The sequence below is a fragment of the Vibrio furnissii CIP 102972 genome, assembly GCF_000176175.1.
GTDB lineage: Bacteria > Pseudomonadota > Gammaproteobacteria > Enterobacterales > Vibrionaceae > Vibrio > Vibrio furnissii.
In genome coordinates this window covers 115,344-173,014 of record NZ_ACZP01000018.1, presented here as the reverse complement: position 1 = coordinate 173,014, position 57,671 = coordinate 115,344, and the positions used below count along the sequence as shown (strand labels likewise).

The 57,671-nt window shown below is 52.4% G+C and carries 54 protein-coding genes (2 of these 54 cut by a window edge); 20 read left to right on the top strand and 34 right to left on the bottom strand.

Features of this window, described 5'->3' with window-relative positions; genetic code table 11:
* Positions 1 to 41: the 5' end (the start) of a glutathione-regulated potassium-efflux system ancillary protein KefG gene (gene kefG, locus VFA_RS19550; protein ID WP_004728588.1), read on the bottom strand. 529 nt of this gene lie to the left of the window's left edge; 41 of the gene's 570 nt are visible here — the first part of the coding sequence; it begins with the start codon at positions 39 to 41; the stop codon falls past the left edge of the window.
* A gap of 136 nt (positions 42 to 177) precedes the next feature.
* On the opposite strand from kefG, the gene VFA_RS19545 reads away from it, so the two are divergent.
* The 6 genes from VFA_RS19545 (at position 178) to crp (ending at position 5,812) form a co-directional block, all read left to right on the top strand.
* Positions 178 to 2,100: an ABC transporter ATP-binding protein gene (locus VFA_RS19545; protein ID WP_004728587.1), complete on the top strand. Its 1,923-nt coding sequence runs from the start codon at positions 178 to 180 to the stop codon at positions 2,098 to 2,100.
* Positions 2,097 to 2,570 carry a TIGR02444 family protein gene (locus VFA_RS19540; RefSeq protein WP_004728586.1) on the top strand — a complete coding sequence of 158 codons (474 nt, stop codon included), beginning with the start codon at positions 2,097 to 2,099 and terminating at the stop codon, positions 2,568 to 2,570. Before VFA_RS19545 ends, VFA_RS19540 begins: the two co-directional genes overlap by 4 nt.
* 127 nt (positions 2,571 to 2,697) lie before the next feature.
* Positions 2,698 to 3,675: a hydrolase gene (locus VFA_RS19535; RefSeq protein ID WP_004728585.1), complete on the top strand. Its 978-nt coding sequence runs from the start codon at positions 2,698 to 2,700 to the stop codon at positions 3,673 to 3,675.
* An 88-nt stretch (positions 3,676 to 3,763) separates the two neighbouring features.
* Positions 3,764 to 3,973, top strand: a complete 210-nt coding sequence (locus VFA_RS19530) for a YheU family protein (protein ID WP_004728584.1) — start codon at positions 3,764 to 3,766, stop codon at positions 3,971 to 3,973.
* 94 nt (positions 3,974 to 4,067) lie between these two features.
* Positions 4,068 to 4,937 (top strand): phosphoribulokinase, encoded by an 870-nt coding sequence (locus tag VFA_RS19525; RefSeq protein WP_004728583.1) that lies wholly within the window; start codon positions 4,068 to 4,070, stop codon positions 4,935 to 4,937.
* A gap of 242 nt (positions 4,938 to 5,179) precedes the next feature.
* Positions 5,180 to 5,812 (top strand): cAMP-activated global transcriptional regulator CRP, encoded by a 633-nt coding sequence (crp, locus tag VFA_RS19520; protein ID WP_004728582.1) that lies wholly within the window; start codon positions 5,180 to 5,182, stop codon positions 5,810 to 5,812.
* Between the two features lie 82 nt (positions 5,813 to 5,894).
* Here the strand turns inward: crp and VFA_RS19515 are convergent, their stop codons facing one another.
* The 18 genes from VFA_RS19515 to pilM all read right to left on the bottom strand — a co-directional run bounded on the left by VFA_RS19515 (position 5,895) and on the right by pilM (position 26,355).
* The gene (locus VFA_RS19515) at positions 5,895 to 6,689 is read right to left on the bottom strand and encodes a DUF1338 domain-containing protein (protein WP_004728581.1); all 795 of its coding nucleotides are present in this window, start codon (positions 6,687 to 6,689) and stop codon (positions 5,895 to 5,897) included.
* A gap of 185 nt (positions 6,690 to 6,874) precedes the next feature.
* Positions 6,875 to 8,332, bottom strand: a complete 1,458-nt coding sequence (gene astD, locus VFA_RS19510; RefSeq protein ID WP_004728580.1) for a succinylglutamate-semialdehyde dehydrogenase — start codon at positions 8,330 to 8,332, stop codon at positions 6,875 to 6,877.
* A 33-nt stretch (positions 8,333 to 8,365) separates the two neighbouring features.
* Entirely contained in the window at positions 8,366 to 9,385 is a 1,020-nt protein-coding gene (gene astA / locus VFA_RS19505) for an arginine N-succinyltransferase (RefSeq protein WP_004728579.1), read from the bottom strand.
* A gap of 99 nt (positions 9,386 to 9,484) precedes the next feature.
* Positions 9,485 to 10,696, bottom strand: coding sequence for an aspartate aminotransferase family protein (locus VFA_RS19500; RefSeq protein ID WP_004728578.1), 1,212 nt, complete (start codon positions 10,694 to 10,696; stop codon positions 9,485 to 9,487).
* Between the two features lie 432 nt (positions 10,697 to 11,128).
* Positions 11,129 to 11,707, bottom strand: coding sequence for an aminodeoxychorismate/anthranilate synthase component II (locus VFA_RS19495; RefSeq protein WP_004728577.1), 579 nt, complete (start codon positions 11,705 to 11,707; stop codon positions 11,129 to 11,131).
* Positions 11,708 to 11,999: 292 nt separating this feature from the next.
* Positions 12,000 to 14,633, bottom strand: a complete 2,634-nt coding sequence (locus VFA_RS19490) for an ExeM/NucH family extracellular endonuclease (protein WP_004728576.1) — start codon at positions 14,631 to 14,633, stop codon at positions 12,000 to 12,002.
* Between the two features lie 307 nt (positions 14,634 to 14,940).
* Positions 14,941 to 15,957, bottom strand: a complete 1,017-nt coding sequence (trpS, locus tag VFA_RS19485) for a tryptophan--tRNA ligase (RefSeq protein ID WP_004728575.1) — start codon at positions 15,955 to 15,957, stop codon at positions 14,941 to 14,943.
* A 154-nt stretch (positions 15,958 to 16,111) separates the two neighbouring features.
* Positions 16,112 to 16,792: a phosphoglycolate phosphatase gene (locus tag VFA_RS19480; protein ID WP_004728574.1), complete on the bottom strand. Its 681-nt coding sequence runs from the start codon at positions 16,790 to 16,792 to the stop codon at positions 16,112 to 16,114.
* 37 nt (positions 16,793 to 16,829) lie between these two features.
* A complete protein-coding gene (rpe, locus tag VFA_RS19475) occupies positions 16,830 to 17,501 on the bottom strand; it encodes a ribulose-phosphate 3-epimerase (protein ID WP_004728573.1) in 672 nt (223 codons plus the stop codon).
* A gap of 125 nt (positions 17,502 to 17,626) precedes the next feature.
* The gene (locus tag VFA_RS19470) at positions 17,627 to 18,457 is read right to left on the bottom strand and encodes a Dam family site-specific DNA-(adenine-N6)-methyltransferase (RefSeq protein ID WP_004728572.1); all 831 of its coding nucleotides are present in this window, start codon (positions 18,455 to 18,457) and stop codon (positions 17,627 to 17,629) included.
* Between the two features lie 94 nt (positions 18,458 to 18,551).
* Positions 18,552 to 20,072, bottom strand: coding sequence for an SPOR domain-containing protein (locus VFA_RS19465; protein WP_004728571.1), 1,521 nt, complete (start codon positions 20,070 to 20,072; stop codon positions 18,552 to 18,554).
* Positions 20,073 to 20,117: 45 nt separating this feature from the next.
* Positions 20,118 to 21,203, bottom strand: coding sequence for a 3-dehydroquinate synthase (gene aroB, locus VFA_RS19460; protein WP_004728570.1), 1,086 nt, complete (start codon positions 21,201 to 21,203; stop codon positions 20,118 to 20,120).
* A gap of 27 nt (positions 21,204 to 21,230) precedes the next feature.
* Positions 21,231 to 21,749, bottom strand: coding sequence for a shikimate kinase AroK (gene aroK, locus VFA_RS19455; protein ID WP_004728569.1), 519 nt, complete (start codon positions 21,747 to 21,749; stop codon positions 21,231 to 21,233).
* 187 nt (positions 21,750 to 21,936) lie between these two features.
* Positions 21,937 to 23,661: a type IV pilus secretin PilQ gene (locus VFA_RS19450; protein ID WP_004728568.1), complete on the bottom strand. Its 1,725-nt coding sequence runs from the start codon at positions 23,659 to 23,661 to the stop codon at positions 21,937 to 21,939.
* 24 nt (positions 23,662 to 23,685) lie between these two features.
* Positions 23,686 to 24,198, bottom strand: coding sequence for a pilus assembly protein PilP (locus VFA_RS19445; protein WP_004728567.1), 513 nt, complete (start codon positions 24,196 to 24,198; stop codon positions 23,686 to 23,688).
* The gene (locus tag VFA_RS19440; RefSeq protein ID WP_004728566.1) at positions 24,188 to 24,778 is read right to left on the bottom strand and encodes a type IV pilus inner membrane component PilO; all 591 of its coding nucleotides are present in this window, start codon (positions 24,776 to 24,778) and stop codon (positions 24,188 to 24,190) included. The genes VFA_RS19445 and VFA_RS19440 overlap by 11 nt, the downstream gene beginning before the upstream one ends.
* Positions 24,771 to 25,361: a PilN domain-containing protein gene (locus tag VFA_RS19435; protein ID WP_004728565.1), complete on the bottom strand. Its 591-nt coding sequence runs from the start codon at positions 25,359 to 25,361 to the stop codon at positions 24,771 to 24,773. The genes VFA_RS19440 and VFA_RS19435 overlap by 8 nt, the downstream gene beginning before the upstream one ends.
* Positions 25,351 to 26,355, bottom strand: coding sequence for a type IV pilus assembly protein PilM (gene pilM, locus VFA_RS19430; RefSeq protein ID WP_004728564.1), 1,005 nt, complete (start codon positions 26,353 to 26,355; stop codon positions 25,351 to 25,353). The genes VFA_RS19435 and pilM overlap by 11 nt, the downstream gene beginning before the upstream one ends.
* 144 nt (positions 26,356 to 26,499) lie before the next feature.
* On the opposite strand from pilM, the gene VFA_RS19425 reads away from it, so the two are divergent.
* Complete coding sequence (locus VFA_RS19425) at positions 26,500 to 28,980, top strand: penicillin-binding protein 1A (RefSeq protein ID WP_038152617.1); 2,481 nt, start codon at positions 26,500 to 26,502, stop codon at positions 28,978 to 28,980.
* Positions 28,981 to 29,065: 85 nt separating this feature from the next.
* Here the strand turns inward: VFA_RS19425 and oxyR are convergent, their stop codons facing one another.
* Entirely contained in the window at positions 29,066 to 29,962 is an 897-nt protein-coding gene (oxyR, locus tag VFA_RS19420; RefSeq protein WP_004728562.1) for a DNA-binding transcriptional regulator OxyR, read from the bottom strand.
* Between the two features lie 143 nt (positions 29,963 to 30,105).
* Here oxyR and VFA_RS19415 point away from each other — a divergent pair, with 143 nt between their 5' ends.
* Both VFA_RS19415 and VFA_RS19410 read left to right on the top strand, forming a co-directional pair.
* The gene (locus VFA_RS19415) at positions 30,106 to 30,840 is read left to right on the top strand and encodes a glutathione peroxidase (RefSeq protein ID WP_004728561.1); all 735 of its coding nucleotides are present in this window, start codon (positions 30,106 to 30,108) and stop codon (positions 30,838 to 30,840) included.
* A 123-nt stretch (positions 30,841 to 30,963) separates the two neighbouring features.
* Complete coding sequence (locus VFA_RS19410) at positions 30,964 to 31,227, top strand: DUF3624 domain-containing protein (protein ID WP_004728560.1); 264 nt, start codon at positions 30,964 to 30,966, stop codon at positions 31,225 to 31,227.
* A 199-nt stretch (positions 31,228 to 31,426) separates the two neighbouring features.
* Here VFA_RS19410 and argH read toward each other — a convergent pair whose 3' ends face one another.
* From argH to argC, 4 genes are all read right to left on the bottom strand, one after another.
* Complete coding sequence (gene argH / locus VFA_RS19405) at positions 31,427 to 33,301, bottom strand: argininosuccinate lyase (protein ID WP_004728559.1); 1,875 nt, start codon at positions 33,299 to 33,301, stop codon at positions 31,427 to 31,429.
* 251 nt (positions 33,302 to 33,552) lie between these two features.
* A complete protein-coding gene (locus tag VFA_RS19400; RefSeq protein ID WP_004728558.1) occupies positions 33,553 to 34,770 on the bottom strand; it encodes an argininosuccinate synthase in 1,218 nt (405 codons plus the stop codon).
* A gap of 86 nt (positions 34,771 to 34,856) precedes the next feature.
* Complete coding sequence (gene argB / locus VFA_RS19395) at positions 34,857 to 35,648, bottom strand: acetylglutamate kinase (RefSeq protein ID WP_004728557.1); 792 nt, start codon at positions 35,646 to 35,648, stop codon at positions 34,857 to 34,859.
* 9 nt (positions 35,649 to 35,657) lie between these two features.
* Positions 35,658 to 36,662: an N-acetyl-gamma-glutamyl-phosphate reductase gene (gene argC, locus VFA_RS19390; RefSeq protein WP_004728556.1), complete on the bottom strand. Its 1,005-nt coding sequence runs from the start codon at positions 36,660 to 36,662 to the stop codon at positions 35,658 to 35,660.
* Positions 36,663 to 36,818: 156 nt separating this feature from the next.
* Here argC and argE point away from each other — a divergent pair, with 156 nt between their 5' ends.
* From argE to VFA_RS19375, 3 genes are all read left to right on the top strand, one after another.
* Positions 36,819 to 37,955, top strand: a complete 1,137-nt coding sequence (gene argE, locus VFA_RS19385; RefSeq protein WP_004728555.1) for an acetylornithine deacetylase — start codon at positions 36,819 to 36,821, stop codon at positions 37,953 to 37,955.
* A gap of 229 nt (positions 37,956 to 38,184) precedes the next feature.
* Complete coding sequence (gene ppc, locus VFA_RS19380) at positions 38,185 to 40,818, top strand: phosphoenolpyruvate carboxylase (RefSeq protein WP_004728554.1); 2,634 nt, start codon at positions 38,185 to 38,187, stop codon at positions 40,816 to 40,818.
* Positions 40,819 to 41,175: 357 nt separating this feature from the next.
* Entirely contained in the window at positions 41,176 to 41,715 is a 540-nt protein-coding gene (locus tag VFA_RS19375) for a PadR family transcriptional regulator (protein WP_004728553.1), read from the top strand.
* Positions 41,716 to 41,775: 60 nt separating this feature from the next.
* Here VFA_RS19375 and cysE read toward each other — a convergent pair whose 3' ends face one another.
* The 5 genes from cysE to epmA all read right to left on the bottom strand — a co-directional run bounded on the left by cysE (position 41,776) and on the right by epmA (position 46,116).
* Positions 41,776 to 42,597 (bottom strand): serine O-acetyltransferase, encoded by an 822-nt coding sequence (gene cysE, locus VFA_RS19370; RefSeq protein ID WP_004728552.1) that lies wholly within the window; start codon positions 42,595 to 42,597, stop codon positions 41,776 to 41,778.
* A gap of 93 nt (positions 42,598 to 42,690) precedes the next feature.
* On the bottom strand, positions 42,691 to 43,725 hold the full coding sequence (gene gpsA / locus VFA_RS19365; protein WP_004728551.1) for an NAD(P)H-dependent glycerol-3-phosphate dehydrogenase: 1,035 nt from the start codon (positions 43,723 to 43,725) through the stop codon (positions 42,691 to 42,693).
* Positions 43,726 to 43,913: 188 nt separating this feature from the next.
* Positions 43,914 to 44,381, bottom strand: coding sequence for a protein-export chaperone SecB (secB, locus tag VFA_RS19360; protein WP_004728550.1), 468 nt, complete (start codon positions 44,379 to 44,381; stop codon positions 43,914 to 43,916).
* A 162-nt stretch (positions 44,382 to 44,543) separates the two neighbouring features.
* Positions 44,544 to 44,978, bottom strand: coding sequence for a rhodanese-like domain-containing protein (locus VFA_RS19355; RefSeq protein WP_038152614.1), 435 nt, complete (start codon positions 44,976 to 44,978; stop codon positions 44,544 to 44,546).
* Positions 44,979 to 45,141: 163 nt separating this feature from the next.
* Complete coding sequence (gene epmA / locus VFA_RS19350; RefSeq protein WP_038152612.1) at positions 45,142 to 46,116, bottom strand: elongation factor P--(R)-beta-lysine ligase; 975 nt, start codon at positions 46,114 to 46,116, stop codon at positions 45,142 to 45,144.
* A 305-nt stretch (positions 46,117 to 46,421) separates the two neighbouring features.
* On the opposite strand from epmA, the gene frdA reads away from it, so the two are divergent.
* The 4 genes from frdA to frdD are packed head-to-tail and all read left to right on the top strand — an operon-like array spanning position 46,422 to position 49,726.
* On the top strand, positions 46,422 to 48,227 hold the full coding sequence (frdA, locus tag VFA_RS19345) for a fumarate reductase (quinol) flavoprotein subunit (protein ID WP_004728547.1): 1,806 nt from the start codon (positions 46,422 to 46,424) through the stop codon (positions 48,225 to 48,227).
* Complete coding sequence (locus VFA_RS19340; protein WP_004728546.1) at positions 48,227 to 48,967, top strand: succinate dehydrogenase/fumarate reductase iron-sulfur subunit; 741 nt, start codon at positions 48,227 to 48,229, stop codon at positions 48,965 to 48,967. The genes frdA and VFA_RS19340 overlap by 1 nt, the downstream gene beginning before the upstream one ends.
* A gap of 2 nt (positions 48,968 to 48,969) precedes the next feature.
* Positions 48,970 to 49,353, top strand: coding sequence for a fumarate reductase subunit FrdC (gene frdC, locus VFA_RS19335; protein ID WP_004728545.1), 384 nt, complete (start codon positions 48,970 to 48,972; stop codon positions 49,351 to 49,353).
* A 10-nt stretch (positions 49,354 to 49,363) separates the two neighbouring features.
* Entirely contained in the window at positions 49,364 to 49,726 is a 363-nt protein-coding gene (gene frdD, locus VFA_RS19330; RefSeq protein WP_004728544.1) for a fumarate reductase subunit FrdD, read from the top strand.
* A gap of 119 nt (positions 49,727 to 49,845) precedes the next feature.
* Here the strand turns inward: frdD and efp are convergent, their stop codons facing one another.
* A complete protein-coding gene (gene efp / locus VFA_RS19325) occupies positions 49,846 to 50,412 on the bottom strand; it encodes an elongation factor P (protein WP_038152610.1) in 567 nt (188 codons plus the stop codon).
* A 32-nt stretch (positions 50,413 to 50,444) separates the two neighbouring features.
* On the opposite strand from efp, the gene epmB reads away from it, so the two are divergent.
* Positions 50,445 to 51,467 carry an EF-P beta-lysylation protein EpmB gene (gene epmB, locus VFA_RS19320; RefSeq protein ID WP_004728542.1) on the top strand — a complete coding sequence of 341 codons (1,023 nt, stop codon included), beginning with the start codon at positions 50,445 to 50,447 and terminating at the stop codon, positions 51,465 to 51,467.
* A gap of 125 nt (positions 51,468 to 51,592) precedes the next feature.
* Entirely contained in the window at positions 51,593 to 52,066 is a 474-nt protein-coding gene (locus VFA_RS19315) for an MgtC/SapB family protein (RefSeq protein ID WP_004728541.1), read from the top strand.
* Between the two features lie 79 nt (positions 52,067 to 52,145).
* On the opposite strand, the gene VFA_RS19310 is transcribed toward VFA_RS19315, so the two are convergent.
* From VFA_RS19310 to VFA_RS19295, 4 genes are all read right to left on the bottom strand, one after another.
* Positions 52,146 to 52,703 (bottom strand): VC2662 family protein, encoded by a 558-nt coding sequence (locus tag VFA_RS19310; RefSeq protein WP_004728540.1) that lies wholly within the window; start codon positions 52,701 to 52,703, stop codon positions 52,146 to 52,148.
* 108 nt (positions 52,704 to 52,811) lie between these two features.
* Positions 52,812 to 54,260 (bottom strand): molybdate ABC transporter ATP-binding protein ModF, encoded by a 1,449-nt coding sequence (modF, locus tag VFA_RS19305; RefSeq protein ID WP_004728539.1) that lies wholly within the window; start codon positions 54,258 to 54,260, stop codon positions 52,812 to 52,814.
* A 126-nt stretch (positions 54,261 to 54,386) separates the two neighbouring features.
* The gene (gene groL / locus VFA_RS19300) at positions 54,387 to 56,024 is read right to left on the bottom strand and encodes a chaperonin GroEL (protein WP_004728538.1); all 1,638 of its coding nucleotides are present in this window, start codon (positions 56,022 to 56,024) and stop codon (positions 54,387 to 54,389) included.
* A 48-nt stretch (positions 56,025 to 56,072) separates the two neighbouring features.
* Positions 56,073 to 56,363, bottom strand: coding sequence for a co-chaperone GroES (locus VFA_RS19295; RefSeq protein WP_004728537.1), 291 nt, complete (start codon positions 56,361 to 56,363; stop codon positions 56,073 to 56,075).
* Between the two features lie 251 nt (positions 56,364 to 56,614).
* Here VFA_RS19295 and VFA_RS19290 point away from each other — a divergent pair, with 251 nt between their 5' ends.
* Entirely contained in the window at positions 56,615 to 57,232 is a 618-nt protein-coding gene (locus VFA_RS19290; RefSeq protein ID WP_038152609.1) for a helix-turn-helix transcriptional regulator, read from the top strand.
* A 113-nt stretch (positions 57,233 to 57,345) separates the two neighbouring features.
* Positions 57,346 to 57,671, top strand: partial view of a DUF3135 domain-containing protein gene (locus VFA_RS19285; RefSeq protein ID WP_004728535.1) — the 5' portion only. It continues 25 nt past the right edge of the window; the window shows 326 of its 351 coding nt (coding positions 1-326); its start codon is at positions 57,346 to 57,348; its stop codon lies off the right edge, out of view.

The window sequence follows — 57,671 nt, the reverse complement described above, 5'->3', positions numbered from 1 at the left end:
ACGCTGGGCTTATTGGATGGGCACGTTTCAGCGTTTGTCATTCCTTGACGACACTCCGTTTTGTTAACAATACGTGACTTCTCATCATAACCCAATTTGCATAATGATCGACATTTATCCTTATTCCCCCTACTATTCCGAGCGAAAAAATTAAAGGCCAAAACAGACGATATTTTTATGATTACCTTCTCTGACATTCAGTTACTGCGCGGTGGCAAACCACTGCTCGATCAGGCTTCGGCAACCATTCAACCCGGCGACAAAGTCGGCTTGGTGGGGAAAAACGGCTGCGGTAAATCCACCCTGTTCGCCTTGCTGAAAGACGAACTGAGCATTGATGCCGGCTCGTTCAGCAAACCGGCGCAGTGGGAGCTGGCTTGGGTGGCGCAAGAAACGCCAGCTTTGGAGCGCAGCGCACTGGAATACGTCATTGACGGCGATCGTGAATACCGCGACTTGGAACGCCAACTGGCAGACGCGGAGCGCGCAGACAACGGCAACAAAGTGGCCGAACTGCACGGCCACATCGACACCATTGGCGGCTACAGCATTCGCGCGCGCGCTGCTGAGCTGCTCGATGGTCTGGGCTTTTCTCAAGAGCAGATGAGCTGGAGCCTGACTCAGTTCTCCGGTGGGTGGCGAATGCGCCTCAACCTCGCACAAGCGCTGATCTGTCGCTCCGATTTACTGCTGCTGGATGAACCGACCAACCACTTGGATTTGGACGCAGTGATGTGGCTTGAACGCTGGCTGCAGAGCTATCCGGGCACGCTGATCCTCATCTCGCACGACCGCGACTTCCTCGATCCGATCGTCGGTCGCATCATTCACATCGAGAACGAAAAACTCAACGAATACACCGGCAACTACTCATCGTTTGAAACCCAACGCGCGCAGAAGATGCTGCAACAGCAAGCCATGTTCCAGAAGCAACAAAAGCAGATGTCGCACATGCAAAGCTACATCGACCGCTTCCGCTACAAAGCGTCCAAAGCCCGTCAAGCGCAGAGCCGCATCAAAGCCCTGGAACGCATGGAGAAAGTGCTGCCAGCGCAGTTTGATAACCCCTTCAGCTTTGAGTTTCGTGAGCCATCGGCACTGCCGAACCCCATTTTGATGATGGATGATGTCAGCGCAGGCTACGGCGAGCGCCTGATCCTAGAAAAAATTCGCCTCAACCTGGTACCGGGCAGCCGCATCGGTTTGCTGGGACGAAACGGCGCGGGTAAATCCACGCTGATCAAACTGCTGTCCGGTGAACTGAAACAGCAAGGCGGCGACTTCACCTATTCGCAAGGCGTAAAAATTGGTTACTTTGCCCAGCATCAGTTGGAAACGCTGCATCCGGAAGAGACGCCGCTGCAACACATGATGCAGATTGCGCCTGACAAAAACGAACTCGAACTGCGTAACTATCTGGGCAGTTTTGGCTTCCACGGCGACAAAGCGCTGGATAAAGTCGGCCCGTTTTCCGGCGGCGAAAAAGCGCGTTTGGTGCTGGCGCTGCTGGTGTGGCAAAAGCCGAACCTGCTCTTGCTCGACGAACCGACCAACCACTTGGATCTCGACATGCGTCAAGCACTCACGCTTGCGCTGCAAAGCTATGAAGGCGCCATGGTGATCGTCAGTCACGACCGCTATCTGCTGCGCGCGACCACCGATGATCTTTACCTCGTGCACGATCACCAAGTGGCACCATTTGATGGTGACCTAACTGATTACTACAAGTGGCTGACCGATCAGCAAAAAGCGCAGCGCAAAGAGACGCAAGCGCAAGCCCCGGCCAAAGACAACACCAACAGCGCTGCGGCGAAGAAAGAGCAAAAACGCCGTGAAGCCGATTTTCGTAAGCAGACTGCGCCAATTCGCAAAAAGCTGACACAGTTGGAAACGAAAATGGATAAGTTGAACGCCATGATCGCTGAAGCAGAGGAACAATTGTCCGATGCCTCACTGTATGACGCAGAAAATAAAGCTAAACTTACACAAGTACTCGCCACGCAGGCCAACGCCAAGTCCGAACTCGAAACCATTGAAATGGACTGGATGGCAGAGCAGGAAGTCTTGGAAGAGATGGAACAGGAGTTCAACAGTCAATGAGCCACGAGCACGTCAGAATCCCCCTCACGTTGGAACGACTATGGCAATTCAGTTTGCAGTATTACAGCGTGCGCGAGGTGAAAGAGGCGTGCTTAAGCTTGCAAAACAACTTCAACGGCAACGTCAACTTGCTGCTCCTGCTCAAATACCTCGACGAGCAGCAAGTCACGCCGATCGAAAATGAATGGCAGCAGGTGATCGACTGCCTTAGTCGCTCAGAAACCCTGCTGCACAGTTACCGCGAGATGCGCCGTAAGATGAAAACCCATCTGCCCGATACGCTCTACCGCGAAGCGCTGCAATTTGAACTGCAACTCGAAAAGCAGCAGCAAGCAGATTTGGTCGACTGCATCAACCACCTCACCTTAGAAAATAGCCACGGCGAAGCGCTCACACTACGCTACTGCCGCCAACTGGGCGCAGAACATCTGGCGGCCGTGTTTATGAAGCCCGTGCCACCCAGCTATTAATCTCATCATCGGCTATCCCTCTCATTTGGGGCAGCGCTTCACAAAATGTCACCACCACTCGCCGAATCGACTCATCTGAGGTAACTTGGGTATATACTCATTCAATCATTCGGTATTGGTTTGAATTATGACCCAGTTTGTGGCCGCAACCGGCTTGAAAAACCCGCATTTGCAAACGCTGTTTCCGCGTTTCATTCGAAAAAAAGCGCTGTTTGAACCGGTGTGGCAAACCCTCGATACGCCGGACGGCGACTTTCTCGATCTCGCTTGGAGTGAAGACCCGCACCATGCCGATGCGCAAAATAAGCCGCTATTTGTGCTATTTCACGGCTTGGAAGGCTGTTTCTACAGCCCGTATGCCAATGGCTTGATGCACGCGTTTGCTCGCGACGGCTGGCTGTCGGTGATGATGCATTTTCGCGGTTGCAGCGGCAAACCCAACCATTTGGCGCGCGCGTACCATTCCGGTGAAGTGCAAGATGCGCGCTTTGTCTTGGAAACCTTGCGCGAGCAATTTCCCTCGCAACCCATGATTGCGGTCGGCATTTCGCTCGGCGGCAATATGCTGGTCAACTATCTGGCCGAGTTCAACCACGATCCCATCGTTAGTGCCGCAACCGTGGTCTCTGCGCCGCTGGATCTCGCCGCCTGTTCGGAGCGTATCGAACACGGATTTTCCAAACTCTATCGCACCTATTTGCTCTCGTCGCTCAAACAAAATGCGCTGCGCAAACATCAGTTGCTGAAAGGTGAATTGGGGCTGTCGTATCACAACATCAAACGCGTCACGCGCTTGCAAGAGTTTGATGATTTGATCACCGCGCCCCTGCACGGATTCAAAGACGCGCAGGATTACTATCAGCGCTGCTCAGGCATCCACAAACTCAAAGACATTCGCGTGCCGACTCAGATCATCCACGCCAAAGACGATCCGTTCATGACCGATGCCGTGATCCCCAAATTTGTCCTGCCGGAAAACATCGATTATCGCTTGTTTGATCAAGGCGGCCATGTGGGCTTCCTTAGTGGCTCGCTACTCAAACCGACCTTCTGGCTCGAACAATCCCTGCCCGCTTACTACGCGAGCCTGCGCGACAGCATCTAATCTGCACTGACTCGCTTGGCACTGACGCCTTCCCTCGAAGGCGTTATACTTGGGCATTCAACCACGAACATAAAAGCAAGAGGTATTTATGATCGTTCCGTGGCAGCAAATCGCGCCGGATACACTCGACAGTCTGATTCGTGAATTCGTGTTACGCGAAGGCACCGATTACGGCGAAGTCGAGATTTCGCTGCAAGAAAAAGTCGATCAAGTGAAGGCGCAATTGCAGTCTGGCGAGGCCGTGATCGTCTATTCAGAATTACATGAAACCGTTGATATCAAAGTCAATCAACGCTAACGGATGACGACAGTCATCTTTTCCGTGCTATAGTGATTCGACTTGGGCTGTGTTGAAACAGCCCGATTTTATGGACTCAGAGACAAGGTTTGTCATGTCAGCGAAACACCCTATTATCGCCGTCACCGGTTCGTCGGGCGCCGGCACAACCACGACCTCAGAAGCATTTCGCAAGATGTTCAATATGATGGACATCAAACCCGCGTGGGTGGAAGGCGATAGCTTTCACCGCTTTACTCGCCCAGAGATGGACGTCGAGATTCGCAAAGCGCGCGAGCAAGGTCGCCACATCAGCTATTTTGGGCCGCAAGCCAACGACTTTACCGCGCTGGAAGACTTCTTCCGTCAGTTTGGAAAATCAGGCACCGGTCAGGTCAGACGCTATCTTCACTCCTTTGACGAGGCCGTGCCGTACAATCAGATGCCGGGCACCTTTACGCCTTGGCAGCAGTTGCCAGAAAACTCCGATGTGCTGTTTTACGAAGGGCTGCACGGCGGGGTGGTCGATGGCGAAGTCAACGTCGCACAACACGTCGATTTTCTGATTGGCATGGTGCCGATTGTGAACTTGGAATGGATTCAAAAATACGTGCGTGACACGCGCGATCGCGGCCATTCTCGGGAAGCGGTGATGGATTCGATCGTGCGCTCGATGGACGATTACCTCAATTACATCACGCCGCAATTTTCTCGCACCCACATCAACTTTCAGCGCGTCCCCACCGTCGATACTTCCAACCCGCTCAATGCGAAAGGCATTCCCAGTTTGGATGAAAGCTTTGTCGTCATTCGCCTGCGCGGCATTAAAAACGTCGACTACCCCTACTTGCTGGCGATGATTGATGGCTCGTTCATGTCGCGCCACAACACCATTGTGGTACCGGGGGGGAAAATGGGCTTTGCCATGGAGCTGATCGTCAGACCTCTCCTGCAACAGCTGATAGAGTCAGGGAAAATTGGCTAATCATACCGTCACTGTGTCGATTACTTTTCATACCGTGATCATGTGCACAATTTTGCGTAGTTTATCCGTCCCCCGACACGATTAAAATCAAGAAATCGTTTGGGAAAAAGGATACTATTCCATACCGAAACACAAGATAACTTGCAGCAACAAGAAAGTCCTCTTATTCTAGAGAATCCAAAATAAGGCTTCGCTAAAATATGGATAGCAGCAAGCGTACCCTGCAGAGGAAGTGAGATATTATGGTTCTAGGTAAACCTCAAACCGACCCAACACTAGAGTGGTTTCTTTCACATTGTCACATTCATAAGTACCCTTCAAAAAGCACGCTGATTCACGCGGGCGAGAAAGCAGAAACGTTGTACTACATCGTCAAAGGTTCTGTTGCGGTACTGATCAAAGATGAAGAAGGTAAGGAGATGATTCTGTCTTACCTCAACCAAGGTGACTTCATCGGTGAGCTTGGCTTGTTTGAAGAAGGTCAGGAGCGTACTGCCTGGGTTCGTGCAAAATCTCCTTGTGAAGTAGCGGAAATTTCATTTAAGAAATTCCGTCAGCTGATTCAGGTTAACCCGGACATCCTGATGCGCCTGTCTGGTCAGATGGCTCGCCGTCTGCAAGTGACCAGCCAAAAAGTGGGTGACTTGGCGTTCTTAGACGTAACCGGTCGTATTGCACAGACCCTACTGAACTTGGCGAAACAACCCGACGCGATGACTCACCCAGACGGCATGCAGATTAAGATCACTCGTCAAGAGATTGGTCAAATCGTTGGCTGTTCACGTGAAACCGTGGGCCGCATCCTGAAGATGCTGGAAGAGCAGAACCTGATTTCTGCACACGGTAAAACCATCGTGGTGTACGGCACTCGTTAATCGACGTCGCAACAGCATTGCACAGAAAAGCCACCTTCGCGGTGGCTTTTTATTTGTGTCGATTGCGGTCAACGTGCCGTGGTTATTTGCTGTCGGTACTTTCAAAAATCTTATCGGCTGATGCCGCGACAAACCCGGTGTAGAGTTCACCATTGGCCATGGGGTAACGCTTGGCAAACTCATAAAAGCCCCCCGGAATGATCTCGCTGCCTTCAAGGAAACTCACTGGCACTTTATCTGCCATGGTCGATGACTGCTCGAGCAACACGTCGGGTGAACCCTTCACTTCACCGCCAGATTCATTGATAGTAAAGCCTGCGCTGCGTAGGTGATCGTTCACCTGTTTCACTTCATCCAGCGCCTTCAATTGATTCACGCTCACGGTAAAGTGGTTAGCGCCGTAACCATGTGCAGCCAACCAAGCCGCGTATTCGCTCTCTTTCGCCAGTTGCAGATAATCCGCGTAACTCAGATCCCACAAGCGGCCACCGTAGAGGAATGCCGGGTGCTGAAGTTGCGTCACATCCACTTGCGCCGCCAACTTCGCCACAATCGATTGCAGCTCAAGCGAGCACGCTTCCACTTTCAGTTCACTGATGAAAACTTTCGGTTGCAGCGGGTCTGGATGCTCAAAATGTTTTGCCACCAGCTTTTTGCTCTCAAACACGTAATCACCGCACGGCGTGTAGCCCAATGCCAGAAACGGTTTAGCCAGTGTTTCCAGCCCCAACGGCGCGATATTAAAGGTGCGCAGGGCGATGTGGTCGTTGATCAACACTTCGTCTTCCTGAAGCAGTTGATGCACCTTGTCGGCCGACGGACAAAGGCGTCGAATGTAGTCATTCCATAGGGATTCAAAAAGAACTGCTGGCGTCATAACGCCTCCTTGTCTGCGCTGCTCTGCAAGCAACCTGGGTGATTAAATTCTGTTGCCCAAGTGACCACTCACGACTTGGGGCGACGATACCGATTTATTGTTGTTCTGGTAAAAAGTGGCTACCCGATCCGAAGCCCGAGAAGGACCGGGTAGCCTTCAGCCTGTGACGTAAGCTAAATCATCAATTACAGTTCGATACCCGGACTCAACGTGGCTGGCAATTCAGTGGCCGAACCTTCCATCGACGCCATCGGATACGCGCAGTAGTCCGCGGCGTAGAACGCGCTTGGACGTAGGTTGCCCGACGCGCCCGGGCCACCAAATGGCGCATCGCCACTTGCGCCCGTCAGCTGACGGTTGCGGTTCACAATGCCAGCGCGAATGTGGTCCACAAAGTATTCCCACTCGCGGTCATCAGTGGTGACCAGACCCGCCGACAAACCAAACTGGGTGTCATTAGCCAGTTCAACCGCCTCGGCTAGCGTTTCGTAACGCACCACTTGTAGTAGCGGGCCAAAGTATTCGTCATCTGGTAGCTCGGCAATCGGCGTGACATCGATGATGCCCGGCGTGACAAACGCCGCTTGCAGACCGCGCGCTTCCAACAAAATTTCACCGCCCAGCGACTGTAAGTTTGCCTGCGCATTGAGAATCACGTCCGCGGCCGCTTTGGAAATTTGTGGCCCCATAAACGGTGCAGGCTCTGCAAAAGGTTGGTCGATGCGCAGTTTCTGAGTCGCTTCCACCAGACGCGTGATCAGCGCATCGCCCTTATCGCCGTGTGGTACGTACAAGCGGCGTGCACAGGTGCAACGCTGACCGGCACTGATGAAGGCCGATTGAATGATGGTATACACGGTGGCATCCAAATCACCATATTGATCGGAGATCACCATCGGGTTGTTGCCGCCCATTTCCAGTGCCAGCATCTTACCGGGTTGTCCTGCGAACTGACGGTGCAGCAGATGCCCCGTATTGGCGCTGCCAGTAAATAGCAAACCATCGATACCTTTTGACTGCGCGAGTGCAATGCCGGTCTCTTTACCGCCTTGTACCAGGTTCAGTACGCCTTTCGGCAAGCCCGCTTCTTCCCATAGTTTCATCGCTACTTCTCCCGTCCACGGGGTTTGTTCCGATGGTTTGAAGACCACAGTGTTGCCTGCCAGCAGCGCAGGTACGATGTGACCGTTTGGCAGGTGGCCCGGGAAATTGTACGGCCCAAAGACCGCCATCACGCCCAGCGGACGATGACGCAGCACAATTTGGTTGCCCGCCGCTTCACGCACGCTTTCACCGGTACGGTCATGGTAGGCTCGAATCGAGATCGCAATCTTGCCAGCCATGGCGGCGGCTTCGGTGCGCGTTTCCCAAATCGGTTTGCCGGTTTCTTTGGCAATCACTTCCGCAATGGCTTCGGCGTTGGCTTTAACCTTTTCAGCAAACGCCAGCACCACTTTTTCGCGTGCCGCGAATGGCAGTTTCTTCCACGCAACAAACGCAGTGCGCGCGGCTTTCACGGCATCTTCAACCTGAGCGGGCGTGGCACTGTCGCCCTGCCAGACGATTTCGTTGTTGTATGGGCTTAAAGAGGTGAGGTGTTCCCCCTGACCAGCCACCCATTGACCGGCAATCCACTGAGTCATTGTCTTGTCCTTCAATTCGTTACTGTGCGCAGATTATTGCGCTAGGATGCGCAAGAAGTCGCCTTGGTCGACTTGCAGCGCGGCTGCCACGTTCGGCGCAATAATCACGGTTCCCCGCTCACGGTTATAGGCTGCTTTCGCCGCCGTCGCGCGGAAATGTTCAAATGAGGTATTACACATCAGGAAATCCTGCGAGCTGGAATGCTCGGCGATCTCCACCTTGGCGCGCACCGAGTCGCGCACCGATTCAATGTTGCGCAGGTCGCATTCCACAGACGGGCCCGCATCGAAAATGTCGACGTAGTTACGACAGGTAAAGCCCTCTTTTTCCAGCAACTTCAGCGCCGGGCGGGTTTTCTCATGCACCTGACCAATCACCGCCTGCGCTTCTTTGCTCAGCAGGTTGATGTAAATCGGCAGCTTTGGCATCAAGTCGGCGATAAAGCCTTTCTTGCCGATGCCGGTCAGGTAATCCGCCATGGTGAAGTCGATGGAGAAAAAGTGCTCTTGCAACCATTGCCAAAATGGTGAGTTACCATCTTCGTCCGATACACCGCGCATCTCCGCAAAAATGGTTTGCGAGAATCGATGTGGATGCTCGGCCATCATCAGAAAGCGGCATTTCGACATCAGGCGTCCGTTGAGTCCCTCGCGAAACGGCGGGCGCAAAAACAGCGTGCAGATTTCCGAACAACCGGTGTAGTTGTTTCCAAACGTCAGCAACTTAACCACATTGTTGACGCCCAGTTTTGGCGAGGCATGCACAATGGTGCTGATGTGATAGGAGTAAAACGGAATATCCCAGCCCACGGACGCTTCGATGCCGGTAGTCCCGGCGACTTCACCGCTGTCGGAATCAAAGCCAACCATCAGGTAGCCCTCATCGCCCGGCTGGTTGACGTCGGGTTTGGTAAAGCTGTATTCGGAATGTTTAATGCGATTGGTCAACAGTTCTTCGTTAACCGGCAATGAGGTGAATCCATGACCCGATTCCACTGCGCAGGTGTGCAGCGCGTCGTAGTCTGAAATTGCAATAGGGCGAACAACTAGCATCAATACTCCCTCCAGATGCAAACAGGTCTAAATGCTTCGACCTGATAACGCCGCCATACCGCCCCCATCCGATGGGTTTGGTATGGCGCACGGGCTCGCTTAAACTAGGGTCGCAATCGCTTTATCTAGTCGTGCGAAACCTTCTTCGATTTCTTCTTTGGTGATGATCAAGGATGGGGTCATACGAACCACGTTCGCACCAGCCACCAGCAGCATCAGCCCTTGTTTACCACAGGCAACCAACACATCACGCGCGCGGCCTTGCCACTCGTCGTTCAGCGCCGCACCTAACAGCAGGCCTTTGCCACGAATTTCTTCAAACAGGTTGTACTTGGCATTGATTTTCGCCAAACCTTCACGGAACAGCGCTTCACGCTCTTTGACGCCCGCCAATGTTTCTGGCTTGCTCACCACATCCACAACAGCTTCTGCGACCGCACAAGCCAGCGGGTTACCGCCGTAAGTCGAACCATGCACGCCCACTTTCATGTGCTCTGCCAGTTTCGATGTGGTCAGCATGGCGCCGATAGGGAAACCGCCGCCCAGTGATTTGGCGGTGCTCAGGATGTCTGGCGTCACGCCAATGCCTTGGTAAGCGTAGAAGTGACCGGTACGACCGTTCCCGGTTTGCACTTCATCAAAAATCAGCAGCGCATTGTGTTTGTCACACAGCTCACGCACTGCCTGAACAAATTCTGGCGTAGGCGAAACAATACCGCCTTCACCTTGCAGCGGCTCCATCATCACCGCGCAAGTGCGGTCAGACATATGTGCTTGCAGCGCTGCCACATCGTTGTATGGCAGATGCGTCACATCCCCCGGTTTGGGACCAAAACCGTCAGAGTAAGCCGCTTGGCCACCCACAGTCACGGTAAAGAACGTACGGCCGTGGAAACCTTGTTTGAAAGCGATGATTTCTGATTTTTCAGGGCCGTGCACATCGGCCGCGTAGCGACGTGCCAGTTTCAGTGCCGCTTCGTTCGCTTCCGCGCCTGAGTTGGCAAAGAACACTTTTTCCGCAAAGCTGACTTCCGTCAGTTTCTTTGCCAGACGCAGTGCCGGCTCGTTGGTCATCACGTTACTGAGGTGCCACAGCTTGTTACCTTGCTCCGTCAGTGCGTTCACCATCGCAGGGTGACAATGCCCTAAACAGCTCACCGCGATGCCACCGGCAAAATCGATATACTCGTTGCCCTGCTGATCCCACACACGTGAGCCCTGTCCCTTCACCGGGATGAATTCCATCGGGTTGTAACAAGGCACCATCACCTCATCAAACAAACCGCGTTCTACTTTAGTTTCCACTGTCATTGCACATTCCTTCTCGATACCGCATGCCTAGCAGAAAGGCCGTCCTTTCACAAAACCTCGTCAATAAGATTTTGTATTGCATATCAGCTGATGCAGCATTGTATTTACAAATTATTAACCAGTTCAATAGTGATTTATTCTTTCAGCCAGTCGATTCAGCTCACAATCTTCACCACTCATGATTATTTATGCACCAAGTAAACACTTTTATGAAGCACTTTTTCATTATGGCTGAAAAAACCCTGTTCGCACCTTGGTTGAATAAGGCATAGCAAGGGATTGGCAGGATCTGCGGCGAATAAATTTTCAATGTAGAAAAAAGGAAATTTTGATGACGAAAATGTTAAGAATAGTGATCGCGATCAGGAAAAATTGTACAGCCCGCCCTGCCGCATCCTCGGCGGTAGCGCACAGGAGAACAGGGATGAGAGGTTATCGACGCAGGAAATTGGCCAGCAGTTCATGACCTTGTTCGGTTTTGATCGATTCCGGGTGGAACTGCACTGCATCAATAGGCAGAGTTTTATGCTGATAGCCCATGATCTCGTCCGGCGTGCCATCCGGTAGTTCCGTCCACGCCGTCAGCTCAAAGCAATCGGGAAGCGTGCCGTTTTTCACCACCAGCGAATGGTAACGCGTGACAGTGAGTGGGTTATTCAGCCCGGCAAACACGCTGCGCCCGGTATGACGCACCGGGGAAGTTTTGCCGTGCATCACCTGACGGGCGCGTACCACTTCACCCCCGAACACCTGTGCAATCGCCTGATGACCAAGACACACCCCCAGAATTGGCAGCCGGCCGGCAAAATGCGCAATCGCCGCCAGTGAAATGCCCGCTTCATTTGGCGTACACGGCCCCGGAGAAATCACCAGGTGACTGGGCGCCAGCGCTTCTATTTGCGCCAACGTGATTTCATCATTACGCACCACTTTGACCTCGGCACCCAGTTCGCAAAAATACTGGTAGAGGTTGTAAGTAAAAGAGTCGTAGTTATCGATGATCAGAAGCATAACGTCGCCAGCGTGAGACAAGAATGCCTCGCATTCTACAAACCAGCGCGCCAGATTCAATCAATAAAGCGGTTTATTTTGTTTTCAGCCGAGCTGACTTGCCATCGGGAGCGCGTACGCGTGTCGTGGGCGAGCAAATTGCAGGCGAACACATTAAGGGCGCCAACAAATCGGGGGAGCCATGCTCCCCCGTAATTATTGCCAACGTGCCGTACCCGAATATTCATACAGCGGGCATGTTCATGCTGTGGCGATATTTCGAGGTATATGCCCCGAGGTATGACTCAGCACATTACGCGGATGCTCGGCGGCCAGATTGGCAACGCCACCCACCTAACCCAAGCAGCAAGGCCAGCCCTGCCACGCTGAATGAACCGCCGTAGATATTGAGTTCAACCACGGCAGGATCATGGTCAGAAGCGCGGAAATGGTCCGCATATTTCGGCAGATCGCCTTTGTATTCATCGTTGTAGTCAAACAGCGTCGACTCACCGCCGTTGATGTGCCAATCCATGGCATCGACGACACGCAGCTTCAGACTGTCGCTGACCAACAGGTGATCGAGCGCGCCCACTTCGTCGTTGTACGAGTAGCTCCAGCTGTTGTCTTTGTGCGCCAGTTCCATCGCACTCAGATAACCGAAGCCTTGCGTGATCACCGCGCCGTCATCGCCAAACTGGGGTTGTTCACCAATCACGGTATTGCGCGCTGCTTGAATGACTTTGCCGTATTTCTCTGGCGTGTAGTCCGTCAGAACCAGCATCGGATCTTCCTTACCGTACGAGTTCATGTCGCCAAGAATCACTTTGTGACCGTCGATTTTCGCCAACGCTTCCCCCAGTGCCACCGCTCCGGCAACACGGAAGTTCTCACACGAACCCTGCAGATCGGCATCCGCGCCGCCCTGCCCACCTTCACTGACTGGCGCCGCATCTTCCCAGCAGGCTGAACCTTTGGATTTAAGGTGATTGACTGCAACGGTGATGGTCTCGTTCCCGCCTTTGACTTTAAAGGTCGGCGCCAGCGTATCACGCTGGTAGTTCTTACCATCTTCAATCACTTTGCCTTCCTCATTCAGCACTTCAGGTGCTTGCTGACTTGGCATTGGGATCACTCGGCTTTGCAGCAGTTTGACCACTTTGTCACGATAAATCACGCCCGTGGTGATCGCGTCGCTGCCAACCGAATCTTTCTCATCGGTCTGACCATCCTGATTCGAATCCACGGCCACAAACTGGTAACGTTTTTTCTTGTCATCGATACGTTCGTTGAGCTGATCGACCAGCTGGCGAATCGCCGCACCATCACCAAAACCGTTGTTCTCAATTTCCATCAAGCCGACGATGTCCGCATCCAGACGCAAAATCGCATTGACGATCTTCGCCTGCTGCATCGAGAACTCAGTCAAGTTACTGGCACCGCGGTTATCACCGTGCTGATTCGCGTCTCCCCCATAAGGGGAATTGAAATAGTTGAGGACGTTAAACGACGCGATGCGCAAATCCCCTTCGTACATCTTCGGTTTGGCGGTACGCGGATCGTTGTGGACCAGATTGTCCTGACTGATGGTGTTGGCCACCACCAGACGGTATTCGCCGTAGCTGTAGGTCACCACGCCTTCCACATCGAACAGCGTATCATCCACACGAATGTAGTCTTCCGTTGAGCCATCCTGATCGATATCGCTGCGGCCAAATTGCGGGTAATAAGGGATCTGACCATCACCCGCTTTGGCATCCGATTCCACAAACAGTCGGCGCTGAGCGTTGTCGATGCTCTGTTGCTGAGCGGGTTCGGAGCCTGCCGGGAACAGCTGGTTCGGCTGCATGTTCACACGCCCTTGGGCGAGCACCATATTGTTGCGGCGCGCATCGTAATCGTAACCAAAGGTGCGGGTGACACGCATATCCAGCGCTTTCGGCAGCGTCACCAACATGCCTTCGTAGCGTTCCATGGTTTGGGCAAAGTGCTCGTCGCTGCCTAACATAGTGACCTCGTGCGCGGTTGGTGCGGCTTGTTCGGACAATTTTTCCCACTGATTGTTCTCCACTTTCAGTTGGGTCAGATTGTAGTACTCCTGCACTTTACCGCGGGTACACACGACATCCCCCGGCTGAAGATCGCTCGACGACTGACCGGTCAACACAAACAGCCCTTCTGATGTCAACGGATTGTGGTCATCGTCCAACGCTTGCAGATAGAACCCTTTGGTCAGTCCGCCCGTCACCGCACTGACCACCCCTTTCACCGTGTATTCGTCGTCGGTGATGTACGGATAACCATTGATCAACGGTGATGTATCGCCCTCGCCCTGAATATCCTGAATGGCGGTAAAGGTTGGCTCGTTGCCATCCTGAGCACAAGTGAACGCCTGAGGCAGCGCTGTATCAAGCGACCCCAAACCGTCGATGACATTGGCATCCCACACCATCCACTGTTGTGGTTGATACACCGCCGATGGCGTCAGCGCATCGGCTTGGCGCACCAGCGTGCGGTCTTTCCCGAAATCGGCGCCGCCCATCTCGCCAATGACATCATGCACGGCACCATCGCTGTTAAGCAGCGCCACAGGATCGTTGCCGTTAAAATTAATCACGCTGTTGTTGCTGATATCGGTGACCGCCTGAATGTCACTGTTCGCGCCAGAGTTGGACAGCACCAACACATCGTGTGCGGCGATCACTTGGCCGCTCAGCGGAAAGGCTTTATCCCAGCTGCCACTGCCGTTGGTCGACATGGCCAGCACGTAGCCATCCAGGCTGACCGACACGTCGCCCGTGTTGGCGATCTCGATCGCTTTGTTGTAACTGCTGCCCTCAACGTATTGCGACAGCACAATCTCCGCGCGTACTGGCGCACTGAGTCCCGCAGCAATGGCCAGCGCCAATGCCGAAAAAGAAACTGAAAAAGTGGGTTGGGTATGCATGATTAGCCTCGTCATCCCTACGATGTAATCTGGGTATGGAGTAAAGTGCGATATGTCACACTCAGCAGTGCAACACGGTTAAAAACATCAACCAGTGTTGTGCTTTTGTTTGCAAATACAAACCATTCACTATGCATATCGAGACATATCTCGCATTCTCAAAACCAATGTTTGAACCCAGTGCAAAGTTTCAACAGTTAACGTAAAAACTTAAATGAACATTAGATTAAACATTGATTACAAAGCGATTTCTTCAGGCATAAAAAAGCCCCGGACCATGCCGGGGCTTTTTACATTCGGAGAACGTTTACGGACGAGCGACAAAACCGACAGCATCAAACACTTTCTTCAGCGTTTGTAGCGCACGCGCTGAGGCTTTTTCTGCACCATCACGCATCACGCTGTCGAGGTAGGCGCGATCTGCGCGCACGCGGTGGTATTCGGCTTGAACGGGTTCGAGCATCGCCACCAGCGCTTCACCAACGTCTTTCTTAAACGGACCGTACATTTCCACGCCTGCATATTGCGCTTCAATCTCGGCAAACGTTTTACCGGTCGCCGCAGCGTACAGGCCCATCAGGTTCGAGATACCCGCTTTCGCTTCAACATCGTGTGCGATACGTGGCGGCGTGTCTGTGTCTGTCTGGGCTTTGTTGATCTTCTTGATGATCGACTTCGGATCTTCCAGCAACGTGATCACGTTCTTGCGGTTGTCATCCGACTTCGACATCTTCTTGGTCGCATCTTGCAGGCTCATCACACGCGCATTCACAGTTGGAATGTACGGCTCTGGCACTTCAAAGATAGGCGTTTCTGGGCTGTAGATGTTGTTGAAACGGGTGGCGATATCGCGCGCCAGCTCCAAGTGCTGCTTCTGGTCGCTGCCCACGGGCACTTGGTGCGCACCGTACAGCAAAATATCCGCAGCCATCAGCACCGGGTAATCAAACAGACCCGCGTTCACATCGTTCGCGTAACGCGCTGATTTGTCCTTAAACTGAGTCATGCGGCTCAGCTCGCCCATCTGGGTGTAACAGTTAAGAACCCAACCCAATTGAGCATGCTCTGGTACATGAGACTGAACAAATAGCGTGCTCTTTTTCGGGTCAACACCAACGGCCAGACAGATTGCCAATGCATCCAGTGTCGCTTCATGCAGCGCTTTCGGATCTTGACGAACCGTGATCGCATGCAAATCTACCACACAGTAGTGACAGTCATAATCGTCTTGCATCTGTTGCCATTGACGGAGAGCACCCAAGTAGTTACCGATACTTAGTTCACCTGACGGTTGAACACCACTCAATACAATGGGTTTGCTCATGAGAATGATTTCCTTGTTACTTAATATGAGATAAGACAGAACAAATCTGTGAAAAAAGCGCGCTCAGACCACGTGGCGCGCGCTTTGATGTGAAAAACATCAAACCAGCAGTGTACTCATTAACAAGTATTTTGCCAGCGAAGATTGACGTCTTTTACGCAGAAACGAGCACAACATCGAGCAATTGCGCGATGTTATCGGCGACCACATTCGGCTCAGATGCCGCGATAGGCTCACCGTGGTTGTATCCGTAAGTCAGACCAAACGACGCACAGCCGGCATTTTTCGCCGCCAGAATGTCGTTCTTAGAATCGCCGACCATCAGCATTTCGCTGGCGCTGAGGTGATGTTTGTCCAGCAGCCAGTTGAGTGCCATCGGATCCGGTTTTTTATTCGGGAAGGTATCACCGCCAATCACGTCGGTAAAAAAGCCATCAATGCCGTGTTGCGCCAACACGTGCGGCACAAACTTCGACGGTTTGTTGGTCACCAACGCCAGCGTAAAGCCCGCGCGGTGCAGCTGCGCCAGCGTCTCCTTCACGTTGGGGTACAAATGACTCAGTTTGTGGCCGGTTTGCTCATAAAACTCATCAAACAACACGCGCGCTTGGCTGCGCACTTCGTCGCTCAATGACGGATCAATCGTCAAGCTGTGACTTAATGAACGCGCAATCAACACATCAGCACCGTTGCCGACATAATCACGCACTTGCAGTTCTGTCACGCCCGGGAATCCCATGGCGCGCACCGCTTGATCGGCGGCAACCGCCAAGTCTGGCACACTGTCGAGCAGCGTGCCGTCGAGATCAAAAGCGATCAACTTAATTTGGTTCAAAACAATCTTCCTAAAGCTTTCAAATGATGGGATCGCGTTATTCAACGTGCGCCAGTTCGGCACGCATCGCATCGATCACCGCTTTGTAATCGGGCTGACCGAAAATCGCGGAGCCTGCAACAAACATATCCGCACCAGCGGCTGCGATTTCGCGAATGTTGTCCACTTTCACACCGCCGTCGATTTCCAGACGAATGTCACGGCCGCTGTCGTCAATCAGCTTGCGCACTGCGCGCAGTTTATCCAGCGTGTGCGGAATGAATGACTGGCCGCCAAAGCCCGGGTTGACCGACATCAGCAAAATCATATCGACTTTGTCCATGATGTAATCAAGGTGGCTGAGTGATGTTGCGGGGTTGAGCACCACGCCCGCTTTGCAGCCGTGCTCTTTGATCAGTTGCAGTGTGCGATCCACATGCTCCGACGCTTCCACGTGGAAGGTGATCATTGAGGCGCCCGCTTTGGCAAAATCAGGAATGATGCGATCGACCGGTTTGACCATCAGGTGCACGTCGATCGGTGCGGTAATGCCGTAATCGCGCAGCGCTTTACAAATCGGCGCGCCAAACGTCAGATTAGGTACGTAGTGGTTGTCCATCACGTCAAAGTGAACCACGTCGGCACCCGCCGCGAGCACTTTTTCGACGTCTTCCCCGAGACGGGCAAAATCTGCAGAGAGAATGGATGGCGCAATGAGAAAATCTTTCATACCTGACCTCTTAGGCGATGGAATGGAGTGAACAGTTTGTGTTCGACATTCTACCTAAGGGAGCAGAGAGATCCTAGCGCCAAGGGCCAAGCCAACCGGCAAATCTGCACATTCGGCGCCAGTGATTACAAATCCTGTTGAGCCGGACTAAACAGCGCCAGCAGTTCGTCGACCTTATTGCGGCCCGCGCCGTTGCGACTGATGGTACGCTTCACTTTCACCACGTTGAGCTGCGCGCCATGGTACAAACGGCGGGTCAAAATGGTGTCGTGGTTAGAAATCAGCACCGGAATGCCGCGTTCTGTTGCGGTTTTTTCAGCGATATCGGCCAGCGCCGCTTGGTCATCAAGCGTAAAACCATTGCCTGCGTATGAGGTAAAGTTCGCCGTGGAGGAGAGCGGCGCGTACGGGGGATCGCAATACACCACGCTGCTGGCTGCCGCGCGGCGGAATGTTTCGTCGTACCCCGTGCAGATAAAGGTCGCGCGCTGCGCTTTTTCGGCAAAGAATTCCAGTTCTGCTTGCGGGAAATAAGGCTTTTTGTACGAACCGAACGGCACATTGAAGCCGCCTTTTTTGTTGTAACGGCACAGGCCATTAAAGCCAAAACGGTTCATGTATAAAAAGGCTAGCGAGCGGTACATGATATCGTCGGTCTGATTAAACTGCTGACGAATCGACAGGTACGCTTCTTTGCGATTGTTTTCCGGCGTAAACCAGCGTCGGGCTTCGTCAATATAATCGTTTGGACGCTCTTTGAGCAGATTGTAGAGATTGATCAGGTCCGGATTGATATCCGCCAGCAAGTAATGCTTAAACTCGGTGTTGAGAAAGATAGACCCAGCGCCGACAAACGGTTCAACCAGTTCATCAGCCGGTGGCAGGTGGCGTTGAATATCTTCGACGAGGCCAAACTTTCCCCCCGCCCATTTCAGAAAGGCACGCTGCTTTTTCATCTACTGCTCTAATCAATCACCGAAAAAATAAGGCTGCGGAATGTAACACATTTTCAGACCAGACCCAACGTAAAAGGCACCGAATGGCGCAGCCTTACTGGCCACGCTCAATTTCTCGCTGCACCTGACTGAGTGATTTGGCCCACGGCCCCATCGCTTGTAGCGCTTTTGGCAGTGTTTCCACCGCATCACGCGCCATCTGAATGGTGGGGTAATTGCTGTAGGTGATGATGTACCACTCGACGTCGTTGCGCAGTGTCGGGTAAACATTCACTTGGCCTTGCAACTGATGCCGTTCAATGAACGTCTGCACTTCGGCCAGCGAGTTGACCGCCGCCAGTTGCAACGTGTAGCTGCGGGGCGACATCGCTTTCAGCTCGTCTCGGCCAAATGAGAACGTGATGGGCGACGACGGTGGCGTTTGCGCCTCCGCACTCGGTTGCTCTAACGCAGGCTGTGGTGCTTCTACCGCCGTTTGCAACGCGCCATCCGTCGTTTGTGCCGTCGTTTGTGCTGACGCATCGCTTTGAGGCGCAGCGGCCACGACCTCATCCAGCACTTGAGTATCCGAAGGTTTCGCTTTGCCTTCCAGCAGCGCATCAACCACATCGGAGGTAATCACCACACGCTGTTGATCGCTGTCGGCTTGCCCCACACCTTCAGTAGATTCTTTCACATCTGGCGGGAGTGCCGACGAGTCATCTTCCGCTTGATCGGGTTGCGAGCTGACCGTCGACAGCACCGAATCCATCTTGGTGGCCGCGCCGCTCGACACGCTCAACGTCGGAATGGCCGTTTGATCAGCCGTTTGTGTCAAACGCTGCGTTTTTTCATTTGGGGAAGGTTGCGAGAGCATCCACCAGTAACCGCCGCCGATCAGGAGCAACAGAATCAGCACCAGTAACGTAATCTTCAACGGCGAACCGATGATAGAACGAATCACAATGCGTTTTTCCATTTTCTGATCTGCGAGTGCCATAATCTCTCCCGGTAACGGTTTCACTTTCTTGTAGGCGTTGCGCACCTGACGTTCCATCTCGTCTTCTACATAACGCATGACGCGCTGTTCAAACAGCCGATCGGACTCATCTGGTGAAAGCGCCTCAATTTCGAGGTCCACCGGTTTCAAATCCTGGCCATAACTCAGGCGAGTCAGCAGTGCGTCCAAGCTGTTGGACTGCGCAAACAACACAACGTTCACCGTCCAGCGCGGATTGCTTTGCGCTTCTAGCACCCACATCCACAATTCAGACACCATGGTGTCCGTGAGCAGATGGGCATCATCCACCACCACCACGATGTCGCAGCTGCTGTCTTCAAACAGGCGGGAGAAACTTTCGACCAAAGCATCTTTCGGATTGAACAGCGGCTCCGACACCAGTTGTGTCAACAACGTGGTGCGGCGCTGTTCGTCATCCTGATTCGGATGGCACATCAAGAGCGACTGGTTTTTATCGTCTGCCCAATGTTCCAGATAACGTTGAGCCAACCAGGATTTTCCGGCCCCCAACGGACCGACCACATTGACGAAGTTGGAGCCAAAGCGGGTCAGCAGCTGCAAGCGTTCAAGCAGCTCGACCTGAGAATCCAACGTCAACTCATGTGCCAAACTCATGGAGATTCCTAATGACAATCAGTGGTCACACTGAAAAAATTCGCATTACACCGTACGGCAGTAGTCGATCGCCTGTTCAATCACCGCTTCCGGTACCCCTTTCACCACATCGGCGGTCCCAATGCTGGTCGGTAATACCAAGCGTAGCTCACCCGCCAGCACTTTTTTATCGCGCATCATGTGTTTCATGAAATCGTGGAACGACATGCTGTCTGGCGTGTGCACCGGCAGATTGGCTTTTTGCAGAATCGCGAGAATGCGATCCAGTTGATCTTGAGAGATAAGCCCTTGAAGCTGAGCGGTTTTCGCCGCCATCACTGTGCCTGCTGCCACGGCTTCACCGTGTAGCCAATTACCATAACCCAGTTCCGCTTCGATCGCATGACCAAATGTATGACCTAGGTTCAACAACGCACGAATACCGGCTTCTTTTTCATCTTGCGCCACCACTTCCGCTTTGATTTGACAGCAACGTGCGATCGCATAAGAGAGCGCGTGCTTGTCCAGCGCATAGAGCGAGTCCATGTTCTGTTCCAGCCACACAAAGAAGTCGTGATCGTAAATGATGCCATATTTGATCACTTCCGCCATCCCCGCGGCAAATTCGCGTGCAGGCAACGTCGACAAACAATCGGTGTCGATGATGACGGCTTTGGGTTGGTAGAATGCACCAATCATGTTTTTGCCCAGTGGGTGATTGACCGCGGTTTTGCCCCCCACGGACGAATCCACCTGAGACAACAAGGTGGTCGGGATCTGAATGAAATCGACGCCACGTTGATAACATGCCGCAGCAAAGCCCACCAAGTCACCAATCACGCCACCACCGAGAGCAATAATCACCACATCGCGGCTGTAATTGTGCTCGAGCAGGTAGCTCATGACCGTATTGAAGGTATCGAGGCTTTTGTATTTTTCACCGTCAGGCAGTTCTAACACCGCAGACTGACAGCCTTTTTGATCGAGCAAAGCCGTGATCCGATCAGCATACAGCGGAGCCACTGTATGATTGGTGATGATCAGAACCTTTTGTTTTGCTGATAAAGAAAGAAGAGCCGGATCATTAAATAATCCGGCACCAATTGAGATTGGGTAGCTACGCTCATCTAAACTGACCGTAATCCGTTCCATGGTTCGTACTCCAAGTAAAAGAACAACTTAATGTTCTTCTAGCATTTTTACGATCTGGTTGGCTACCACTTTTGCACTTTGATCGTCTGTGCGTACCGTAATATCTGCAATTTCTTCATACAGAGGGTTACGCTCACCCGCGAGTGTTTCGAGCACTTCACGCGGATTGTCGGTTTGCAGCAACGGGCGTTTCTTGTCGCGGTTAGTGCGCGCCAGTTGTTTTTCAATGGTCGTTTCAAGGTAAACAACAATACCACGTGCAGATAGACGGTTGCGGTTCTCTTTGCTCTTCACAGAACCACCACCCGTGGCAAGAACAATACCTTGCTCTTCGGTGAGATCATTAATGACCGCTTCTTCGCGTTTGCGGAAGCCTTCTTCACCTTCGACGTCAAAGACCCATGCGATATCTGCACCTGTGCGCTCTTCAATCACTGTATCAGAGTCGACAAACTCCATATGCAGTTGTTGAGCCAGGTGTCTACCAATTGTGCTTTTGCCGGCGCCCATCGGGCCAACAAGGAAAATATTGCGTTTTTCAGCCATGTTTAGCAGTAATTTACAACGTTAATTCAATGACATCGCCACAAGGTTACGCCAGACAGCCGTCAGCGATAGGAATGCTTGTGGCACCTATTCCTCACAGATATTTCGTGATAAGACCCGAAATTATCTAGATATGGTGCCACTAATGCAACTTTAATTTTGTCTGCCTGACAATTATGACGATAAGTTACTGAATCACAACTTTCGGCGTGACGAAGATCAGTAGCTCACTTTTCCCCATCTGTTCGTAGCTGCGACGGAACAGCGCGCCCAGTAATGGCAAGTCCCCAAGCAAGGGCACTTTGTCCACAGAACTGGTCACGCTGTGTTGAAAAATGCCGCCCAGCACCACGGTTTCACCGTTATTAACTAACACTTGGGTCCCAATACGCTGCGTGTTAATCGCCACCGCTTCGCCCGTGCCCGTTTTCACCACTTCACCCGGTCGGTCTTGGGTCACGCTCAAATCGAGCACCAAACGGTTGTCAGGCGTGATTTGCGGGGTCACTTTGAGGCTGAGGACCGCTTTTTTAAATGCCACGCTGGTTGCGCCACTGGAAGACGATTCGAGATAAGGAATTTCCGTCCCCTGTTCAATGTAAGCCGGCTGTTTGTTGGTGGTAATCAGTCTTGGGCTGGAAATAATTTCCGCTTTCGACTCGCGCTGCATCGCCGACAATTCAAGATCAAGCAAGGTGTCAGCGCCCAGCTTGGCGACTTGAAACGCAATACTGGATGCATTGGCGGAGGTAGCAGCAAGGTTCACATTGAGGAAATCATCAATCGCGGCGCCATCGCCCGAATCACTGCTGCCGTCATACAACCCAATGGCACCGAGATTACTTTCAATCGAACCCCCGGTGGTGGTACTCCCATTGGTGGAGCTAAAGCCCCAGCGCACGCCAAGCTCATCCAAATCGCCCTCATTCACCGTGACGATGCGCGCTTCGATTTGCACTTGTTTAACCGGAATGTCGAGAGAGGCCACGATGTCGCGGATCACGTGAATGTTGTCAGGCAGCTCGCGCAGTAGCAAGGCATTGGTGCGCTCATCAATACTGATGGAGCCGCGCTCTGACAACATGTTCACCGCGCCATCGCCGCCAATCATCTGTGCAATGTCGGATGCCTTGGCAAAATTGATTTTGATGATTTCCGATTGCAGATCACCCAGCTCTTCCGCCATGCGCGCCTTTTCCAATTGCTGCTGCTCGCGTCGGTCCAGCTCCTCTTTGGGTGCCACCAGAATGACGTTGCCATCGACCCGTTTGTCCAGCCCTTTGACTTGTAAAATGATATCCAGCACTTGTTGCCACGGCACGCCATCGAGGCGCAATGTCAAGTTACCGCTGACGGAATCAGAGACCACCAAGTTGAACTGGTTGTAGTCGGCGATAAGCTGCAGTACGTTGCGCACGGGAATATCTTGGAAGTTAATCGAAATCAGCTTGCCCTCTTTCTCTAAGACACTTTTCGGTTGCGGTTCTTGCGCACTGACTTTGCTGATCACCACCTCCAAGTAATTGCCTTTCAGGCTGTATTCGTAATTGAATGCCCCTTGCACCGTCGCCACCAGCACCGTGCTCGGTTGCTGGCGAAACACTTCGATGTTTTCCACCGCCGTGGCAAAATCGCGCACGTCCACCAAATACAGTTTGTCATCGCTAACATCGGTTTTAAGCAATTCAATCGTCAATCCTTGCTCCGTTTTCTGCACATCCACCACCGCAGAAGCCGACGCCAGTTCGACAATCAACACCGCCGCTTTGTCTTTATTGATGCGAAAGTCAATATTTTTCAGCTGATTGGCCGCCGCTTCCTGGGCTAATGTGGCGGCAGATAACAGCAGGCATACGCCCACAAACAGACAACGTATTCCCCAAGCCGTGGAGGCATTTAGTCCTTTAATCATAGTTATGTCTCTAAACTCAAAATTTTATTTCAAAGCCAATTTAACGTTGCGTTGGTTCCAACATCCCAATCCATCCGGCAGGGTCTCTTTGATCAGCAGATAATCGTCTGCCACGCGGGTCACCCGGCCGTTGTTTAATCCCAGGTACTGTCCTGCTTTAATTTTCATGACCGAACCTTGCGGCGTTTGCACCAACGCCGAAACGGCACCGCCACTGCTCATCACGCCTTTCAGGTGCAATTGACTGAGCGGGTAGCGCTCCAACACGCCACTTTTGTGCCGCGCTGTCGGTTGCCAACAGTTGGCTTTCACCACCGGTTGGTTTTGCACTAAAGCTTCTTGTGGCAGTACAAACGGCTCGCGCCCCTGCTGCTGGGTGTAAGCAAACACCTCAAATTGCACCACAGGCGCCAGCACCGCGACATCGCGCTGAGCCTGCCGTTCCACCGTCGCTAGGTAATCCGTCAAGGACTCTTGATTGGCTTTGCAGCCGCCCAGCAGCGTCAGGAGCAAACACCAGCACCATTTACTGTTCATCACTGACCTCCGGTTTGAACTGATAGGTATAGGCGCGAACGCGGAAATGGAGCGTGCTGCTCTCTTGGCTGACGCGCTGCCAGTCAACGTCGTCAAAATTAATGATGCGTGGTAGACGCGCGATCGCTTCAGAAAAATCGCCGATGTCGTGATAATTACCGGTCAATTCGATATTGAGCGGCAGCCGATAGAGAAATTGTTGATTTTGCTTTTCTCCCCAGTCGATGCGAGTAAAGGTCAGACTGTTGTCGAGCCCCAACTCGTTCACCGACGCCAACATGCTGGCGAGCTCTTTTTGCACCGGCAGCTGACGCAACAGGAAGTCGTACCGCTGTGCCAGTTCATCCAGCTGAATCTTGAGCTTCGGCAATGTCGCGACTTTGCTGGCTTTGATGCGAATCGTCGACTTCAGCGTTTGCTCTTGCTGCTTGTGTGCGGCCAATGTGTCTTGTTTAGGCTGCAAATAAAACCAGTATCCCGCGCCCTGCAACACCAACACCAGCAGCACCAAGGCAACCAATTGAGCCACCAACGGCCATTCGCTGATTTCGTCCAGTTCCAGATCGTATACGTTAGCCATGGGCACCTCCGGTATCAGCACTCACCGCTTGCTGCGATGAAGCGTGGAACAAGAACGACACTTTAAAACTCTGAAATTGCTTACCAAACCGACGGTTACCCGCCACAATCGAATGCATACCGACCTCAGACAGTTGGTCGGATTTCTCCAAATTATCGAGCATGGTTGCCAGCCGCGCGGTGCTGTCGCTGATGCCACTCAGCTCAATTTCCTGACCGTTCATTTTGATTTTGTCGACGTAGACGCCTTCCGGGATCAGTTGAGGCATCAAGTTCATGAACTCCGTGGTCTTGTTACGTTTCTGCTGCAACGACTCCACCACCGACAAGCGGGTCAACAATGCCTTATGCTCTTGCTCGGTCACCTTCAGCGCCGCAATTTGGCTGTCTAAGTCACGAATATGTTGGTTGAGAAAATCCAGCCGTTGTTGCTGCACTTGTGTTTGACGGTCGATATACGCTCCTGCGCCCCATTGCAGTCCCAACGCGGCCAGCACCGCCAGCACGCACAGACCGGCAAAACGGTGTTTATGGGCTTCGCGCCGCGCTTCTCGCCACGGCATTAAATTGATGTCATGCACCATGATCACGCTCCAACCAGTTGAGTCCGCGCAGCGCCAAGCCAGCCGCCGTACTAAAACGTTGCAGATCGTCTGGTACACGCGCTCGCATGCGGCGGCGCGTCACAAATCCCGTCAGCGGATGAAACAGTTCACACGGCAGATTCAGTCGCGCAGCCAAAGCCGCGCTGAGGCCTTCCGTTGTCGCCCCACCACCCGACAGCCAAATTCCGCCCAGCGCTTGATGGCCCTGCAAGGACAACAGCAGTTGCACTTGGCGCGCAATTCGCTCAACCAGCTCGTTGACTCCAGCCATCGGAGGCTCGCTCAGCGGCACAGGATGGGGCGTGGGGTCGGCATGCCATTGACGCGTTCCCAGCGGAATGTCTTTATAGAAGGGCGCTTTATCGGCGAAATCCATGCATAACGTGGTTTGCGTCAACCCGACGTCCACCAGCATCCAATCGTCGCGCTGCTGCGCGCGACTCACCCATTGCCAAATCTGGAGCAACCCATGCACCTGCACATCGAGCAGCAGCGGCTCAAAGCCCGCTTTGCTCGCCACCGATAACCGGTTATCGACCACTTCGCGTCGCGTGGCGTACACTTGATACAGGGTATTGGTGCTGCGCCCGGCGGGGTTATCGCCGCTTGGTACGAAATCCAAACTCAGATCATCGATGGGAAACGGCGATTGATGGGAAAACGCCTGATAGACAGCAAATTCTTGTTCGCTGGCATCCAAATCGCTATCTATCTGTAATACCTTACTTATTACCGCATTATCCGGCACAGCCAGCGCAACTTTGCGACTAAATAACGGTAATCCCTTTTTTAGTTCTTTGAGTTTCTTTACAATTTTCTGATAATCCAGCGTGTGGTTATCAGCGAAAATATCGTCGGATACGACTATTTCTTGGTAGCCGACCAGCGAATACGATTCGCCCTTCGGTTTTAAAACCACCGCTTTAATACTGTGGTGGCCGATATCGACACCTGTAACTAATGATTTACCCATGCCCACGTACTCCGGTGGCTACACGCAATGGCAGCACATTTATTTATGTGAAAAATAGTCACGCGACATTTTTAAGTGCTGCGTTTTTAGTCTAGAGTACAGGGGTTTGCATTAGGGCAGCCTCTACTAAACAGGGATTCTCCGGTGAAGTTCATAAAGCGTTTATTAGTATTTTCATTGATTTGCATTATTCTTGGAGTCACTACAATCTTTGGCTTCTACTTCTATGTGAAGTCTGATCTCCCAGATGTGGCGACACTGCGTGACGTGCAGTTGCAAACGCCAATGCAAGTTTTTAGTCAGGACGGCAAACTGATTGCTCAGTTTGGGGAAAAACGTCGTATTCCGCTGAAACTCGACGAAATGCCAAAAGAGCTGCTCGAAGCGGTCATCGCAACCGAAGACTCCCGTTTTTACGAACATTATGGTTTTGACCCCATCGGTATCACGCGCGCTGCATTTGCCGTGTTAGCTTCTGGCAGTGCGTCGCAAGGCGCCAGTACCATCACGCAACAGCTTGCGCGTAACTTCTTCCTCTCAAACGAGAAGAAGATCATGCGAAAAATCAAAGAGATTTTTATCGCCGTTCACATCGAACAGCTGCTGACCAAAGACGAGATTCTTGAGCTCTACCTCAACAAAATTTACCTCGGCTACCGTTCTTACGGGGTTGGCGCTGCGGCTCAGGCCTACTTCGGCAAAGAAGTGAAAGACCTAACCTTGGGTGAAATTGCGATGATTGCTGGCTTGCCAAAAGCCCCATCCACCATGAACCCGATCTATTCCGTTGAGCGTGCGACGAACCGTCGAAACGTGGTGCTGCTGCGTATGCTCAACGAAAAATACATCACGCAGGCACAGTATGATGAAGCGCGCAACGAGCAACTCGACTCGCGTTTCCACGGCGCAGAAATTGAACTCAGCGCGCCTTACGTGGCTGAGATCGCTCGCGCTTGGATGATTGATCGTTACGGCGAAGATGCGTACACCTCCGGCATGAACGTCTACACCACGGTTGATTCCAAACTGCAACGGGCGGCCAACAAAGCAGCCCTCGATAACCTGCTGGCTTACGACGAACGCCACGGCTTCCGCGGCGCAGAAAAAGAGCTGTGGAAATCGGGTCAAGCCGCTTGGGATGAAGAGAAAATCAGCAACCACCTGCGCAATGAACCGACGTACAACGACCTCTTCCCAGCAGTGGTGATGAAGGTTGACAGCAAGTCGGCCCAGGTGTGGGTGAAAAATACCGGTCTGCAAACCATCGCTTGGGATGACATGAACTGGGCACGTCGCTTCATTACGGATGAACGTCAAGGGCCAGTGCCTAACAAAGCAGCGGACATTTTGGCCGTCGGCGAACAAGTGTGGGTACGTCAGTTACACGACAGCGGCGCAGAGGAACAGCACTGGAAACTGAGCCAAGTGCCGAATGCACAAACGGCCTTTGTGGCGATGAATCCAGAAAATGGCGCCGTACTGGCACTGGTGGGTGGCTTCAACTTCGTCCACAACAAATTTAACCGTGCGACCCAGTCGGTGCGCCAAGTGGGTTCGAGTATCAAACCGTTTATCTATTCGGCGGCATTGGACAAAGGGCTAACGCTGGCATCTCTGATCAACGACGCGCCCATCAACCAATGGGATGAGAGCCAAGGCACCGCGTGGCGTCCAAAGAACTCACCACCAACTTACGCAGGCCCCACCCGCGTACGCATTGGTTTGGCACAATCGAAAAACGTCATGGCGGTACGGGTGCTGCGTGAAGTGGGCCTTGACGATGCGCGTCAGTACCTGACTCGTTTTGGCTTTAACCTCAACCAACTGCCCCGTTCCGAAACCATTGCACTGGGTGCAGGCAGTTTAACGCCGGTGAAAATGGCACAAGGGTATTCCGTGTTTGCCAACGGCGGTTACTATGTGGAACCGTTCTACATCAGCAAAGTGGAAGGGCCTTACGGCGACGCTGAATTTGCGGCAACGCCGAAAGCGGTATGCCACAGCGAGTGCACCACCACGCTGAGCAATGGCATTGAAGAGCAAGATGTCGATGCGCCATACGCCCCGAAAGTGATTTCTGAACAGAACGCATTCTTGGTGCGTCAGATGATGTACAGCAACATCTGGGGCGGCGGTGACTGGCGTGAAGGCACAGGTTGGAACGGCACAGGTTGGCGCGCGCAAGCGTTGAAACGTCGTGATATCGGCGGTAAAACCGGGACCACCAACGATTCAAAAGATGCGTGGTACAACGGTTATGGTCCGGGCATTGTGGCCACCGCTTGGGTCGGCTTTGACGAACACAGTCGCAACCTCGGTCGCACCACGCCGAACCCAGCGATTGAAGACGATGTCTCCGGCGCTGAAGCAGGAGCCAAAACAGCGCAACCGGCTTGGATTGAATTTATGGGTCTGGCGTTAGATGGCGTGCCGTATCAAGAGCAAGCGATCCCCGACAACATCGTGCGCGTGCGTATCGATCGCGACAGTGGCCTGCTGACCAATAAGTTGGATTCCAGCTCCATGTTTGAATACTTCGTTAATGGCACAGAACCGAAAGAGTACATGACGGAATCAAGCACCAACAGCATCTACACCAGCGACGACAACGAATCGCTGTTCTGATGACAAGGACGAAAAAAGAGGCTGAAGAATCTTCAGCCTCTTTTTTTATCGCTCGTTTTTATTGATTGCGACGCCCGCCTATCGCTTAATGCAGTGTCGCGCTCAAACAACTTTGCATGGATGCCGCGAGGTTTTCAAATCGTTGACGCAGCGGCGAACCGGGACGGTAGACCAACACCAAACGACGTGACGGCACCGGATTGACCGCTTTGATGTAACACACGCCATCTTTCTCTTTTTCACCCGGCAACGACAATTGTGGTAACAGCGTGATGCCAGCGCCCGCCGCCACCATATTGCGCAGCGTCTCTAAGCTGGTCGCTTTGAAACGTTCGTCATCTTTAGCGCCTGCCGCAAAACAGAACCCCAAGGCTTGATCACGCAAGCAGTGCCCATCGCCCAGCGCGAGCACGGTTTTTCCGTTCAGCTCCAGCATGTCGACTTCGTTGCGCCCCGCCCATTCGTGACCACACGGCACCGCGATGCTCATCGGTTCGTTGAAAATATCAATTTCTTTGAATGGCGCGGTCTCTTCAACCGAAGCCAACACCAAGCAATCGAGTTTTCCCTCTTCCAACTGACGCACCAGCTGATGCGTTTGCGCTTCGTGCAGGTAAAGCTCCAGCTCGGGAAAGCGCTCTTTCAACGTCGGCACAATGCGCGGCAGCAAATACGGCCCCAAAGTTGGAATAAACCCGATATGCATCGGGCCTGTCATGGCACCACTTTGGCCGCTCGCCATGTCTTTGAAGGTTTTGACTTCACTCAGAATCCGCTTGGCCTGATCCACCAATTGCAATCCGGCATCCGTGAACAGAACTCGGCGACTGCTGCGCTCCAGAAGGACTGTTCCCAATTCGTCTTCCAGCTTACGAATTTGACCACTTAAGGTAGGTTGACTGACAAAGCAAGCCTCTGCGGCTTTACGAAAATGTTTATGCTCAGCCAAGGCCACCAAGTATTCAAAATCTCGAATGTTCATTTTGTACCTCGATAGAATGCACCTATCAAAACCATAACATCAAACGATTAGAGCTATCAAAGTTTTTCTTCAATAATAGGCACAACTTAACGGGGCGCACCCATCCCCTTGAACTGAATTTCTCAAATTTATAAGGAAAAATCATGTTTGCATCAAAAGAAGGCCAAGCTGTACCACAAGTTACGTTTCCGATTCGTCAAGGCGATGCTTGGGTCAACGTGACCAGTGATGAACTGTTCAAGGGCAAAACCGTCATCGTATTCAGTCTACCAGGCGCTTTCACCCCCACGTGTTCATCCAGCCACCTGCCTCGCTACAACGAGCTGTTTCCGGTATTCAAGGAGCACGGCGTCGATAGCATTCTGTGTTTGTCCGTCAACGACACTTTCGTGATGAATGCATGGAAACACGATCAGGAAGCAGAACACATTCAGTTCATTCCTGATGGCAATGGCGAGTTTACCGATGGCATGGGCTTGCTGGTTGATAAAAAAGAGCTCGGGTTTGGCAAACGTTCATGGCGCTACAGCATGCTGGTCAAAGATGGCATCATCGAGAAAATGTTCATCGAACCCAATGAGCCCGGCGACCCATTCAAAGTGTCAGACGCGGATACCATGCTGAATTACTTGGCCCCGGACTACAAGACGCAAGAGTCGATCACCGTCTTCACCAAACCCGGTTGCCCATTCTGTGCCAAAGCCAAGCAGAACCTGATTGATGCTGGCCTGCAATACGAAGAAGTGATTCTGGGCAAAGATGCCACTAGCGTCAGCCTACGTGCCATTACCGGCCGCACCACAGTGCCACAAGTTTTCATCGGAGGACGCCACATTGGTGGCAGTGAAGAGTTAGAAGCGCACTTGCTCAACCGCTAATTTCATGCCGATAGCCCCTATTCAGGGGCTTTTTTTCGTCGCTCTATTGATGAGTTCGCATTGGCGTTTGGGTTGCGTATACTAACGGTGTCGTATCCAATCATCCCTGTGAGGCGAAAATCGATGGCGTGTCATGATTGCCGCGAAAACTGGTTCTGGAAAAAAATTGGCCGCTGTCAGCGCTGCATGGATCAACTCACCACGTTGTCGGTGGTGTGCTGGGTGGTGTGGTATTTTGCATTTCGAGACGATCCACGCAGCATCCAATCGATCGCTTTGATCGTGGCCGGTTTTGCGTTTAACACGTTGCTGTTTCTGCATTTGTGGATGAAGTTTGTCATTCTGCCGTGGCGTCAACGCCAAGGTAATCATAAGCGCGATAGATGAAACACGAAGACTTTGATTTATTGCGGCTCAGAAAAGAAAAAAGCCCCAAAACGAAACGTGTTTCAGGGCTCTCTTAGATTCTTCTAAGAAAAAGCAGTGGTACAGATATAGACCCAGCTTCCTCTTATTGGTTCCCCAAAAAATCGATCTTTTTTCGATCTTTTTGAGTCACTCAATCGAGTACTGAATATTCAATTGGTTATGCAACACTGGCCTTAATGATCAGGTGCTCATCCAAATTGACTTCCAGTGCGACTTCATCACACGCATGTTGACGCGGGCACTGCTCGCAATCTTTCAGTACTTTTTCAGGCAGCAACGTTTTAGAGGTCGGAATGAAGTCCAGCTTCATAAAGAACTCCGGTGTCCGTGTCAGCACAAACACTTTCTTGATCGCCATTTGGCGCGCTTTCTTGACGAGGTAGTCGACAATTGCGGTGCCCTGACCTTGTCCTTGCCAGCCCGCTTCCACGCCGAGTGAGCGAATCTCGGCTAAGCCGGAATCGTACACATAAAGTGACGCACAACCGGTGATTTCACCATTGTGTTCCGCCACCGCAAACGAACCGATATCGCGCACGATTTCATTGCGTGAACGCGGCAGGTTTTCGCCCATGTTGGCCCAGTAAGTCACCATGCCTTCCAACGTTTCAATGTCGGTCAGACGCGCAGGACGCACTTTGACTGAAGACGCATCGCGTTTAGACAGGCGTTTCTCCGCTTGTTCCACTGCGTAGGCCACTTGATGTGGTGCCACGCCGCCGAGAGCGCTCCGTTTTTCCAAGCACGACTCAATGGTCAAAATCGCATACACATCGTTTTCAATCACGGGTGAGAAGGCTTTCAACTCTTCCAGTGACAGCTCTTCCAGTGCGCAGCCTTTGGCAATCGCACCCACGACCGCAACCCCAACAATATGGTGCGCTTCACGGAATGGAATGCCTTTCGCCACCAAGTAATCTGCCAGTTCAGTGGCGTTGGCGTATCCTTGTTTGGCGGCTTCCAACGTACGTGCGTTGTTCACTTTGATCCCTTCAAAGCACAGCGCCGCCATTTCCATACAGTCATTCCAAGTGTCGAGCGCGTCAAACAGCCCTTCTTTGTCTTCTTGCATGTCTTTGTTGTACGCCAGCGGCAGCGCCTTCACGGTCATCATCATGCCAGCCAGTGAGCCATACACACGACCAGTCTTGCCACGAATCAGCTCCAGCGCGTCTGGGTTTTTCTTTTGTGGCATCAAGGACGAGCCCGAGGTGACGGTATCTGCCAGTTCAATAAAGCCTGATTCACCGGAGTTGTAGAAGATCATGTCTTCCGCCAGACGTGACAGGTGCAGCATCGAAATCGACGCCGTGGTCATCAGTTCCATCACATGGTCGCGGTCCGATACGGAATCGAGTGAGTTACGGGTCGCACGACGAAAGCCGAGCGAGTGCGCCAGTTTTTCACGGTCAATCGCGTACGCAGTGCCAGCCAGCGCGCCAGACCCCAGCGGGCAGGTATCGAGGCGTTTAATCGCATCGCTCAAACGAGAATAGTCACGCTCAAACATTTCGACATACGCCAAGCACCAGTGTGCAAATGTCACCGGCTGAGCCCGTTGCAGGTGTGTATAACCCGGTAGCACGGTGCCCTGATGTGCTTTGGCCACGTCGACCATTTTGTTTTGCAGACGATCCAGTGCAATCAGCAGTTGCTGACCTTGCTGGCGACACCACAATTTCAGGTCGGTGGCCACTTGGTCGTTCCGCGAACGGCCGGTGTGCAGTTTTTTACCTAAATCGCCGACTTTGCTGATCAGTTGTTGCTCAACCCAAGAGTGAATGTCTTCCGCATCCGACAGCAGAATCTGCTCGGGGTCTTCCATCACTTCTAGCTTGAGTTCATTGAGCGCCAGTTCCAGCTTTTGCTGTTCTTCTTCGCTCAGCACATTCACAGACAGCAAAGCTTTCGACCAAGCAATGGACCCCACAATGTCCTGCTCAGCCAATCGGTAATCGAAGCGCAATGAATCATTAAAGTCTTTGAATCTTGTGTCTGCCGCTTGGGTAAATCTTCCGCCCCATAATGCCATTGCGTGTCTCCTAATGCTCACTCATCACTTGCTGTGCTAGTATGATATCCGACCTGAATCAGGCGATTTATTGTGTTTGTCAAAGTTACGGGAAGTTGAACAAAAAATAAAGTAAAAATTCACTTTTTAAACATAGTTATTCAGTAAATATTTTAAGACTGACTCGTTTACTATCGCAGACACAACAAAGCCCGCTTGCAGAGCAAACGGGCTTTTCTATTTGTGGCAAATTTTGATTATTTATTTGCGCGTTATTTCTTCGCTGCAGCGCTTAGCGCACGAATACGGCTCGACAGAGAGTATAGACGAATGAAACCGCCCGCGTGGCTTTGGTCGTACACGTCGTCTGCACCGAATGTGGCAAACTCTTCCGAGTAGAGGCTGTTCTCAGAACGTTTCTGAGTCGCCGTTGCCTGACCTTTGTAAAGCTTGATCACCACTTCACCATTCACGTCTTGTGCCAGCTCTTCTGCCGCGGCAAACACAGACTTACGCAGTGGTGTAAACCAACGGCCATCGTACACCAGGTGAGAGGCTTTGATGCCCAGCTCTTCACGGAATTCAAACGCGGTTTTGTCCAGAACCAGCTGCTCAACAGCACGCAGCGCTTCCATCATGATGGTGCCCCCCGGCGTTTCATAACAGCCACGAGACTTCATGCCCACCAAACGGTTTTCCACGATATCGATACGACCCACACCGTGTTTCACGCCTTTCTCGTTCAGCGCAACCAGTACGTCGTAAGGTGACAGCGCTTGGCCGTCCACGGCAACCACTTCGCCTTTCTCGACTTTCAGCGTCACGTACTCGGCTTCATTTGGCGCTTGCTCTGGGTCGACTGTCCATGCCCAGCAATCGTCGTTCGGTGCGTTCCAAGTACTTTCCAGTACGCCACCTTCTGTAGAAATATGCCATGCGTTTGCGTCACGCGAGTAGATTTTTGTCAGTGACGCCGCACATGGAATGTTACGCTCGGCAAGGTAATCCAGACACTCTTCACGGCTGACCAGATCCCACTCACGCCAAGGGGCAATCACGTGCAGATCCGGTGCCAGCGCAGCGAACGCGCCTTCGAAACGCACTTGGTCGTTGCCTTTACCGGTACAACCGTGCGCCAGTGCATCTGCGCCAACTTGACGTGCAATTTCCACTTGTGCTTTCGCGATCACCGGGCGCGCCATTGACGTCCCCAGCAGGTATTTACCTTCGTAGTAAGCACCGGTTTTTAGCGTTGGGTAGATGTAGTCTTTAACCAGCTCGTCTTTCAGATCGACGACGTAACACTCTGAAGCCCCTGAGGCGATCGCTTTCTCTTCAATGCCGACCAGCTCATCCGCGCCTTGGCCAACATCGGCCACAAACGCTACGACTTCACAGTCATAGTTTTCTTTCAGCCATGGAATGATGACTGATGTATCCAGACCGCCAGAATATGCGACAACCACTTTATTTACTTGAACTTTACTCATTGTACTTCTCTCCAACTTCCTGGCTCTGCGCTTGGCGGTCAGTGCTCAGGTTTATGTCCATTAATTCGTTTGTTATTTCAATTCGTTTATTCAGGCAGAAACTGCGTGCCGATGCTTTGTCCGGCGAACAGCTTGGCGAGCTTTTCCGGATAGCGCCAGGTAGCCACTTCAATCGGGCGCCCCAGATCTTTAGCCGCTTCCAGCGCCGCTTTGACCTTCACAATCATGCCGTCGGTAATCACTTTGCCGGCGATCAACGCGTCGGCTTGCTGTTCATCAAGGCTAGCAATCAGATGACCTTTGCCATCCAACACTCCGCTCACATCCGACAGCAGCACCAGTTCGGCGTCGAGCGCGCCAGCCACTGCAACAGCAGCTTGGTCAGCATTGACGTTCATCATCTGCCCCTCAGCGGTCAGGCCGATGGAGCTAATGATGGGCAGAGCACCCGCCGTCAGCAGCGCTTCAACCAGCTTGGCATCGCCCGCTTTCGCCAGACCTACCGCGCCCAGTTCCGGATCCAGTTCGACCACCTGACACAGGCCGCCGTCAGCCAGACACAATCCCACAGCATTCAAACCATCTTTGATCGCTTGGCCTTGCAGCATCTTGTTCGCCGTCCCGGCCAGCGCACCGGCAATCACCGGAATCTGATCGTAAGGGGTCACGCGTAAACCATCTTTTTTCACGGTTTTCAGCTGCAGTTTTTCCATCAGTTCGTCCACGAGGTAACCACCGCCGTGTACGATCACAATTCGTCGCTGTGCTTGGGCTTGATACTGGGCGATTGCGCCGAAAAGCTTGCTGAGTGTCTCTGCACACGACAGAGCGGCACCACCTAACTTAATCACCAATGGATTTTGCTTTGTATCCGTCATTTTTAACCCTTACACCAAAGCGGTTAGTTCATCGAAACCGTAGTGAATGTTTAAACATTGCATCGCTTGACTCGATGCACCCTTCAATAAATTGTCTATCGCCGATACGACGATGATGTGTTCACCCTGCACTTTCCAACCGATGTCGCAGAAAGGCGTGAATTCCACATTCTGAATGCTTGGCAGTGTGTTGGTCTGCAAACGCACGGCTGGCTTGTTGTGGTAGGCCTGCTCAAACGCTTGTGCGACCTGCTCCGCCGTGACACCCGCAGCGAGCTTTAGGGTAATGGTGGCCAGAATGCCACGCTTAAAGTTGCCCAAATGCGGCGTAAAAATCACATCGCAATCGAGGTGTGCCGCGATTTCAGGTTGGTGACGATGGGTAAATACACCATATGGCTGCAAGCTGACTTCGCAGAAACTGTTGGTCATGCTGGCTTTACGCCCCGCGCCGGACACACCGCTCACCGCGTTGATCACCGGCCACTGAGATTTATCCACCAGACCCGCCACCAGCAGCGGCTTAATCGCCAGTTGCGAAGCGGTTGGGTAACAACCCGCGACGGCAATCAACTGACTATTGAGAATCGCGTTTTGGTTCCACTCCGCCAATCCATAAGCCGCTTCGGCTAACCAATCACCATGCTGATGTTCGAACCCATAAAACTGTTGATAAAACCCTTCGCTTTGCACGCGGTACGCGCCAGACAGGTCAAACACCTGACAGTTGTTGGCCAGAAACACAGGCGCGAGGTCATGGCTGACTTCATGCGCCGTGGCAAGAAAGACCACATCAGCATCTTGCGCCACTTGCTCGACATCGAGTAATGCCTGCACTGGCATCTCCACCAATCCAGCCAATTTGCCGTGCAATTGGGCAATTGACTTTCCAGCGTCTACGCTGTTGGCGGAAACGTATAAACCTGATAGCGTGAGCTCTGGGTGTTTATGAACCATAAGAGCCAGCTCTGCTCCGGTGTAACCGCTTGCGCCGATGATGGTGGTTTTTAGCATCGTAAAACATCCAAAAAGAAGGTGAATAACAACATTTAAAACTGACTATTAATTTCCAAAAAGACCAGATTAATCGGTTTTTTATTCATTAAAAGTGATTTAATATGTGTTTTACATTTTCAGCGTTATTCTGTCAATAGTAGGAGCGAAGATAATATGCAATTACCCAGTTTCCTCGAAGTCTATGAAGGCTTGATTTCGACCCCGTCGATTAGTGCCACCGATCCCAAATGGGACCAAGGTAATGAACAGGTGATTGCCAAATTGGCAGGCTGGCTGACCGATCTCGGCTTTCAGGTGACGATTGATCAAGTGGCGCCGGGTAAACAAAACCTGATCGCCAAAAAGGGCGAAGGGGAAGGCGGCCTGTTACTGTCAGGCCACAGCGATACCGTGCCGTTTGATGAAGGGCGCTGGAACTATAATCCTCATGCGCTCACGCAGGATAACAACCGGTTTTACGGCCTCGGCACCGCCGACATGAAGGGCTTTTTTGCCTTTATTCTGGAAGCGGTGAAAAAAGTGGACTGGAGCAAACAGCGCAAACCGCTGTATGTGCTGGCGACCTGCGATGAAGAAACCACCATGCTGGGCGCACGTCACTTCACGCAAAATGCGCCATTCAAACCGGATTACTGCATCATCGGTGAACCCACCAGCTTGGTGCCAATTCACGGCCACAAAGGCCACGTCGCCAACGCCATTCGTGTGACAGGCAAATCGGGACACTCCTCGAACCCTGCGCTCGGTGTCAACGCGATTGAAATCATGTATGAAGTGCTGTTTGCGATGATGCAACTGCGCGACAAACTGGTGAAAGAGTACCACCACCCCGGTTTTGAAATTCCCACGCCGACACTCAACCTCGGCCATATTCACGGCGGCGATGCGCCCAACCGGATCTGTGGTTGCTGCGAGCTGCATTACGATGTGCGCCCGCTACCGGGCATCAGTTTGGATGGTTTGGACAACATGCTGCGTGGCGCGCTGCAAGAGGTTCAGGAAAAATGGCCGGGCCGAATTGAATTGGAGCCGCTGCACGACGCGATTCCGGGTTACGAGTGCGCGCACGATCACCCATTTATCACCGGCGTGAGTGAAATTTGTGGCCATGAAGCGCAAACCGTCAACTACTGCACGGAAGCGCCGTTCTTGCAGGAGCTATGTCCGACTTTAGTCTTAGGCCCGGGCTCGATTGATCAAGCCCACCAACCAGACGAATTTTTGGCATTTGAGTTCATCGACCCCACCATCAACGTGTTGTCCAAAGCGATGGTCAAATACTGCTTTTAAAGTGTGAACAAGCTGTTACGTCGCCCTGAGTCGGTTTTACCACTCAGGGCTTTTTGTAAGAAAATTTCAACAAAAAAGGTGTTTTATCCTAACAGCTGTTCAAAAGAACCAACGAAGCAATAAATGGAATCTTAGTCTGCTATGTTTGACGGCACTGGACAAATTTCGTTAGATTGTGTACTTAAAGAAAAGAACAATGGATGTAATTTTTTTACAAGGCAGGATGACAATGAACGAAAAATACGCCGCGCTCAAAAGTAACGTGAGCATGTTGGGTCGACTCCTCGGTCAGACCATTCAAGATGCAGACGGAGACGTTATTTTAGAGAAAGTGGAGACCATCCGAAAACTTTCCAAATCTGCCCGCGCCGGCAACCAAGCGGATCACGCGAATCTCATTGAAGAGATTAAAAGCCTCAACAACGATGAGCTCACGCCCGTCGCTCGTGCTTTCAACCAATTCTTGAACCTGACCAACATCGCCGATCAATACCACACCATTTCACGTCATTGTGAAGCGCATGTGTGTGAACCGGATGCGGTGCATTCGCTGTTCAGCCAACTGAGCCAGAACGGCATCAGCAAACTGGATACCGCCCAAGCGGTACGCGATCTGAACATTGAACTGGTGCTGACCGCGCACCCGACGGAAATCACCCGTCGCACCATGATCAACAACCTGGTCAAAATTAACGAATGCCTGTCCAAACTGGAGCTGAGCGAACTCTCTTCCAAAGAACGCCTCAAAACCGAGCGTCGCTTAGAGCAGTTGATCGCACAGGGCTGGCATTCCGACGTGATTCGTAAACAGCGCCCAACCCCGCTGGATGAAGCCAAATGGGGCTTTGCCGTGGTGGAAAACTCTCTGTGGCAAGCGGTACCTGAGTTTCTTCGTGAACTAAACGAGAGCGTCAAAGGGTATCTGGGAGAAGGATTACCTATCGACGCTCGTCCGGTGCACTTCTCCTCTTGGATGGGCGGCGACCGCGACGGTAACCCGTTTGTGACCCACTCCATCACGCGTGAAGTGATGCTGCTGTCGCGCTGGAAAGCTGCCGACCTGTATTTAGGCGACATCAGCGAGTTGGTGGCCGAACTGTCGATGACCAAATGCAACGACACGCTACGTGAATTAGCCGGTGAAGAAGAGCACGAACCGTATCGCGCGGTGTTGAAACGCGTTCGTTCGTTGCTGCAAGAAACACTCGATATTCTCGATGCAAAAATTCACGGCCAAAAACTCGCGGTGAAAGCACCGCTGCAAAACATCAGCCAGCTGTGGGATCCACTGTACGCCTGTTACCAATCGCTACATGAGTGTGGCATGGGCGTGATTGCCGACGGCTCGCTGCTCGATACCCTGCGCCGCGTCAAAGCGTTCGGAGTTCACTTGGTACGCCTCGACATTCGCCAAGAAAGCACCCGTCATTCCGATGTTTTGTCGGAACTGACCCGTTACCTTGGCATCGGTGATTACAATCACTGGAGCGAACAAGACAAAATTGCGTTCCTGACCAACGAGCTGGCATCCAAACGTCCGCTGTTGCCACGTGATTGGGAACCATCTGAGCCGGTCAAAGAAGTACTGGATACGTGTAAGATCATCGCCGCGCAGCCGCGCGAAGCGTTTGGTGCTTACGTGATTTCGATGGCGCGCACCGCTTCCGATGTGCTCGCGGTTCACCTGCTGCTGCAAGAATCGGGCTGCCCTTACCGCATGGACGTGTGTCCACTGTTTGAAACGCTGGACGACCTCAACAACGCCGAAGCCGTTATTACTCAATTGATGAGCATCGATCTCTACCGCGGCTTTATTCAAAACCATCAAATGGTCATGATCGGTTACTCCGATTCCGCCAAAGATGCTGGTGTGATGGCCGCAGGTTGGGCGCAGTACCACGCAATGGAATCGCTGGTGAGAGTGGCAGAAGAAGCGGGTGTTGAACTGACTCTATTCCACGGCCGTGGCGGTACGATTGGTCGTGGTGGCGCGCCAGCGCACGCTGCGCTGCTGTCTCAGCCACCGAAAAGCTTGAAAGGCGGCCTGCGTGTGACGGAACAAGGCGAGATGATTCGCTTTAAACTCGGTCTGCCCGAAGTCGCGGTCAACAGCTTTAACCTGTACGCCAGCGCGGTGCTGCAAGCGAACCTGCTACCACCACCGGAGCCGAAACAGGAATGGCGCGATCTGATGAACGTACTGTCGGAAGTGTCATGTGAAGCCTATCGTGCCGTGGTAAGGGGCGAACCGGACTTTGTGCCGTACTTCCGCCAAGCCACGCCGGAGCTAGAACTGGGTAAACTGCCGCTGGGCTCACGTCCAGCCAAACGTAACCCGAACGGTGGCGTCGAAAGCCTACGTGCGATCCCGTGGATCTTCTCGTGGAGCCAAAACCGTCTGGTCCTGCCTGCGTGGCTGGGAGCCGGTGAAGCGATTCAGTACTCTATCGACAAAGGCCATCAGGCACTGTTGGAAGAGATGTGCCGCGAATGGCCGTTCTTCTCTACCCGTCTGGGCATGCTGGAAATGGTGTACACCAAGTGCAGCGTCGACATTGCCCGTTACTACGACGAGCGTTTGGTGGATGAAGCACTGCGCCCACTGGGCCAACGCCTGCGCGCGCAACTGCAAAAAGACATCAAGACCGTGCTGAACGTCGAGAACAACGAAAACTTGATGCAAAGTGATCCGTGGGGCCATGAGTCCATTCGCCTGCGCAACATCTACGTCGAGCCGTTGAACATGCTCCAGGCCGAACTGCTGTACCGGACGCGTCAATCGCAGGAACCAGCACCAGAACTGGAAGAAGCGCTGATGGTCACCATTGCGGGCATTGCAGCAGGTATGCGCAATACCGGCTAATTAACAGCATAAAAAACCACTTAAAACCAAAAGACCGCTTACTGGCGGTCTTTTATTTTATTTGATAGATTTATTGAGAATAATATCAGTTTTTTGAAAAAAAACGCTATTGTATTCTACTTTATGCTTATTATTTAGATATACTACAGCTCCTCTGCGACATCTATTCAAACACTACAAGTCGCAGTTCGATATGCAACGACATATCAATCCTAGGTGATAAACGGCTTTCAAGGTGACAAGGGCAGCACATCGTTGCTGACAAGACTCAAACCCTGAATCACAGCGTACCAACAAGAAGTACGCACGATGGCTGAGTCTACTGTTAGAAGTTTATTAACCATTTGGATTGAAGACATGTCATTACCACACGTTATCCTCACTGTTCTGAGCACACGCGATGCAACCGGATACGACATCACAAAAGAGTTTTCTGCAAGCATCGGCTATTTCTGGAAAGCCAGTCACCAACAAGTTTATCGTGAACTGAACAAAATGGGTCAGCAGAATCTGGTGACCTGTGTCCTGGAACCTCAAGAAGGTAAACCGGATCGTAAAGTCTACTCCATCACCGATTTAGGCCGCAGCGCGCTGGGTGAATGGTTTGACCAACCGACCGCCCACCCAACTGTACGTGATGAGTTCAGCGCAAAATTAATGGCTTGTGCTGTCCAACCGGCGGATCCGTACCGCATTCAACTGACCGAACTCATCGAAGAGTCGCGTAAACTGGTTGCCCACTACAACGAGATTGAAGCGGCGTACTATGCCAACCCAGCCGTGATGGACAAGCAGCAGCGCTTAGAGCGCCTGACACTGCGTCGCAACCTGTTGGTGCGTCAAGCTTGGATTCAATGGGCCGAAGAAGTGGTCGCTGAACTGGACGCGATGGAGTAAAGTGAAAAAAAGGGATGATGCTCAGCACCATCCCTTTTTTGTTATCGTTAACGGCTCGAACTAGATGCCGTCGCCACCAATAAAGGTTTGTGAACGGCCGTTAAAGTTCTGGTCCATGTCCAGCGACGGCTTATCGGTTCTCGGACGACCAACAATGCGTGCGGGCACGCCCGCCACCGTGGTGTGCGGCGGAACCGGTTGCAACACCACCGAGCACGACCCAATCTTGGCGCCTGTCCCCACTTCGATGTTGCCGAGAATTTTCGCCCCAGCACCAATCATCACGCCTTCGCGGATTTTCGGGTGACGATCACCACACTCTTTACCTGTACCGCCCAGTGTCACGTCTTGCAGAATAGACACATCATCTTCCACCACAGCCGTTTCACCAATCACGATCCCCGTGGCGTGGTCGAGCATGATGCCGCGACCGATGCGCGCTGCCGGGTGAATGTCCACCTGACACGCGACTGAAATTTGGTTTTGCAGATAAGTTGCCAGCGCCTGACGGCCTTGGCGCCACAGCCAGTTCGCAACGCGATACCCTTGCAGCGCATGGTACCCTTTCAGATACAACAGCGGCATCGAGTACATGGAAACCGCCGGGTCACGCGTTACCGTCGCACAAATATCACACGCCGCGGCTTCAGTGATTCTCGGATCGGCGGCGAACGCCTCTTCCACCACTTCACGAACCGCCATGGCTGGCATGGACGCGGTATTGAGTTTATTCGCTAGAATATAACTCAGCGCAGCCGCCAAACTTTCGTGTTTAATAATCGTCGCGTGATAGAAGCTGGCCAGCATTGGCTCTTGCTCTGACTGCTCGCGAGCCTCGTTCACGATGGCTTGCCAGACTTTATTTTGTGCGCACTGTTTCATTGATCACTCTGCCTCGGGCTTTTCCCCGGCATGGCGTCACGCCGGGTTGCTCTTTTAATCCTTCAAAAAATGCCAAGCAGCTTATTGCTGTGGTTATCGTTCTGCTTTTTTATCACGCGCCAGCAAATCTTGTGCTGCCATGCGGGCGTCCTTTCCTTGATACAATACTTGATAAATTTGTTCAACTATTGGCATCTCCACGCCCATGCGTTGCGCCAGTAGCCACACCTCTTTGGTGTTCCGATACCCTTCCACCACTTGGCCGATATCTTGTTGCGCCGTATCGACATCTTTGCCTTGGCCCAAGGCCAAACCAAAACGACGGTTGCGCGATTGGTTATCGGTACACGTCAGCACCAAATCACCCAGCCCCGCCATGCCCATGAAGGTTTCCGGCTGCGCACCCAGCGCCGCGCCCAGACGGGTCATTTCCGCCAAACCACGGGTAATCAGGGCCGTACGTGCGTTGGCACCAAAGCCGATGCCATCCGACATCCCCGCACCAATGGCAATCACGTTCTTCACAGCGCCTCCCAGTTGCATGCCGATGAAATCGCTGTTGGCATAAACACGGAAGGTTTTGCTGCAGTGAATCTTTTCCTGCAGATCGGCGACAAACTGCGCGTCAGGCGATGCCACTGAAATCGCGGTGGGCATGCCCATCGCCAGCTCTTTCGCAAACGTCGGGCCAGACAGCACCGCCAACGGATGGGATTCCCCCAGCACGTCATGCGCCACATCTTGCAGCAAACGTCCCGTGTCCGGTTCCAACCCTTTGGTTGCCCAGCAGATCCGGGTGTCTTCTCGCAAGTAAGGTTGCAGGCTGTTGAGCACAATCGCAAACACATGGCTTGGCACCACCACCAGCAGATCGCGGCTCGCTTGCACCGCTTTTTGCAAATCGGATTCAATGATCAGCGACGGTGGAAAATCGATGTCAGGGAGGAATTCGTGGTTAGCACGTTCCGCTTCCAAACGCGCCATGTGGACCGGATCGTGTCCCCACAGGACAACATTGGCGCCGTTGCGAGCCAAAGAAATGGCCAGAGATGTGCCGTACGAACCTGCGCCAATGACGGTCATGGCGATCGCTTTACCGTAAGCATTGTTTGTGTGTGAATCAGTCATTGTTCCGCCTGATGGATAACAGTTTGTCTTATTCTATACCCAAAACACGCCCAAATGCAGACGCACGGCGTTTCGCTGTGGGTAAAAACAAAAATGCACATCGCACCATGCTAGGAAGATGCGCTGTGCATTAGCGTTGCCTCTCACAACTTTTTGGCGCGAGAGGCAGAGCGGTGAAGAGCGTCAGCTTAAGCTTGCGCTTCACCTTGTTCAGCTTGTTGCTGTAGGTAGTTCATGAACAGGGCATCAAAGTTCACAGGTGCCAGGTTCAGTTGTGGGAACGTCCCTTTCACCACAAGGCTCGCGATCGTTTCACGTGCGTATGGGAACAGGATGTTCGGGCAGAATGCGCCAAGGCAATGTGCCAGTTGGCCCGCTTCCATTTGGTCAGCCGTGAAGATACCCGCTTGTTGTACTTCACACAGGAATGCGTTTTCTTCTGCGTTTTTCACAGTCACAGTCAGGCGTAGCACCACTTCGTACACACCTTCGCCCAGTTCACGGCTTTGCGTGTCCAGATCCAGTTTCACATCTGGGTTCCACTCTTTTTGGAACATTGTTGGCGAGTTAGGTGCTTCAAACGACACATCTTTTAGATAGATGCGTTGAATTGCGAAGTTTTGTTGCGGAGCTTGTTGTTGTGCTGCTTCAGCCATGATTTTGTCCTTAATACAGATAATTTCGAGTCATTGCCCTGAGACTAACCGAGAGCTGGCGGGATCACTAGAGTGGAAATCCAATCCGTGCCAAGTATCACAACTCTGGGTTTCAGGCGCCGACATTTTGTGCAGCGCCCGTTTCAGAACGTTCGTGACCGATTATTTTTTGCCACGAACCAGAGGAAGATTTGCTTCGTTCCAAGCCACTAGGCCGCTTTTTAGCAGGTTAACGTTCGCAAAGCCCGCTTTTGCCAGCAGCTCAGCACTTTCACGTGCAGTCTGACCTGTTTTGCATACTACGATGATTGGGTCAGATTTGTGGCTTTCAAGGGCAGACAGGTTACCGGCTTTAATGTCCGACGGTAAAATGTGAACTGAGTCGGTAATGTGACCACGTTTGAAGTCTTCTTTGGTGCGAATATCCACCACCACACCGTTTTCTCGGTTCATCAGATGCGTCACCTGTGAAGCGGTGACTTCTTTGTAAGCAGCCGTTGATGATTTATAGATGCTGGCGATCAACGCCACCAAAATACCTACCCAGGCCAGGGATAGGATCATGTTCTGTTGGAAAAACTGAATGTATTCTTGCATATCCTGCGCTCTTGCAATGGTGGATCAAAACAGCCAAAGAGTATAACGAGGTTGCCAGCCTGACGCGAGCAGTTAGCACGCAGAATCCCTGACTTATGCCACGAAAATGACTCCCGTTTGGCCAGCGTTCGCGCTTTGGGGCGTGCTGGCCACTGGCCTTTGATTAGGCACGGGGAAACGGAAATGCGGTCACTTTATCAATGTGATCCTCACCCAGCGCCAGCATGATCAGGCGATCGATGCCCAGCGCAACCCCGGCGCACGCCGGCAAGCCCGCTTCCAGCGCGGCAATCAGATGATAATCGATCGGTTGAGGGGCCAGCCCCATGTCGATGCGTTTGGCATTATCGGCCTCGAAACGCGCCAGTTGTTCTCGGGGGTTGTCGAGTTCATGAAACCCGTTCGCCAGCTCGATGCCTTTGAAATAGACCTCAAAGCGGTCCGCCACGCGCGCATCGTGTGGATTGATCTTGGCCAGCGCTGCTTGCGAGGCGGGAAAATCATACACAAATGCTGGCACGTGCTGACCAATGTTGCCTTCAACGCCCATGCTAAACAGCAGTTGCAACAAGGTATCGCGATCCGTTTCCGGCTCAGCAATATCGCTTAATCCTAACGACGCGGCGGCCTGTTTCAGCTCGGCCATGCTGCCTTCCAGCGGACACACCCCCAGCACGGTTAAAAATGCCTGCTGATAGGTCAGGCGCTCAGAAGCTCCCGTTTGCAGCGTCATTTGCAGCAATGCATCCATTTCGTCCATCAAATCGTGATGATCGAACCCGACGCGATACCACTCCAGCATGGTGAATTCTGGATTGTGATAACGGCCATTTTCTTCATTGCGAAACGCTTTCGCCATCTGATAAATCGAGCCGCTGCCGGCGGCCAGCAAGCGCTTCATGTGAAATTCCGGGCTGGTCATGAGATGCAGGTGACGCCCCGTCGCGTAACCGGGGCCAACAAACTGGGTTTGAAACGTATGCAGATGCACATCGGTCACGGTGGCATGACTCATCGCGGGCGTATCCACTTCCAACACATCACGCTCGGCAAAAAACTGACGAATGCGACTCAATAGCGCTGCGCGCTGCTTCAGTTGCTCAATTGATGCGGTCGGCATCCATTCTGACTTGCTCATTTTCGGTCTTCACATATACACAGAGAGGGATAATTCTACTCATATGTATAAAAAAACCAAACCCGTACGTGATCGAAATCACACAAAGAGCAATAAGTATGCTTGCGCTTGCATTACCTAAGCAAAAGCCCAACAGAATCAATTTTTTCAAACAACGCCTCTTCTAAACTACCGCTACCACTTTGGTACAAGTGGAAAGTAGCGAGTACCGAGAAGAAGCTTTCCTTCGTATCGACAAGCTGCGAATCATAATCAAGGGATCCTAGCCGGTCCCCATAAAAAACTCACTACACTGGAGGATAACTGTGCAAACTATCACCACAGATATCGCAGTCATCGGCGCCGGCGGCGCTGGTCTTCGTACTGCTATTGCAGCGGCTGAAGCAAACCCGGACTTGGAAGTCGCGCTTATTTCCAAAGTTTATCCAATGCGCTCTCATACGGTCGCTGCAGAAGGTGGATCAGCAGCAGTTATCAAGGAAGAAGACAGTTTAGATAACCACTTCAACGATACCGTTGGCGGTGGCGACTGGCTGTGTGAACAGGATGTTGTTGAATATTTCGTTGCGAATTCGACACGCGAAATGATCCAAATGGAGCAATGGGGTTGTCCTTGGAGCCGTAAAGAAAACGGTGAAGTCAACGTGCGCCGTTTCGGTGGGATGAAAGTCGAACGTACATGGTTCGCAGCCGATAAAACCGGTTTCCACATGCTGCACACCCTGTTCCAAACTTCAATGAAGTACCCGCAAATCAAACGCTTTGATGAATACTTTGTGGTCGACCTTCTGGTGGTTGACGGCGAAGTGCAAGGTCTGATTGCGATTCATATGTCAGAAGGTGAATTGGTCACCATTAAAGCGAAATCTGTTGTGCTCGCGACAGGTGGTGCTGGCCGTGTTTACCACTGCAACACCAACGGCGGCATCGTGACTGGTGACGGCATGGCGATGGCTTACCGCCACGGCGTTCCCCTACGTGACATGGAATTCGTGCAATACCACCCAACCGGTCTACCGGGCACAGGTATCCTGATGACCGAAGGTTGTCGTGGTGAAGGCGGTATCATCGTCAATAAAAACGGTTACCGTTACCTGCAAGATTACGGCATGGGCCCGGAAACACCGGTTGGCCATCCAAAGAACAAATACATGGAACTGGGTCCACGCGACAAAGTTTCTCAAGCGTTCTGGCATGAGCAGCAAAAAGGCAACACCATCAAACACCCACTGGGTGATGTGGTGCACCTCGACCTGCGTCATCTGGGCGAAGAATACCTGCAAGAGCGTCTGCCATTCATCTGTGAACTGGCCAAAGCTTACGTCAACGTCGATCCAGCAAAAGAGCCGATTCCTATTCGTCCGACCGTGCACTACACCATGGGTGGTATCGAAACCAACGGCGAATGTGAAACACGCATTCAAGGCCTGTTCGCTGTGGGTGAATGTGCGTCTGTCGGTCTGCACGGTGCCAACCGTTTAGGTTCAAACTCTCTGGCTGAATTTGTGGTGTTTGGCCGCGTTGCCGGTGAACACGCCGTGAAACGTGCTGAATCATTCAAAGGCTGGAACGACACCGCCATCGCTGAACAAGTGAAAGCGGTTGAAGCACGCATTCAAGCGCTGCTGGACCAAAAAGGCGACGAAAACTGGGCTGACATCCGCACTGAAATGGGTCACACCATGGAAGCGGGTTGTGGTATCTACCGTCAGGAAGATTTGATGGAAGAAACCATCAACAAACTGGCAGAACTGAAAGAACGCTACAAACGCATCAGCATCAAAGACAAAGGCAAAGTGTTCAACACTGACCTGCTGTACGCGATCGAAGTCGGTTATGGCCTAGAAGTTGCCGAAACCATGGTTCACTCTGCCATCCTTCGTAAAGAGTCTCGTGGTGCGCACCAACGTCTTGACGACGGCTGCACAGAGCGTGATGACGTGAACTACTTGAAACACTCGCTGGCGTTCTACCAAAACGGTGATGCACCGAAGATCGATTACAGCGCGGTCACCATCACAAAATCTCAGCCAAAAGCCCGTCTATACGGTGAAGCGGCAGAGCAAGCAGCAGCGGCCGAAGCAGCACAGAGCGTAGAGGAGCAGAAATAATGTCAGCGAACCGCATTCAAAAAGTGGAAATCCTGCGCTACGACCCAGCAAAAGACGCAGAACCCCATCTTCAAGCGTTTGAAGTTCCGTTTGATGAAACCATGTCTGTGCTAGACGCGATCGGTTACGTGAAAGACCACCTAGACAAAGATCTGTCTTACCGTTGGTCTTGTCGTATGGCGATCTGTGGTTCATGCGGCATCATGGTCAACGGCGTGCCAAAACTGGCCTGTAAGAGCTTTTTGCGTGACTACCCTGATGGCGTAAAAATTGAGCCACTGGCGAACTTCCCTATCGAGAAAGACCTGATTGTGGATATGAGCCCGTTCATCGAGCGTCTGGAAGCTATCAAGCCTTACATCATTGGTAACGACCGCAAACCGGAAGACGGCACCAACCTGCAAACACCGGAACAGATGGCGAAATACAAACAGTTCGCTGGTTGTATCAACTGTGGTCTGTGCTACGCAGCGTGTCCTCAGTTCGGTCTGAACCCAGAGTTCATCGGTCCTGCGGCCCTGACACTGGCTCACCGTTACAACCTAGACAGCCGTGACAACGGTAAAGCAGAACGAATGAAGCTGATCAATGGTGCCAACGGCGCTTGGGGCTGTACGTTCGTCGGCTACTGCTCTGAAGTGTGTCCAAAACACGTTGACCCAGCGGCTGCGGTAAACCAAGGCAAAGTGGAGTCATCTATGGACTTCGTCATTGCAATGCTGAAACCACAGGAGGCTTGAGGATGAGTAACCGTAAACCTTATGTTCGTGAAATGAAACGTACTTGGTGGAAAGATCATCCGTTCTACCGCTTCTACATGGTACGTGAAGCGACCGTACTGCCACTCATCCTGTTCACTCTGTTCCTGACCGTGGGTCTGGGTGCATTGGTGAAAGGACCGGAAGCGTGGGATAGCTGGTTGGCCTTTATGGCAAACCCAATCGTCATCGCGATCAACATCGTCGCGCTGGCAGGTAGCCTGTTCCATGCGCAAACCTTCTTCAGCATGATGCCACAAGTGGTGCCAATTCGCCTGAACGGCAAATTGCTGGATAAGAAAATCATCGTACTGACTCAGTGGGTGGCAGTTGCCTTCATTTCACTGATCGTTCTCTTCGTGGTGTAAGGAGCTTATTGTGATTAATACCAATCCAAAACGTTCAGATGAACCGGTATGGTGGGGTCTATTTGGTGCTGGTGGTACATGGTTTGCCATGATCACGCCAGTGACCATTCTGGTGCTGGGTATCCTGGCGCCGCTGGGCATCATTGATGCTGACGCGATGAGCTACGAGCGTGTGTCTGGTTTCGTGACCAGCATCATCGGTGCGCTGTTTGTGATCGGCACATTGGCGCTGCCGATGTGGCATGCGATGCACCGTGTTCACCACGGCATGCACGACCTGAAATTCCACACCGGTGTGGCAGGTAAAATTGCGTGTTACGGCTTCGCAACCATCATTTCTGCGCTGGCCGTTGTGTTTATCTTCATGATCTAACACACCGTCAACAGGCAAAAAGGCAGGTCTCTCACCTGCCTTTTTTTATTGCGCCGAATGACTGAATTCCGGCCACAAAAAAACCAGCGCTGGCGCTGGTTTTTTAATCAAACGGTTACTTATTTCACGCGGCTGACGTATTCGCCACTGCGAGTGTCCACTTTGATCACTTCACCAATTTGGATGAACAGCGGTACACGTACAACAGCACCGGTAGTCAGCGTCGCTGGTTTACCGCCAGTACCTTGCGTATCACCTTTCAGGCCAGGATCCGTTTCTGTGATTTCCAGCTCAACAAAGTTCGGTGGTGTCACGGAGATTGGGTTACCGTTCCACAGTGTCAGCGTGCACGTGTTGTTCTCAACCAACCATTTCGCGCTGTCACCCACCGCTTTCAGATCCGCTGGGATCTGTTCGAACGTTTCTGCGTTCATGAAGTGGTAGAACTCACCGTCGTTGTATAGGTAGTCCAGATCGATATCCATGACGTCAGCGACTTCAACGGTGTCACCAGACTTGAATGTTTTTTCTAGAACTTTACCAGAAAGCAGCTTACGGATTCGTACGCGGTTGAACGCCTGACCTTTACCGGGTTTCACATACTCGTTTTCGAGAATGACACACGGCTCATTATCAAGCATAATTTTAAGACCGCCTTTAAATTCATTCGTGCTAACAGTAGCCATTATTTCCTCTTACATTCTTCGAGTTAAAGTTAATGCCGCACATCATAACCCGAAAAGTCGATTCTGTTGAGCAAAACTGGATCCAACAGCTCGCGAATGGGATCTCCGATCCCGCGCAATTACTTCAGCAGCTCGGTATCGATCCCCAGCCATGGCAAAACGGATTTGACGCGCGCAAATTGTTTGCGCAGCGGGTGCCACAAAGTTTTGTTGATCGCATGGAAAAAGGTAATCCGTACGATCCGCTGCTCCGTCAAGTTTTGCCACTCAGTGAAGAGTTTGACGTCCATCCGGGCTACTCCGAAGACCCGCTTGACGAGCAGAACAACGCCGTGCCCGGCCTGCTGCATAAATACCGCAACCGCGCGCTGATGATTGTCAAAGGCGGCTGTGCGATTAACTGTCGTTACTGCTTTCGCCGTCACTTTCCGTATGCCGACAATAAAGGCAGCAAAGCGGTGTGGCAGCAAAGTCTGGATTACATCGCGTCACAGCCAGAGCTCAATGAAATCATTCTCTCCGGCGGCGATCCGTTGATGGCCAAAGATCAGGAGCTGAGCTGGCTGATTGAGCGTATCGGCGCCATCAGCCATGTCAAGCGCCTGCGCATTCATTCTCGCTTGCCGGTGGTGATTCCTGCGCGCGTCACCGATGAATTGGTGGCGCTACTGGCCAATACCCGCCTTCAGGTGGTGTTAGTCACGCACATCAACCACGCCAACGAGATCAATCTGGCACTCAAACAGCAGATGGCACGCCTGCGCGCGGTGAATGTCACGCTACTGAACCAAGGCGTGATGCTCAAAGGCGTGAACGACAGCGTGGCGGCGCAAGTGGCGCTGAGCGACACTCTGTTTGATGCCGGTATTCTGCCCTACTACATGCATGTGTTGGACAAAGTGCAAGGTGCGGCGCACTTCTACATCAGTGACAGCGAAGCCAAAGCCATCATGAGTGGATTGCTGGAGCGCGTGTCCGGTTACTTGGTGCCCACGCTGACGCGCGAGATTGGCGGTCGCAAGAGCAAAACGCCGCTCGACTTGCATTTGGAATAACCGAGCGCCTATCCGCCCGCGCAATAAGCAAGCGTTATCCACACCAGCAAAAGCTTTTATTCGCGTCACGGTTCAATTGGGCGCATACTGCGCCTTTTTCTTCTTGAGCAATTGTAAAGGCCATGATGCTTTCTCTCGATACTGTCTTTGATTTGGGCCCGTTCAGTTGGCCAGCCCTACTGTGTTGCGCCATTACGGGTTTGCTGATCGGCGTGGAACGCCAAACGCGCGGCAAGCCGGTCGGCATTCGAACGTCGATCCTCATCGTTTCCGGGACTTACCTGTTCATGGCGATGGCGGTATCGCTCTCGCCCAATACGCTCGACCAAGCGCGCGTACTCGGCCAAATCATTACTGGGGTTGGTTTCCTCGGGGCTGGCGTGATGATGACGCAAGATGGCAAGATTCATGGCGTGACGTCGGCAGCCGTCATTTGGGTCCTGGCTGCGCTCGGCTTGATGATTGGTTTGGGTTACCACGTGCAATCGGTGATGATCACGGTGCTGGTGCTGTGCGTGCTATATGGCGTGGATAAGGTTGAAAATACCTTTCAAAGCCTGCGCCGTGGTGTGCATCAACGTTTTCGTCGCCCGCACTAATGCCCGGCTCGCCCACTCAGAAACTCAGAAACAAAAAAAGCGTTGCACTCTGGCAACGCTTTTTTCATTCAACCGCCGCTTATTTCGCGAAGTTGATAATCGGGAAACACTTGAAGAAGCCGTTGTCTGCACAGTTAATCAGACCCACCTGCACACCTTCAATTTTCGATGTTTTGTTGAAAATACCCACTTGCACGGTTGAGGTGTCAGAGAAGTTCGCTGCACCCACATCGACCATGGTGTTACCTTCAGAATAGTTCACGAAGCTGACGTTCGCGCCTTTCACATCATTGGTGATGTTGACGGCACCGAGGTTCGCACCCACCGTTTTACCGGTGTTCCAGTTGAACAGACCCAGTGAAGCACCCGTCATTTCTTGGTTGATTTTGTGCGCGCCGAAAATACCCAGGTTCACACCTGTGGTGGTTTGCGTTTCCGACATACCAATCACAGCCAAGTCCAAACCTTTCACCTGATCAACATTGCCGTACAGGGCCGCAACACGGACGCCCGCAACCGTATTGTCATCCGGCGCATTAAAGTTGTTGATTGAAGAGAACATCACCGGTGTTGACGCCAAAGCAGAAGTCGAAGCCAGAGCGGCAGTCACTGCCAGCGCGGATACGATCTTTTTCATACTAACCTCCATCGTTGGGATAGTTTTAAATGTGCACCTGCTTATTATGGCCGCAACAATGACCAGCAATTGTTAGTTTTTCGTCATTCTTTTGCTAAGCGACTGATTTCACTCTATTGAGTGAATCTTCACGCCATAGCCCCCCGCCTCTTGCGCGACAAAATCGACGAAGTGGTGAATGGCTTCTAACGCATCTTCTTCATGATGGGTGACGTACAGCAGCTGACTGATGCCCGCCGAAGCAATGCGATTAAGCGCATGGAACACCAATTTACGATTGAGGTAATCCAGCCCCTGATATGGCTCATCCAGAATGAGCAGCGCTGGCTGCTTGATCAGCGCGCGACCAATCAGCAGGAGACGTTGCTGACCGTAATCAAGATTGCGAAATCCGACCTTCTCCAGCGCGCTCATTTCTAACAGGTTCAGCCACTCACGCGCCAACAGAATCTCTTTCTTGGACGGTTGTTGATACAGGCCAATCGAGTCGTAAAAGCCCGACACCAGCACTTCCAACGCGCTGCAATTGACGCGATATTGCAGGTGTAGCGCCGAAGACACCACGCCGATGTGCTTTTTGATATCCCAGATGGTTTCGCCACTGCCGCGCTTCATCCCCAGCACGGTGATATCGTTGCTGTAACACTGCGGGTGATCGCCGAGGATCAGGCCGAGCAGCGTGCTCTTGCCGCACCCATTGGGACCACGTACCTGCCAGTGCTCCCCTTGTCGAATTTGCCAGTTGATGCCCTGAAAAATGGGCGCATCGACATACTCAACCGTGACGTCATTCATCACCACCAGCGGATCCGGATAGCGGTGCGCGCTCTGATGAGCCTCCAGCAGTGTCAGCATGGCATCGCTGCGGCTGTGCGACAGCGCTTTCATCTGCGCCATCAGCGGGTGCTGGAGCCACGCCTCGCGAGTTAGGGTTTGTGACAAGCTGCGCTCGTCAAAGAGCGCCACGTGGGTCACGAACGGCGGTAATTCATCTTCACGCGAGGTGACAATCAGCAGCTGCATCTGCTGCGCCAGTTCCTCCAGCAATTGAGAGAGGTGCGCGCGGTGGGCAATATCTAACCCGGAATACGGTTCATCGAGGATCAGCAATTGTGGCTTGAGCGCCATCGCCCGCGCCAACATCACGCGGCGAGTTTCACCGGTCGACAACTGACGAAACCCACGCTGACGCAGCGCCAGCAGATCGGTTTGCGTCAATAGCGCTTCCAGTGCCGCTTCACCGCAGCCAGTTTCCAAAATCAACTCCTGCACCGTCGACCCGTAATCAATCTGGTCCATAAAGTCGGTGTCGTCTTTTTCCAGCTCCATATCCAGCAATCGCTGCTGCTCATGCAGCGACACACATGCCACCACGCCGGGCAGGTCACTCACCTCACCTTGCTGCGGCGTCAGTTCGCCGCTCAGAATGCGCACCAACAACGAGGCGGCGTGGCTGTGGGTGGAAAACATGCCCCAATGTTCGCCTTGGGCCAACGCCCAGTCGTCAATGGTGAGCGACACCGATTCGGTGTGGTGTTTAAGTTGCTGAATTTTCATATTGACCTTTCCTTGGAAACTGATTTTTCAGTGTGCAGAAACTGCGCAAAAATTTCTAGCGGATTTTCAGGCATAAAAAAAGCCGGAGCATTCACTCCGGCTTGTTCAGTTTGAATGGGGCGCGAATTACATCATGCCGCCCATGCCACCCATGCCGCCCATGTCAGGCATTGCTGGTGCATCTTTCTTCGGTAGGTCAGTCACCATCGCTTCCGTGGTGATCATCAGGCCAGCCACAGACGCTGCAAATTGCAGTGCGCTACGGGTTACTTTAGTTGGATCCAGAATACCCATGGCAATCATGTCGCCGTACTCGCCAGTTGCGGCGTTGTAACCGTAGTTACCGTCGCCCGCTTTCACGTTGTTCGCAACCACTGAATCTTCGTCGCCCGCGTTTTTCGCGATTTGACGAATTGGCGCTTCCATCGCACGTAGTGCCACGCGGATACCCACGTTTTGCTCTTCGTTGTCGCCAGTCAGTTCAGTTAGTTTAGATGCTGCGCGAATCAGTGCCACGCCACCACCTGCAACCACGCCTTCTTCCACAGCTGCGCGAGTCGCGTGCAGTGCGTCTTCAACGCGGTCTTTCTTCTCTTTCATTTCAACTTCAGTCGCTGCGCCCACTTTGATCACGGCAACGCCGCCTGCCAGTTTCGCAACACGCTCTTGCAGTTTTTCTTTGTCGTAATCTGACGTCGCATCTTCGATTTGTTGACGAATCTGAGTCACACGACCTTGAATTGCCACTTCATCACCTGCGCCATCAATGATGGTGGTGTTTTCTTTGGTGATGGTCACGCGTTTCGCTTGACCCAGATCTTCCAGCACAGCTTTTTCCAGTTCCAGACCGATCTCTTCAGAAATCACCGTACCACCAGTCAGAATCGCGATGTCTTGCAGCATCGCTTTACGACGATCGCCAAAGCCCGGTGCTTTCACAGCCGCAACTTTCACGATGCCACGCATGTTGTTCACAACCAGAGTAGCCAACGCTTCGCCTTCCACGTCTTCTGCCACGATCAGCAGTGGACGAGAAGCTTTCGCGACGCCTTCCAGGACTGGCAGCAATTCGCGAATGTTCGATACTTTTTTGTCAACCAGCAGGATGAACGGGCTTTCTAGATCCACGCTGCCTGCTTCTTGGTTGTTGATGAAGTAAGGAGACAGGTAACCGCGGTCAAACTGCATCCCTTCTACCACGTCGAGTTCGTCTTGCAGTGCCTGACCTTCTTCAACGGTGATCACGCCGTCGCGGCCCACTTTTTCCATCGCTTCTGCGATGATGTTGCCCACGCTCACATCTGAGTTTGCAGAGATAGTGCCGACCTGAGCAATCGCTTTGGTGTCTTCACATGGCACAGACAGCGCTTTCAGTTCTTCAACCGCTGCAATCACGGCTTTGTCGATGCCGCGTTTCAGATCCATTGGGTTCATGCCCGCCGCCACAGCTTTCAGACCTTCGTTCACGATCGCCTGAGCCAGTACGGTTGCGGTTGTTGTGCCGTCACCCGCTGCGTCGTTGGCTTGAGAAGCCACTTCTTTCACCATTTGTGCGCCCATGTTCTGGAATTTGTCTTCCAGTTCAATTTCGCGCGCCACAGACACACCATCTTTGGTGATGGTTGGTGCACCAAAAGATTTGTCGAGAACAACGTTGCGGCCTTTCGGGCCAAGGGTAACTTTTACTGCATCCGCCAGAACGTTTACACCTTCTAGCATTTTAACTCGAGCGTCATTACCAAATTTTACGTCTTTAGCAGCCATTTTGTATTTCCTTTAGAATTCGGTTTTAGTTCGTTTGCTTGGGAGCAATTACTCAACGATTGCCAGAATGTCGTTTTCAGACAAAATCAGTACTTCTTTACCGTCGATTTTCTCTGATTTCGTGCCGTAGCCTTCAGCAAAAATCACAGAATCGCCAACTTTCACGTCCAGAGGCAGAACTGTACCATTTTCCAGAATGCGGCCTTTGCCGACTGCAAGTACTTTACCGCGTGTTGATTTTTCTGCCGCAGAACCAGTGAGAACAATTCCACCAGCAGATTTTGATTCAACTTCTTGGCGTTCAACGATAACTCGGTCGTGTAATGGACGAATATTCATCGGTCGTCTCTCCTGATTAAATTTTCCGTTTGGTTAATAAAACGCTGATTGACCAGCTTGTGAATGATATGTGGGGTATCAAACGCCATATCCCAAGGGGTAAGCGCGAAAAAATTGTGATGAAATTAACGAATCCGTGGTGAAGTCGACGCATTGCGAGCATTTCGACCGCCTAACACCATCCCGTATAGTAAATAATTTGCTTTATTAAACTGAATATCCATAATAGTCAGAGAATAAAGAGGGACATGATGAAGACGATCGACCGGATTTTACACACCATCAAACGTGAAGGTGCCGTGACCGCCAAACAGCTTGCCGATGACTTGGGAATGACCACCATGGGGGCGCGTCAACACCTTCAGGCACTGGAAGACGACGGCATCCTGGCGTTTCACGATGTGAAAGTCAAAGTGGGTCGCCCGACGCGCCATTGGTCACTCACCCGCAAAGGCCATGATCAATTTGCCGATCGCCACGGTGAACTCACCATTCAAGTGATTGAAGCGGTGGAACATCTCTTTGGCAAAGAAGGCTTAGCCAAAGTGGCAGCCGAGCGTGAAGCGCAAACCTTGGCCCATTATCAGCAAGAACTGGACGCCTGCCCCGATCTGCACAGCAAACTCGCCACCTTGGTGGAACTGCGTGAGCAAGAAGGTTACATGGCGGAGCTGGAGCAAACCGAGCACGGTTATCTGCTGATCGAAAACCACTGCCCAATCTGTAAGGCCGCCAAACGCTGTCCAAATTTGTGTCAATCAGAGCTGAACATTTTTCAGCGCCTGCTGGGCGACACTTGCCGCATTGAACGCAGTGAACACATCATCGAAGGCCAACGCCGCTGCACCTACGTGATTGCGGCCGCCTAACATTGTCTTAATATTGAGAACAACGATATTCGTTCCACCTTGTGCACCGTTCCTCGCTTATGCTTGATGTGTTGATAATTTAATCAACGCAAGACCTTGCAGAGGAGTGTTCTATGTCTCCCCCTCAAACCAACGTAGCCAGCCAGGCTCTGCCACCCTTTGATGAACTGGTCGAGCTGGCGCAGCAGGATCCTGAAGCATTTAGCCGATTTAAGCGCGAAATGTGTCAGGAGATGATCCTTTCTGCTTCCGATGGAATGCAGCATCGATTGTGGGCGCAGCAAAGTCATATCGACCTGATTCTGAGCCAATGCAAGAATCCAGACCACGCGAACGTCACCCTGATGCGAGAACTCAGTCTGCAAATGGCCAAATTCCGTGATGCGCTGGACGGCGAAATAGTGGAAGAAAAGCCGAGCGCGGACGTGATTCCCTTTCG

What these genes read in the sequence shown, in the direction of transcription:
- VFA_RS19495 (WP_004728577.1), bottom strand. Translation starts at nt 11,707, where the DNA reads ATGCTTCTGATCATCGATAACTACGACTCTTTTACTTACAACCTCTAC.
- trpS (WP_004728575.1), bottom strand. Translation starts at nt 15,957, where the DNA reads ATGAGCAAACCCATTGTATTGAGTGGTGTTCAACCGTCAGGTGAACTA.
- aroB (WP_004728570.1), bottom strand. Translation starts at nt 21,203, where the DNA reads ATGGAACGGATTACGGTCAGTTTAGATGAGCGTAGCTACCCAATCTCA.
- oxyR (WP_004728562.1), bottom strand. Translation starts at nt 29,962, where the DNA reads ATGAACATTCGAGATTTTGAATACTTGGTGGCCTTGGCTGAGCATAAA.
- pilM (WP_004728564.1), bottom strand. Translation starts at nt 26,355, where the DNA reads ATGGGTAAATCATTAGTTACAGGTGTCGATATCGGCCACCACAGTATT.
- VFA_RS19310 (WP_004728540.1), bottom strand. Translation starts at nt 52,703, where the DNA reads ATGAAAAAGATCGTATCCGCGCTGGCAGTGACTGCCGCTCTGGCTTCG.
- argC (WP_004728556.1), bottom strand. Translation starts at nt 36,662, where the DNA reads ATGCTAAAAACCACCATCATCGGCGCAAGCGGTTACACCGGAGCAGAG.
- VFA_RS19315 (WP_004728541.1), top strand. Translation starts at nt 51,593, where the DNA reads ATGCTTTCTCTCGATACTGTCTTTGATTTGGGCCCGTTCAGTTGGCCA.
- VFA_RS19355 (WP_038152614.1), bottom strand. Translation starts at nt 44,978, where the DNA reads ATGCAAGAATACATTCAGTTTTTCCAACAGAACATGATCCTATCCCTG.
- VFA_RS19545 (WP_004728587.1), top strand. Translation starts at nt 178, where the DNA reads ATGATTACCTTCTCTGACATTCAGTTACTGCGCGGTGGCAAACCACTG.
- epmA (WP_038152612.1), bottom strand. Translation starts at nt 46,116, where the DNA reads ATGAGCAAGTCAGAATGGATGCCGACCGCATCAATTGAGCAACTGAAG.
- groL (WP_004728538.1), bottom strand. Translation starts at nt 56,024, where the DNA reads ATGGCTGCTAAAGACGTAAAATTTGGTAATGACGCTCGAGTTAAAATG.
- gpsA (WP_004728551.1), bottom strand. Translation starts at nt 43,725, where the DNA reads ATGACTGATTCACACACAAACAATGCTTACGGTAAAGCGATCGCCATG.
- ppc (WP_004728554.1), top strand. Translation starts at nt 38,185, where the DNA reads ATGAACGAAAAATACGCCGCGCTCAAAAGTAACGTGAGCATGTTGGGT.
- VFA_RS19375 (WP_004728553.1), top strand. Translation starts at nt 41,176, where the DNA reads ATGTCATTACCACACGTTATCCTCACTGTTCTGAGCACACGCGATGCA.
- modF (WP_004728539.1), bottom strand. Translation starts at nt 54,260, where the DNA reads ATGAAAATTCAGCAACTTAAACACCACACCGAATCGGTGTCGCTCACC.
- rpe (WP_004728573.1), bottom strand. Translation starts at nt 17,501, where the DNA reads ATGAAAGATTTTCTCATTGCGCCATCCATTCTCTCTGCAGATTTTGCC.
- VFA_RS19435 (WP_004728565.1), bottom strand. Translation starts at nt 25,361, where the DNA reads ATGGTGCATGACATCAATTTAATGCCGTGGCGAGAAGCGCGGCGCGAA.
- VFA_RS19500 (WP_004728578.1), bottom strand. Translation starts at nt 10,696, where the DNA reads ATGACAGTGGAAACTAAAGTAGAACGCGGTTTGTTTGATGAGGTGATG.
- VFA_RS19290 (WP_038152609.1), top strand. Translation starts at nt 56,615, where the DNA reads ATGAAGACGATCGACCGGATTTTACACACCATCAAACGTGAAGGTGCC.
- VFA_RS19470 (WP_004728572.1), bottom strand. Translation starts at nt 18,457, where the DNA reads ATGAAAAAGCAGCGTGCCTTTCTGAAATGGGCGGGGGGAAAGTTTGGC.
- VFA_RS19440 (WP_004728566.1), bottom strand. Translation starts at nt 24,778, where the DNA reads ATGGCTAACGTATACGATCTGGAACTGGACGAAATCAGCGAATGGCCG.
- efp (WP_038152610.1), bottom strand. Translation starts at nt 50,412, where the DNA reads ATGGCTACTGTTAGCACGAATGAATTTAAAGGCGGTCTTAAAATTATG.
- aroK (WP_004728569.1), bottom strand. Translation starts at nt 21,749, where the DNA reads ATGGCTGAAAAACGCAATATTTTCCTTGTTGGCCCGATGGGCGCCGGC.
- crp (WP_004728582.1), top strand. Translation starts at nt 5,180, where the DNA reads ATGGTTCTAGGTAAACCTCAAACCGACCCAACACTAGAGTGGTTTCTT.
- astA (WP_004728579.1), bottom strand. Translation starts at nt 9,385, where the DNA reads ATGCTAGTTGTTCGCCCTATTGCAATTTCAGACTACGACGCGCTGCAC.
- frdC (WP_004728545.1), top strand. Translation starts at nt 48,970, where the DNA reads ATGAGTAACCGTAAACCTTATGTTCGTGAAATGAAACGTACTTGGTGG.
- VFA_RS19540 (WP_004728586.1), top strand. Translation starts at nt 2,097, where the DNA reads ATGAGCCACGAGCACGTCAGAATCCCCCTCACGTTGGAACGACTATGG.
- VFA_RS19295 (WP_004728537.1), bottom strand. Translation starts at nt 56,363, where the DNA reads ATGAATATTCGTCCATTACACGACCGAGTTATCGTTGAACGCCAAGAA.
- VFA_RS19535 (WP_004728585.1), top strand. Translation starts at nt 2,698, where the DNA reads ATGACCCAGTTTGTGGCCGCAACCGGCTTGAAAAACCCGCATTTGCAA.
- secB (WP_004728550.1), bottom strand. Translation starts at nt 44,381, where the DNA reads ATGGCTGAAGCAGCACAACAACAAGCTCCGCAACAAAACTTCGCAATT.
- epmB (WP_004728542.1), top strand. Translation starts at nt 50,445, where the DNA reads ATGCCGCACATCATAACCCGAAAAGTCGATTCTGTTGAGCAAAACTGG.
- VFA_RS19415 (WP_004728561.1), top strand. Translation starts at nt 30,106, where the DNA reads ATGTTTGCATCAAAAGAAGGCCAAGCTGTACCACAAGTTACGTTTCCG.
- VFA_RS19530 (WP_004728584.1), top strand. Translation starts at nt 3,764, where the DNA reads ATGATCGTTCCGTGGCAGCAAATCGCGCCGGATACACTCGACAGTCTG.
- argH (WP_004728559.1), bottom strand. Translation starts at nt 33,301, where the DNA reads ATGGCATTATGGGGCGGAAGATTTACCCAAGCGGCAGACACAAGATTC.
- VFA_RS19515 (WP_004728581.1), bottom strand. Translation starts at nt 6,689, where the DNA reads ATGACGCCAGCAGTTCTTTTTGAATCCCTATGGAATGACTACATTCGA.
- VFA_RS19410 (WP_004728560.1), top strand. Translation starts at nt 30,964, where the DNA reads ATGGCGTGTCATGATTGCCGCGAAAACTGGTTCTGGAAAAAAATTGGC.
- VFA_RS19340 (WP_004728546.1), top strand. Translation starts at nt 48,227, where the DNA reads ATGTCAGCGAACCGCATTCAAAAAGTGGAAATCCTGCGCTACGACCCA.
- astD (WP_004728580.1), bottom strand. Translation starts at nt 8,332, where the DNA reads ATGACTCAGTGGATTGCCGGTCAATGGGTGGCTGGTCAGGGGGAACAC.
- VFA_RS19450 (WP_004728568.1), bottom strand. Translation starts at nt 23,661, where the DNA reads ATGATTAAAGGACTAAATGCCTCCACGGCTTGGGGAATACGTTGTCTG.
- VFA_RS19465 (WP_004728571.1), bottom strand. Translation starts at nt 20,072, where the DNA reads ATGAGTTTGGCACATGAGTTGACGTTGGATTCTCAGGTCGAGCTGCTT.
- VFA_RS19490 (WP_004728576.1), bottom strand. Translation starts at nt 14,633, where the DNA reads ATGCATACCCAACCCACTTTTTCAGTTTCTTTTTCGGCATTGGCGCTG.
- VFA_RS19400 (WP_004728558.1), bottom strand. Translation starts at nt 34,770, where the DNA reads ATGAGTAAAGTTCAAGTAAATAAAGTGGTTGTCGCATATTCTGGCGGT.
- argE (WP_004728555.1), top strand. Translation starts at nt 36,819, where the DNA reads ATGCAATTACCCAGTTTCCTCGAAGTCTATGAAGGCTTGATTTCGACC.
- VFA_RS19525 (WP_004728583.1), top strand. Translation starts at nt 4,068, where the DNA reads ATGTCAGCGAAACACCCTATTATCGCCGTCACCGGTTCGTCGGGCGCC.
- argB (WP_004728557.1), bottom strand. Translation starts at nt 35,648, where the DNA reads ATGACGGATACAAAGCAAAATCCATTGGTGATTAAGTTAGGTGGTGCC.
- VFA_RS19445 (WP_004728567.1), bottom strand. Translation starts at nt 24,198, where the DNA reads ATGAACAGTAAATGGTGCTGGTGTTTGCTCCTGACGCTGCTGGGCGGC.
- cysE (WP_004728552.1), bottom strand. Translation starts at nt 42,597, where the DNA reads ATGAAACAGTGCGCACAAAATAAAGTCTGGCAAGCCATCGTGAACGAG.